Source organism: Microbacterium sp. LWH7-1.2, assembly GCF_038397755.1.
Taxonomy (GTDB): Bacteria; Actinomycetota; Actinomycetes; order Actinomycetales; family Microbacteriaceae; genus Microbacterium.
Map to the genome: position 1 here is coordinate 3,633,605 of NZ_CP151637.1, position 57,505 is coordinate 3,691,109.

Genomic DNA, 57,505 nt, shown 5'->3' on the forward strand with positions numbered 1-57,505 from the left:
CCCGACCAGCACGCCGCCCCCGGTCGGACCTGCGTGCGGCTCTCGTGTTCATCGCGCCGGCCGCGCTGGGCCTCCTCGCGTTCTACTTCGTTCCCGCGCTGCGGGGGCTCTGGTTCAGCTTCACCGATCAGAACCTCATCGGCTCGGGTGAGTTCATCGGCGCCGACAACTATGTGCGGATGGTCTCCGATCCGCTGTTCTGGAACTCGCTGGCCGTGACCGTCCAGTACGTTGCGATCAACATCGGCGTCCAGACGGTGCTCGCGTTGCTGCTGGCCGTCCTGCTCCACCGACTGACGCGCTCCGTCACCATCCGGGGCCTCATCCTGCTGCCCTACCTCGTGGCCAACGTGGTGGTCGCGCTGGTGTGGTTCTGGATGGCCGACTATTCCACGGGCATCATCAACGTCGCCCTCGATGCCTTCGGCCTCGACCGCGTCGCCTTCTTCGGAGACCCCGCCACGGCCATTCCGACCATCGCCCTGATCAACGTCTGGCGCTTCGTGGGGTACACGGCGCTGCTTCTGTTCGCGGGACTGCAGGTGATACCGGGCCAGTACTACGAGGCGGCGTCGCTGGACGGAGCCTCGGAGTGGCGGATGTTCTGGACGATCACGATGCCCCTGCTGCGTCCGGTGCTGGCGCTGGTGATGGTGATCACCGTGGTCGGCAGCTTCCAGATCTTCGACACGGTCGCGGTGACGACCGAAGGCGGGCCCGTCAACGCCAGCCGCGTCATCTACTACTACATCTACCAACAGGCCTTCGAACGATTCGACCTCGGCTACGCCAGTGCCCTGTCCGTGTTTCTCGTCGTGATCCTGTCGATCATCGCCTACGCCCAACTCAAGATCATGCGGTCCAACCGCTCGGACCTGGCCTGAGGAGCAGCAGATGACTCTCACTTCGCACCGGGCCCCCGTCGCCGCGCCGGCTCCGTCGGCCGCCGCACCGAACCGTCGGCGCCCACGCCGCATCCGGTGGGGGCGGATCGTCGCGTGGGCGATCCTCGGCATCGTGCTGCTGATCACCCTCTTCCCCTTCTACTGGATGCTGCGTACCGCGTTGTCCAACAACAACGCTCTCTACCTCGAGCCCGGCAACCTCCTCCCGGTCGACCCGACCCTGGGCGGCTTCCGTCGCGTACTCGGTCTCGCCACGCCCGAGGATGCAGCGGCCGAGGGTGGAACGACGGGGTCGATCGACTTCTGGCTGTACCTGCGCAACTCCGTGGTCGTGTCCACGGTGATCACGGCGGGACAGGTGCTGTTCTCCTCCATGGCGGCCTACGCATTCGCGCGGCTGACCTGGAAGGGGCGCGACGTCGTGTTCTTCCTCTTCCTGACCGCGATGATGATTCCGCCGATCTTCGTCCAGTTGCCGAACTTCATCCTGATCCGCGACCTCGGCCTGCTGAACACGCTCGCGGGCATCATCCTGCCGTTCTTCTTCATGACGCCGTTCGCGATCTTCTTCATGCGTCAGTTCTTCCTGGGCATTCCTCGCGAGATCGAAGAGGCGGCGATGATCGACGGCGCCGGGCACGCGCGGATGTTCTTCCGCGTCATCCTGCCCATGTCGGCGACGCCCGTCGTGACGCTCTCATTGCTCACTTACATCACCGCGTGGGGCGAGTACTTCTGGCCGCTGCTGGTGGGGCGCGGGGAGGACTCGCGCGTGCTCACCGTCGCCCTCGGCATCTTCCGTGCTCAGACACCCCAGACCGGTCCCGACTGGGCCGGACTCATGGCGGGAACTCTCATCGCAGCTCTGCCCGTCCTCATCCTCTTCTTGATCTTCGGACGAAGGTTCATCGACAACCTCGGCTACTCCGGAATCAAGTAGGCGCGCGCCGCCGTGGCGCACAGCACCCGTACACCCGCACCACTCACACCGAAGGATCGAACTGCAATGTCGCACTCCACTCCCACCACCCGGCGTATCGTCGCCGCCCTCGCCGCGGCTTCCGTCCCGGCCCTCCTGCTCTCGTCCTGTTCGGGACAAGGAGGGAACTCCGGGGCCGCGGAACCGGAGGCCATCACCTATTGGCTCTGGGACTCCAACCAACAACCCGCCTACGAGCAGTGCGCCGATGACTTCGAGGCCGAGTCCGGCATCACCGTCAAGATCGAGCAGTTCGGCTGGGCAGACTACTGGCAGGGACTTACCACGGGCTTCGCCTCGGGCACCGCGCCGGACGTCTTCGCCGATCACTTGTCGTACTACCCGGAGTTCGTCTCTCAGGGCCAGCTTCTCGACATCTCCGACCGTGTCGAGGAGGACGGCATCGATCTCTCGATCTACCAGGACGGGCTCGCAGAGCTGTGGGTCGACCAGGAGGGGGGTCGGTACGGCCTCCCCAAGGACTTCGACACCGTCGCGACCTTCTACAACGAGAAGATGGTCGAGGAAGCCGGGATCACACCGGAACAGCTGGCCGAGCTGGCTTGGAGCCCCGATGGCTCCGGCACCTTCGACGAGGTGGTCGCGGCGCTTACCGTCGACGCGAACGGCGTGCGCGGCAACGAGGACGGGTTCGATCCTCGCAACGTCGCGGTGTACGGTCTCGCGCTGAGCGGAAACGGCTTGAACGCGTCGGGCCAGCAGACGTGGGCACCCTACGCGCTCGGCAACGACTGGTACTTCGGCGACAAGACGCCCTGGACCACCGAGTGGAACTTCGACGACCCGAAGTTCGTCGAGACCATCGAGTGGTACCAGAGCCTCCAGGAGCGCGGCTTCATGCCGTCGGTCGACATCGCTCTGTCCGAGGCCGACCCGCTCAACGGCTACCTCGCCGGTCGCTACGCCCTGGTCACCGATGGCAGCTGGATGAACGGGTCCTACCTCGGCCAGTCCGACGTCCCTACGAAGGTCGTGCCGACGCCGGTCGGTCCGAGCGGGCAGCGCGCCAGCGTCTTCAATGGCCTCTCGGATGCGATCTGGGCCGGCAGCGAGCACCCGGACCAGGCGTGGGAGTGGGTGAAGTACCTGGGATCGGCCCCATGTCAGGACGTCGTCGCCGAGAACGCCGTCGTCTTCCCCGCCATCAAGACGTCCACGGAGCTGGCCACTGCGGCGTTCGCCGAAAAGGGGTGGGATGTCTCGGGCTTCACCGTGCAGGTCGATGACGGCACGACAGCCCTTCTGCCGATCGCCGACCACTGGTCCGAGATCAACGACACCGTGACGGCTGCGGTCGAGTCGTTCCTGCAGGGCAGTGCCGACAGCAGCGTCTTCAAGACCGCGAACGACAGCGTCAACGCGCTGTTCCAGTGACGAACTCACCGATCCCCGAAGGAGTGGAACCAATGTCAACCCAACTCACCAGACGCGCAGGTGGAATCCTGCTGACCACCGCCGTGGTGGCCGCAGGCGTCCTGGCCGTCGCGACACCGGCGGTGGCCGCGAGCGAATCCGTCACTGTCGATTTCAGCGACTCGACCGGTGCCGTACACGGTGGAGCGACGGGCTATCTGTACGGTCTCGGCGATCCCGGCGTGCCGACGACGTCCGTCGTCGCCGGCGCGGGGGTCCGCCACGTCACTCAGATGCCTGAAGGCGGACTCCAGCATCCCAACGGCGGCGCTCTCACCAATGCGCCCGACTTCTTCTCGTCAGGAGGCGAGGAGATCTACATCAACATCCAGGACGACTACGCCCAGTGGCCCTATGCGGGAAACACATATCCCGGCCAGGCGGAGTACCTGACGCACGTCGAGAAGGTCGTGCAGAAGGTCGCCGACGTCACGGATCCGGAAGACTACGAGCGGTACATCTTCACGCCGTTCAATGAGCCCGACTGGATCTGGTACGCCGACTGGGCGACGCGGAAGGAGCAGTTCTTCTCCGACTGGTCGGCCGCGTACGACCTCATTCAGGAGATCATGCCGGGCGTGCGCGTCGCGGCGATGGGCGATTCGTACTGGCACGCCGACCGCACACGCGACTTCCTCGCGTACGCGAAGGAGCACAACCAGGTGCCGGACGTGTGGACGTGGCACGAGCTGTCCGACTCGTCCTTGCAGTACTTCTCGTACAACCTCTCCACCTTCCGATCCATCGAGGACCAGCTCGGCATCGAAGACCTGCCGGTGAACATCACCGAGTACGCTCTGCGACGTGATACCGGGGTGCCCGGTCGCATGATCCAGTGGATGTCGATGTTCGAGCGGGCCAAGGTCGACGCCCAGGTCGCGTACTGGTCGCAGTCGGGCAACCTCGACGACCACGTGGCGCAGGTCAACGGCGGAAACGGTGCCTGGTGGCTCGTCAAGTGGTACGCCGACCTCACCGGGGAGACAGTGCGGCTCACCCCGCCCGTGGCGAACCGCCCCGGAACGGTGCAGGGCATCGCCGCGATCGACGAGTCCAGGAAGACGGCGACGGTGCTGTTCGGCGGGGGTCAGGTCGATGCGCAGCTGAGCTTCACGGGCCTGGACGCGTCGACCTTCGGCGGACAGGTCGACGTGCAGGTGCAGCGCACGCAGTTCAGCGGTCAGGAGGGGTTCGCCGAGCAGCCGCCGGTCATCCTCTCCACGCGGATCTCCCTCGACGGGTCCGGTGGCGGAAGCGTCACGGTGCCCAATGGAGACCCCATGGACGCCTATCGGGTGATCATCACTCCCGCTGTCGAGTCGGCGCCGGTCGTGGATGCCGCGTGGCAGACCCGCGTCGAAGCGGAGGCGACCACGCTCGCCGGGGGAGCGACCGTCACGAGTCTGGCGACCAACGCCCAGGCGACGTCGGGCTTCAAGGACGTGCGCGGGTTCTCCAACGCCGCTGCATCGTCGACGTGGACTGTCGATGTTCCGCGTGATGGCAGGTATCTTCTCGGCATCCAGTACGGGACCAGCGAAAAGGCCGACGGCACGAACATGAAGTCCGGTCGTCACGCGCTGTTCGTCGATGACGCCTTCGAGGATCTCGTGCAGTACACCTCGACGCTCAGCGTCACGTACAAGGGCCGTGTCGAAGTACCGGTGACCCTGACGGCCGGCACGCACACCCTGTCGCTGCGGGCGAGCCAGAACGGCACGGCCGCGCTTCCGGGCAGCAACGTCGCACTCGACCGTCTCGACCTCACCGAGGCCACGGCCGCGGAGAAGTCCACCTACCCGGCGACGCTCGCCCGCCTGTCGGGCGATGCCACCGTGTCGTGGGGTGCGGGGTCGTTCGGCGGCGGCGCGACCCTCGGTAGCGACGGCCAGGCGGCCTTCTACTTGGGTGCAGCCGAAGACGGGTACTACGACCTCACGGTCGAGTACGAGACGACGGATGCCGCCGACCTCGCGGTCGAGCTCAACGATCGCGAACTCAGCGGCATCGGTGCCGAGACGGCCGGCACCTGGAAGACCACGGCGACGGTCCACGTCGCGCAGGGGATCCAGGAGCTGACCGTCGCGGGAGCGGGAGTGAAGGTCCGCGGCGTCACGCTGGAGCGCAATGCAGAGGCCGACTCGCGCGTGGTCACCATCCAGGCGGAAGACCCGTCGGTGACGCGTTCAACGGGCACGACCGTCGAGACCCCGGCAGCGACCTACGGGTCGAACGCGCAGGGGCAGTACGTGGGGTGGCTCACGGCCGGCCGCACGCTCACCATCCCGCGCCCGTCCGGCACCGATGCGGGCCAGTACAACCTCCTGGTCCACTTCGGCAACGCCACACGGAACACCACGCACCCGTACAACACCGACGGCATCAGCCGGAGGGCGACCGTCACCGAGGTCGGGGGTGAGAACAGCGCGACGGGGTACTTCCGGTACAACTACAGCTACTTCAACTTCTGGTGGCAGAACGTCCCGCTCGACCTCACCACCGACGACGGCGCGCTGGTCGTGGGTAACCCCACGGGGGATGCGCCGAACATCGACGCGTTCCAGCTGGCGCCTCTGATGGCCTCATTGGTCACCGAGCGAGTCGACCCCGATACGGTCAAGCCGATCGCCACGCTGGTGACACCGACGACGGCCGGTCCCTTCCGAGCGCTGGAGCTGCGGGTGGATGCCACCGACGACCGTGGCCTGCAACGCGTCGTAGCCAACATCTATAAGGACGGCAAGCTGGTCAAGAGCACGCAGACCGCGGCAGACGGCGAGCGCACGGCCACCCACTCGGCGACCGTTACCCTGCCGGACGGCGCATACACGATCAAGTACAACGCCTCTGACCTCGCGGGCAATGTCGCGAAGACCGGAACGTTCGACGTCACGATCGATGCGACCCCGCCGACGGCGACGATCAAAGACGGGACGTCTTACACGGTCAAGACCGGTGAGACCTACGATCTGATCTCGTTCAAGCTCCACGATGCGGGCAAGATCGACAAGGTCGAGCTCAACGGCAAGACGAAGGACCTGACCGACAACGTGTGGTCGGACGTCAACTTCATCGCGCCGCCCACGTTCGGTGCCGTGCAGGGGGTGAACACGCTCGTCGTGTTCGACGTCGCGGGCAACACCCAGACGTACACCTTCACGCTCAACTGATGCCTAGTGGCTCTCTGTCACGAGGGCCTGGCAAGGCGCCGTCCGGGTTGGTCCCGGGCGGCGCCTCTTGCTTCGCGAACCGGCTGGCGGGTGTGTCGGGAAGTTTGTGTGTGAGGGCTTCGGCGTGATCGGCGCGGCGCGGGCGCGGGAAGATGGGGATCGGTGCAGCGGGAGGTGACATCTGATCTGTGGTGCCGAGGGTGCCGCTGGAAGGATGTTGTTGTGCCTAAGCCTTATCCCAAGGAGTTCCGTGACGACGTGGTCGCCGTCGCTCGTCGCCGCGAGGACGGTATGACGATCAAGCAAGTCGCGACCGACTTCGGCATCAGCGAGACGTGCCTACAGAACTGGCTCCGTCAGGCCGATGTCGAGAACGGCAATCGTGCCGGGGTGACCGCGTCGGAGTCGGCGGAGCTGAGGGAGCTGCGGAAGCGGAACCGGCTCCTCGAGCAAGAGAACGAAGTGCTGCAGAAAGCGGCGGCGTATCTGGCGCAGGCGAACCTGCCGGGAAAATGATGTACCCGCTGCTGCCGAGGCGAAGTGAGCGGGCCGCGTCATTGCGGACGTAACCCAGATCATCGATCGCGGCCTGCACTCGAGCCAGCGTCTCGGCGGCGAGGACCTGCGGGCGGTTCAGGGCATTGCAGACCGTGCTGAGGCCCACGCCAGCCCGGGCAGCCACGTCACGCACAGTGACGGTGTCCCTCGCTCGCATCTCCACAGAATTGCATTCCTCTGTTTGACGGACCTTCCCGTGCTCAATAGCGTGTCGCAGAATTGCAACGTTTTCATCAAGGAGGATTGATGACCGAGCAAGTGGAGACCACATATTCGGATCCACGGCGACGCTGATCCGCGCGACGCAGGAGTGCTTGCCGCGCTCGCGTCGGGCGTCCGAGATGCGGACCGAACCGGTGCCGCATCGTCGGTGTGGCGTAACGGTGTGGAGGCGGCCGGCGCCTTCCTCATCGTCGACGACTCGTGCGCGTAGCGGCCGAACACCGCGGCGAGCATCGTGGTTGTCATCGCCTTGCCGACGCCACCCTTGCCGTTCGCGATCGCGATGTTGCGGCACCCGGCGCCGCGTCTGGACCAGCCACATTGCACTACTACTTCATCATCTGTTCCGTGTATCGGACGCCCAGCTCGTATGCCTTGGCCGTTGTGATGGTCGGATCTTCGAGGGCGACCTGCACCATGAGGCCATCGAGCAGGGCGGCCAACGTGAGGATGGCGGACTCACGTTCCTCCTCGCTCCCGGGGAAGTCGTCGGCGACAGCGTTGTCGAAGAGTGTCCGCCAGCGCTCATCCTGTCGGGCCCGCGCGTCAGCGACGACGTCTCGGTGAGCGGCCTCAGCCCAGCTTTCGAGCCAGAGGGTCCAGGCTCGAGTCTGCCGACTGTCTTCGGAGAACACCCATTCCACCAGGCGACGCAGACGCTCCGTGCCTGATGTCGGTCGTGTCGCGATGCTGTCGGCTACCTCATAGAAGCGCTCCTCGGTGGAAAGGAGCGCTTCTATCAGGAGGTTCTCCAGGCTGCCGAAGTAGAAGTTGACAAGCCCGTGACTGACCTTCGCGCGTTTGGCAATGTCGCCCACCCGAGTGGCGGCGAATCCCTTGTCGGCGATGAGGTCGGCAGCTGCCATGAGGATCTGCTGCTTGCGTGCTTCAGCGGCTTCTTCACTGCGGGCGGGGGATGCGCTGGGTGCTTGGGGTGTCATGGTCGTCGCACCTCGGTGAAATCAATCTGCAGGAGGAGTCCGGCGACCTGCTCCAGAAGCGTTCCCGATCGTTCTGGGTCGAACGGCTGGATGTTCAGGCCGGCGTCGACGATCAGGCCATCGATCACCGCCATGATCGTGTCTAGAACCTGGTCGTCCGGCTGGGTCGGCGAGAAGACGGCAGCCTCGACGCCGTCGCGCAGCGTGCGGGCCAAGGACGCTCGCCACGAGTCGTAGATCGTGGCGACATGCGGCACAAGTTCTGGGTGCCGGGTCGCCGCGGAGCACATCGTCATCCACGCGGCACACCGCTCGCGGTCCGTGACCGATCCCCGGAGGAGCGCGCGCATCCGTGTAGTCGGGTCGTCATATTCGGCGCCGAGCTGGGCCCATTCCCGCGCTCGTCGCAAACTCGCCGCGCTCACCGTCTCCAAAAGGAGAGTGTCACGGGTGTCGAAGTAGTGCTGGATCGATCCGATCGACACACCAGCCCGTCGAGCGATGTCGCGCAGGCGAACGGTCTCGTACCCCTCCTCGGCGATGAGAGACTCCGCCGCGGCCATCACCGCTCGCTTCCGATCTTCGACCTCGTCGCCCGCCAACATGTGCCTCCGCCCGAATTCTACCGGCGGCCTTCCGCGTCACGCGATTGCGGGCGACGGCTCAGTCCGCAGTTACCGTCACCCACTCTAAATAATATGCTATTATTGCTACTCGACAGGATGGACTGCTCTCATGGTCGCAACAGTGTTGATGCCTCGGGTCATGAGGATCGGGGGTGGCGCGATCACACAGGTGGGCGAGGTCGTGACCGCGCTGGGGGCGCGACGCCCGTTGGTGGTGACCGATTCGTTCATGGTCTCGACCGGTGTCGCCGCGCTTGTCGTCGAGCACCTGGCCACGGCTGGTGCGCACGCGGCAGTGTTCGCGGAGACCGTGCCCGACCCCACGACGGCATCACTTGGCGCGGGGTTGTCCGCGGTGCGTGCGCACGGCGCGGATGCGATCGTCGCAGTGGGTGGTGGGAGCCCGATCGACACGGGCAAGGCTCTCGCGCTGCTCAGCGCTCAGGGCGGCCACATGCGGGACTACAAGTCCCCACGGGTCAACCACGGGCCAGCGCTGCCGGTGATTGCCGTGCCGACCACTTCGGGCAGCGGGTCGGAGGCGACGCAGTTCTCGATCATCACCGATAGCGACACGAACGAGAAGATGCTCTGCGCCGGTCCCGGGTTCCTTCCGGCTGCGGCGATCTTGGACTTCGAGCTCACAATGTCGAAGCCGCCCCGCCTCACCGCCGATACCGCAGTGGACGCGATGTGCCACGCGATCGAGGCATATGTGAGCCGGAAGGCGAGTCCGTTCTCGGACTCGATGGCGCTCGCCGCTCTCCGCACCGGAAGTGCTGCAATCCGGGGCGTGTATGCCGACGGCGGCGACCGGGCCGGACGGGATTCGCTCATGCTCGCCTCCCTGCAAGCGGGGATCGCGTTCTCAAACTCGAGCGTCACCTTGATCCACGGGATGAGCCGCCCGATCGGGGGCAATTTCCATGTCGCCCACGGCCTCTCCAATGCGATGCTGCTTCCCACAATCACAGAGTTCTCGATCGCAGGCGCACCCGAGAGATATGCCGAGATCTCCCGTGTGCTAGGAGCTTCACGGCCGAACGCGAGCGACGTGACAGCTGCGCGGAGGCTCGTGGACTGGCTGCGGCAGCTGTGTGCGGACCTCGCTGTCCCGACGCCGGCGAGCTATGGGATCGACCGATCTGTGTGGGACGCACTCATCCCGACGATGGCGCAACAGGCGATTGCATCGGGCTCGCCCGCCAACAATCCCGTCGTGCCGTCGCGCGAGCAGGTCGAGGACTTGTATGCGCGGGTCTTCGACGCACGCCCGCTCTGAACCTGAGACCGGCCCACCCTCATCGTTCAGCCCTGACTCGGGCTGACCGTCGCTACAGACCCAAGGAGGCGCGTGTCCGCACCTAACCACCCCTCGTCGGACGCTCTTCAGCACACGTCGAAACTTCCGCTGGCTGGGATCAACGTGCTCGATCTCGGGCAGTACATCGCAGGACCCGCCGTGGCGATGGTTCTCGGCGACCTCGGAGCGACAGTGGTGAGGATCGAGCATCCCGACGGCCCGAGGTGGGACAGTCCTTCCAACGCAGTACTCAATCGCAACAAGCTCATCGTCCCGCTGGATCTGAAGTCCGGCCAGGGCCTCGACGACGCACGGACTCTCGCGATGGAAGCAGATGTCGTGGTGGAGAACTTCCGTCCGGGAGTCCTCTCCCGGCTCGGTCTCGACCTCGCGGAGCTACGGCGGGCGAAGCCGGGGCTGATCACGTTGTCGATCCCGGGGTTCGCGTCGGACGACGAGCTCCGGTCCCAGTGGAAGGCGTTCGAGTCGATCGTCGCAGCCGCGTCCGGGGTGTTCACCGACATGGGACTGAACCGGGTGCTGATGGGGGTCAACCCCTCCTTCTCCCCTCTCCCACTTGCCTCCGCGTACGCGACGAGCATCGCCGCAGCATCGGTTGCCCTCGCCCTGTATGGACGCGCACAGACCGGGAGAGGCGATCACATCGAGGTGCCGCTGGCGAGCGCTGCGATGGAGGGGCTGACGTACAACTCGATCCACGTAGAGGACTATCCCGACCGCTACAAGACCCAGCGGGAGCTCGAGATCCTCCGCCGCCGCGAACTCGGACTGGCGATGGACGTCACCTACGACGAGCTCCAGGAACTGCTCGACCCGTTCTATCGCAGCTATCGGTGCAGCGACGGGCGCATGTTCTACGTCGTGTGCCCGAGCCACCGCTATCACGCCAAGCGGTGCCTGCAGGCGCTCGGTCTCTACGACGAGATGGTCGTGCTCGGGTTGAAAGAGGAGGACGACGTCTACCTGCCGAAATCGGAATGGTCCTCCACCGCCTCGCTCGGCTCGTATCCGCTCCCCAAGGATTGGGCGGACACGATTGCCGCGCGGATGAAAGAAGTGTTCCTGACGAAGACCTCGGACGAATGGAACCGCATCTTCGGGGAGGGCCAGTTCCCCGGCACGTCACAGAACTGGCTGTCGGAGTGGATCGACGACCCACACGTCCGCGAAGCTGCGCTCGTGGTCGAGGTGGATGATCCCGTGCTCGGCCCCATGATCCAACCTGGCCCGATCGCCTGGCTGACCGAGAGCGCGACGGACATGCTGCACCCGACTCCACGGATGTGGGGCTCGATCACGGACGCGAAAGACCGGTTCGCGCGAACCCTGCGCCAGGAACCTCGGGAGGCGGCGGCGCCAGCGGGCGCTCCGTGGCTGCAGGGCGTTCGGGTGCTCGACCTGTGCAACGTGATCGCCGGCCCGCATTCGGGCGCCTTCCTCAGCCGGTTCGGCGCCGAGGTGATCAAGATCGACCCCGCGCAGCCGCTGTTCGATCCGTGGAACCACGTCGTCTTCGGGCTGACCCACATGCGCGGCAAGAAGTCGGCGCTTGTGGACCTGCGATCCCCTGAGGGGAAGACCATCCTCGAGGACCTCGTCCGGTCCGTCGACGTCGTCATCTGGAACGCGACCGATCGTCAGGTCCGGCAGATGGGGTTGAATGCCGAATCGTTGCATGCGATCAATCCCCGCGCCGTGTTCTGCCAGCTGGACTGCTTCAGCGGGGTCCTCGCCGGTCCGCGGACGAACTACCTCGGTTACGACGATCTTGTCCAGGCCGCAACAGGTATCATGCTGCGGTTCGGCGGTTCCATGGAAACCCCCGAGGAACACGCCCATGTGGGAACCATCGACGTGATGTGCGGATTCGCGGCGGCGCTCGGCATAGCCTGCGCCCTCTACCAGCGCGAGACCACCGGCCACGTCGATCGTGCCCGGACCTCCCTGTCGGCGCTGACCGGTCTCGCGCAACTGCCGTTCTTCTTCACCTACTCGGACCGTGGCGCGTTCGACGAACCCAGCGGCCGGCAGGCGCACGGATACGGCCCGCAAGAGCGCATATACCCGACTGCGTCCGGCAGCATCATGCTCGCCGTCCCCGACCGCGACCTCGACCTCCTGTCGACCGTCGAAGGGCTGCCGCCCCTCGGCGGCCTGGCGCCGGAACAGCTCGAAACCACCCTCAGCTCGGCCCTGCTCGGCGCCAGTGCGGCAATGTGGCAGGAGCGGTTCACAGCGGCCGGCATCGGTGGCGTCGCCTGCGCAGGCATTGGTAGTCTGCGCGCCGAGTATGCGCGCGACGCGGACTGCACACCGGGCACCGGTACCAGGAGCAGCTACGCTTTCTCCCGGTTCCCCGACCACCCCAGCGGGCACGTCGTGACTCAGCTCGACCCGCTCGGCGTGCGGCTCACCGACGGAACCATCCTCGCGCCGGTGCCAGCTGAGAAGTACGGGACATCTACCCGTGCGATCCTCACCGCCGTCGGCTATCAGCCGAGCCGAATCCAGGAGCTACTCGCGTCGGGCGTCATCAGCGAGAGCTGGAGCCGGGAATACCTGCCCTCCTGAGGCACGTCCAGGATTTCGGCACGAACGTCACTCCAGACCTGCGATATCGGAAGGCCCCGGATCCCGGGCTGGGGATCCGGGGCCTTCACCTTGTTCTGCTACCGGTCGACGGAGCCTTCCACGAAGGTGCGGAAGTTGCGGGCGAACAGGTCGATGTCGTCCTGCGTGTGCTGAGCGGAGATCAGCCATTGCTCGACCTTGCCCCACGGCGGCAAGAACGCCCCATTGTTATGCTGCACCAGCCAGTGCGCGTGGCTGAACCGGTCGTCCACACCCAGGAAGTCCCGGAAGTTCCGCACCCGCTCTGGCGTGAACGTGACGCATCCCTTCGCCCCAACGCTCACGACACTCCACGCGGGGCCGTACTCGGCGATGGTTGCCTCCATCTGCGTCCGCAGCGAGCTGGCTAGGGAGTCCAGGTGGGTGTAGGTGTCCGCGGTCAGCACCCCGGACAGGGTTGCGCGCGCCGCAGCCATCGCGAGGGGGTTGCCGTTGAAAGTCCCCACCTGGTCGTAGCGGCCGTCGACGATGGCACTCATGACCTCGCGGGTACCACCGATGGCCGAGACCGCAATGCCACCGCCGAGGGCCTTCGCCAGACAGACGATGTCGGGAGTAACCCCGTACAGGGCGGTCGCGCCACCCGGGCCGGTGGTGAATCCGGTCTTCACCTCGTCGAACGCCATCAGTGCACCGTGCCGGTGCAGCAGATCCTTCAGGCCCTGCAGGTACCCAGGGTCCGGCGGGATGATGCCGGCGTTCATCATGACGGGCTCGAGCAGCATGCCCGCGACCCGCCCCTCGTGCTCGATGAGTGCCCGCTCGACCGCTTCGAGGTCGTTGAAGGGCACGACGATGGTCAGGTCGGTGAACGCCTTGGGGATTCCGCCGTTCGCGATCACGCCCGTGGGTCGTTCCGCGGGGCCGATCTCGGCAGCGTCGGGCATGACCGAGACCTGGACGGAGTCGTGGTGCCCGTCGTAGCCGCCTTCGAGCTTGAGGATCAGGTCGCGTCCGGTTACGGCCCGCATCAGGTGAACGGCGTCCATCGTCGACTCTGTGCCGGAGTTCCCGAACCGCCAAAGGGGCAGGTCGAACCTGTTCGCGAGCTCGCAGCCGACCCAGATCGCGTCCTCGGTCGGCTGTGCGAAGTGGGTGCCCCGGCGCACGCGATCGCTGACGGCCTCGACGATCGCCGGATGGGCGTGCCCGGCGATCGAGGCACCGTACCCGCCGTGCATGTCGACGTACTCGTTGCCGTCGACGTCGTAGACTTTCGACCCTTCACCGTGCGTCATCCAGACGGCCTGCGGCTTCGCGATCTGCCAGCTCGACGTCGCACCGCCCGCGAGATACTTCGCGGCCTCCGCTCCGAACTCCGCACTCCGCGGCTGACGCTTCAAGAACGCCGTCTGCTCCTGAGCGATGAGCCGCTCCACCGCATCTGTTTCAGCCATATTCAAGCTCTCTCTTCTCTGTACTTATTGATTGGTGGTTCAATCAATAGGGTACTCGGGAGAAGATCTCCCTGACAACCCCTCGCACAGGGGTGAAATGCCACTTGCTTTGAGCTCAACCTCCACCGTCACCCCCAGGGTCGAAGCCCCGCGAACCCTTGGAAACACGGGATCGCGGGGCTTCTGTCGTGCGGGAATTGGGCCAGTGGGAAGGTTCCGGGAAGATCCGTTGTCCCCACTCGGTCGAGTGTCTGGGGTGATGCCTCCGGACGTCGGTCACGAGATGCGGCCACTCGCCGCGGCCTGATGGGGTCGGCTATTCAGCGAGCGGTCTCCCAGGAGTTCACGCCGGCTGGGAGATCGGCGTCACAGTTTCGACCACGGCCTCGACGTCGCGCGCCGCAGCCAGGGCGATGTGATCACCGTTGCGCGGCGCGATCAGCTGAACACCCGAGGGGATGCCGTCAGCGTCCAGTCCGGTGGGCACCGCGACCGAGGGGAGGCCGAGGAAGTTCACGGTGACGAGCAGCCGATGGTCGCGCCACAGCTGAGTCGTCGCTGTCGGGCCGGAGAGGTCGTAGCCGATCAACGGCATCCGGCGAGCGGAGACCGGTCCGAGCACGACCGGGTGCTCCGACTGGAACTGCTCCCACGCGGCGGCGATGACGAGCCGTTGCCCCCAGGCGTCGGCATAGTCGCCGACCGAACCGAACACGGCCGTCTCGTCGGCGTTGTCGAGGAAGTACTGCATGGCGCCAGCGCCCAGAGGAGCAGGGCGTGCTCCCGGCCGGAACAAGCCCACGAGCTCGGTGACCGACAGCTGACGCCACAGCACCGCGGCGTCTTCGATCATGGGAGGTTCCACCTCGTCCACGTCCCACCCCGCGTCGCTCAGCGCGTCGGCGGCGATCGTGAGCGCCTGCGCCACCTCCGGGTCGACGCCCCAGCCGAGCGGGTCGCGCGTCAGCGCGACCTTTCGGATGCCGTCGTATCCGAGCGGGTGAGGGATGGATGCCGTGGCAGGATCGAGCCCATCCGCGCCATGCATGAGCGAGAAGGCCATGTTGAGATCGTCCACGTGTCGCGCGATCGGGCCGTTGACGGAGAAGAACTGCTCGGTGAGAGGCGACGGCTGCACCGGCCCCGCTGCCGGGACTCGCCCGGCCGACGGCCGCAGCGCGGTCACACCGGCGGCGTACGCCGGCAGGCGCAGCGATCCGCCGTAGTCGTTGCCGAGGCCGAGTGCCACCATGCCCGTCGCGACCGCGACGGCATCGCCTCCGCTGGACCCACCGGGCACCCGCGTGCGGTCCCACGGGTTGTAGGTGCGCCCGAACAGCTCGTTGTCGGTGTCCCAGCGCAACCCGGTCTCGGGCATGTTGCCGCGGCCGATCGGGATCGCATCCGCTTCCAGGAGGCGGCGCACGATGGTGGCGTCCTCTGAGGGGAGGGCGTCCGCGAGGAACGTCCATCCTTCCGTCGTCGGCGACCAGGTCAGATCGATGTTCTCCTTCACGGAGATGGGCACGCCCGCCAGGTCGCCGAGTTCTTCGCCGTCCGCGATGCGGCGATCCAGCTGCGCGGCGAGTTCGCGGGCTCGATCCGCGAACACGACGGTGAGCGCGCCGAGGCGCGGGTTGACTTCGGCGATCCGTGCGAGGTGCGACTCGACCACCTCGAGCGCCGACACCTCGCCCTCGCGGACGAGTCGTGCGATCTCACGGGCGCTGTTGCGCCAGATGGGCTGTGAGTTCGTTGTCATGTCAGGCCTCCTGGTGGCTCGCTGTGGAAGATTGGACACCGTCGTCGGGTCCGGACAGATCGAAAGCCGCGCCGCCGGGCACGGATTCGATGAGTGTTCTGGTGTACTCCGCGCGAGGCTCGGCGAAGACGGATGCCACGGGCCCCGCTTCGACGACCTCGCCGTTCAGCAGCACGATGACCTCGTCGCAGAGCTGACTGACGACGCCGAGATTGTGCGAGATGAACAGCATCGTCAGGCCGAGTTCGTCGCGCAGTCGGGTGAGAAGCTCGAGGATCTCCGCCTGAGTCGACACGTCGAGTGCCGACGTGATCTCGTCCGCGATGATCACCTCGGGGTCGATGGCGAGAGCGCGCGCGATCGCGATGCGCTGGCGCTGCCCTCCCGAGAACTCGTGGGGATACCGGCTCATCACCTCCGCATCCAGCGAGACCGCGGTGAGGGCCGCTTCGAGCTGTACCCGGTGGCGCGCGACCCGGGCGAACACGGGGTCGATCGCTTCGGCCAGAGTCTGTCCGATCGTTCGCCGAGGGTCGAGCGACGAGTAGGGATTCTGCGGGATGAGCTGGATCCGCCGCCGCACCGATCTGCGGGTCCGACGGTCCGCGCCGACGAGCTCGACGTCGCCGAAGCGGATGGAGCCGCTCTGGGCCCGGTGGATCCCGATGATCGTCTTCGCGATCGTGGACTTGCCCGACCCGGACTCCCCGACGAGCGCCACCGTGGAGCCGCGGGTCAGCGCCAGGTCGACGTCGTGGAGGATCCTCGTCGCGCGCGCACCGTGGCCGAGCGTCACATTCAGGCCGGTCACTTCCAGAAGGCGCCCATCTGCGCGGCTCATGACGTCACCTCCAGGGACACCGCCGGAATCGGACGGGCGAGAGTGGGCGTGGCATCAAGGAGTGCACGGGTGTAGGGATGCTGCACTCTGCGGGTGGTGAGATCCGCGGCGGACAGCCGTTCGACGATCTCGCCGTGCCGCATCACGATGACTCGGTCGCACAGCGCCTCCACGACGGCGATGTCATGCGAGATGAAGAGGATGGCCGTGCCCTCGCTCTTGTTGATCCGCTTGAGGTGGCGCAGCACCTCGGCCTGCACCGTGACGTCGAGGGCGGTCGTGGGCTCGTCGGCGATGATGAGCCGCGGGTTGGTGACCAGAGACGACGCGATGATCGCCCGCTGGAGCATCCCGCCCGAGAGCTGGAACGGGTGTTGATGCATGCGCTCCTCGGGCTTGCGGATGCGCATCCGCCGCAGCGCGTCGACCAGCGTGTCGGCGGCCTGTCTGCGCGACTGGCCGAGATGCACGCGCGCCACCTCCGTCAGCTGGACGCCGAGTCGGAGTGCCGGGTTGAAGGTCGAGCCGGGGTCCTGATAGACGAGGCCGATCTCCTTCGCAAGGCGGCCGCGGTGCCGGTCGGATCGCAGATCGAGGTCGCCGAGACGCATCAGCCCCGCGTCGACGCTCACGCTCTCGGGCTGGAGCCGCGCCAGGCTCATGGCGGTCATCGACTTTCCGGAGCCCGACTCGCCCACGAGGCCGAGGATCTCACCTGGGCCGATCTCGAGGTCCACGCCCTTGACGAGCACGCGACCCGTGGACGTCGTGACGGTGAGATCACGCACCTCCACGAGCGCCATGGGTGCCGTCGAGGGGCTCGTCGACGCCGCACGCCGGCTGCGGCGCACCCGCGGCTGGCGCCCCCAGGGATCGATCCGGGCGGCGAGCCCATCGCCGGTCAGCATCGCGGCGACTCCGGCGAAGATCAGCATCATCGAGGGTGCGACGACCTGCATCGGCTGCGAGTAGATCGCGGGCAGCCCCTCGTTCAGCAGCCGCCCCCAGTCGTAGTCGGGGCTCTGCACGCCGAGGCCCACGAAGGACAGGCTCGAGATGTCGAGCAGCGACAGCGCGAAGCTGGAGGCGATCAGTACGAGGAGCGGACCGCCGATGTTCGGCAGCAGATGACGGCTGAAGAGCATCCAGCCGGGCACGCCGAGCAGTCTCGCCGTCCCGACGAAGTCCCGGTGGGCGACCGTGGCGGTCATGTTCGACGTGATCCGTGCGAACCCGGGGATGCCGGCGATCCCGATGGCGATGATCGCGGATGACGTCGCCGGGCCGAGGATGGCGGCGATGACGAGTGCGAGGATGATCGACGGGAACGCGACGGTCGAGTCGATGATGCGCAGCACCGTTTCGCGCAGCCAGCGGGGTGCGAGCCACACCAGAGCTCCGATGAGCACACCGGCGACCACGGCGATCGCAGTCGCGGACGCCGACATCACCAGGGTGAGGCGCGTGGCCACGAGGGATCGGGCCAGGATGTCGCGGCCGAGGTCGTCGGTGCCGAACCAGTGCTCGGCGGATGGCTGAGCGCGGGTGTCGGGAGTGATTGTGTTGGCTGCGACGCTCAGGAAGATCGGCGCGAGGATGGCGATCAGCACCAGGACGCTCATCATGATCAGACCGGCGATCAGTGGAACCGGGTAGCGGCGTCGAGCGGCATCAGTCATCGGACGGCCCTCCCAGAGTGCGCGGATCGATCAGGCCGAGCAGGATGTCGATCACGAGGTTGATGATGATCGCCAAGGCTCCGATCGTCAGCACGATGCCTTGGATCACCGGGTAGTCCCGATAGATGATGGCCTGCACGACTTCGAGTCCGAGGCCGGGGAGGCTGAAGACGGTCTCGATGATCACGGCGCCGCCCAGCAGGCCCGCCAGGATGAGCCCTGTCAGCGTCAGCGTCGACGCCATGAGGTTGGGGAGGGCGTGCCGAAGATACACGCGTGCGGCACGGATGCGACGTCCGCGCGCCGTCCTCATGTAGTCCTGCTGCAGAACTTCGAATGTCTCCTGCCGCACGACGCGGGCGACCGCGAAGGTCGGACCGAGTGCGAGCGCGGCGATCGGCATCACGAAGGCCCCGGGCGCCGTCGCGCCGCCCGCGGGCAGGATCTGTAGGCCTATGGCGAACACGACGATGAGCAGGGTCGCGGCGACGTAGGCGGGGAACGACGCGAGGAAGCCCGCGACGGCCCCGAAGCCGGTCGCCAGCGCGGGTCGGCGGCCCGCGCGCGTCAGGACCCCGATGGACATTCCCAGGGGGATCGCGACGACGATGACCACGGCGATCGCGCCGAAGGCGATGGTGGCCGTGTAGGGGAGCTTCGTCATGATCGTCGTCGTGACCGGGGTGCCGTACCGGAAGCTAGCACCGAGATCGAAGGTGAACAGGCCCTGCGCGTACAGTGCGAACTGCGTCCAGAGCGGCGAGTCGAGGTTGAGCCGCTCCCGGAGGGCGGCGATGGCCTCGGGTGTGGCATCAGGACCGAGGATCGCGATCGCAGGGTCACCGGGGATGAGCGGCACGATCAAGAACGTCAGGATCGCGAGAAGCGCCAACGAGAGCAGGAGCCCGCCCAGGCGTCGGATGGCGAATCCGCCCCAGGAGCTGCGGACGAAGCGTCGTCGGATACCGAGCGCAGGTGCGTCGGCAAGGCTGGTGAGTTCTGCGCCGGACATGTGATTCCTCAGGTGTGATCGGGGCTCCCGCGGCCAACGTGACGGTCGGCCGCGGGACCAGGTGTCAGTCGGCGATCCGGAATATCGGGTCGTCGAGTGCGCCTCCGAGCATCTGCACCGTGAAGCCTGGCCGCTGCACGTAGATGAAGGCGTCGTTCACGAGCGGGAACGTATCGACGTTCTTGATCAGCGCGTCCACCGCAGTGTTCAGGAGCGCGCAGCGCTCGTCATCCGACGCTGCGGTCAGCGACGCGCCGAACGCCTCGTTCGCAGCGCCGTTCGTCGCACCGCCGACGTTGCCGCCGCCCTCCTGGATCGTCGGACCGACGAAGCTGCCCAGCGGGCTGGTCAGCGAACCCAGGAAGTTCAGATCGGCGAACATGGTCAGGTCCCAGGCATCCGGCTCGCCGAAGACTTTCGCGATCCACGAGCCCACGTCCGTGTTCTCGATCGTCACCTCGGCGCCCGCTGCGCGAAGAGCCTCGGCGATGTACTCGTTGCCGGCTCCGGCGGGGCCTGCGACGTTGGGGCCTACGAAGCGGATGCTCACTCCGGTCAGTGCTGCAGTCGCTGCCTCGACATCCTGCTCGGGGATCGCAGGGTTCGAGGACGGGACGCACGGGACCGGCTCGGATGCCAGCGAGGTCAGGATCTCGCCGGTGCCGAGCGATGTGACCTCTTCGAACATCGCACGGTCCAGCGCCTGCGCCACCGCGAGGCGCAGGGTGGGTTCGGCGAAGACACTGCTGGGTCGCTCGTTGAAGAGGAGGTAGAAGTCGGAGAACCGGTTGACCGAGACGTCGTATCCCTCCATACCGTCGAAGCGTTCGATGGTCTGAGCCTGGATTTTCGCGACGTCGAGCTGACCGCTGATCACGAGGTTCGCGGTGGCGGTGGAGTCGGGAGAGACGACGTATTCCAGTGTGCTCGCCGGGCGGCCATCGACGGTCGTCGTCCAGTCCGGCCAAGCGTCGTAGTCCTCGCGGAGCGTGTAGGTGTACTTCACGCCGGGCTCGAAGGACTCCAGTGTGTACGGCCCTGACTCGCTGCCCTCCACGGTGCCCGCGGCGAGCCCCTCAGGGTCTGCGAGGCCAGCCGGGCACACGATGCCCGTTGATGAGATGCTCAGCCCGGTGATGAGGTCCGGCCAGGGGCCGCCCAGGTCGATCGTCACGGTGCCCGCCGCGTCGTCCGCGCTGATGGTGGGCGGCGGGCCGCCGAACACCTGGAAGGAGGTGGTAGAGCCGTTTCCCGCAAAGTAGTCGAGTGAGTCCTTCACCACGGTCGGCGTGATCTCGGTGCCGTCGGCGCAGGTCGCGCCCTCCCTGATGGTGAGCACCGCTTGCGTCGGCGTCGAGGTCCACTCGGCCGCGAGGCCGGGAACCAGCCCCGAGGCGTCCTTGCGCACGAGGGTGTCGTATGCGGTACGTGCGAGGAGGTAGTCGGGCAGCGAGAGCGTGAGGCTCGGGTCGAAGGTGGCGGGGATGTCGATGGTGGTGCGGATCGTGTCGACGTCCGCTGTGTCGCCGTCACCTCCGCTTCCGCCGGTGCAGCCGGTCGCGGTCAGAGCGATCGTCGCAACGATGGCGGCCGTGCCGATCAAGGTGTGTCGTCGGGACATGCTGGGCCTCTCTTGCTGGTTTCTCGGGTGGGACGGGAGGAGTCAGGCAAGGACTTCGAAGACGTCGATCGTGGTGTCGTGCTCATTGGCGGACGCGCGACCGAGGAAGACCGTACGTGTGAGCCACTGGAGGTCGGGCGCCGTCGTACGGAACCGCGGGGTCGACTGGAAGTAGCCCATCGGCTCGGCCAGTCCTGCACCGCCGGCGAGGTGCCGCACGACGCCCACATTGAGGACGTCGATGATGGCCCCGGAGTCGGTTCTGACGAGATAGCGTGCCTCGACGTCGAACGCCTCGTCGGCCCGGGTGCGGCACCAGTCGCCGCCGCCGGGGATGATCGTCCCGCGCACGTCGCCGTCGACGGTGCCTCCCGTGATCGGGATGAACTCGAGCAGTTCGCGATCTCGCTGCTCGAGCGGGAGGTAGGCGCCCACTTCGGCGACGATCCGGAATGCGAAGCGCAGCCCGGGGGCTTCGGCAGTGCTCATCAGGCTCCTGTCCTCATCACGTTGCGCCATCGCAAGTTGAGACGAGTATGGCCATAGTTACTGACATAGTCAATACTGTTCACTAAGTCCACACGCGGTTGGAGCAGAATGGCAATGCGCACGTATGTGCGGGTGCGGAAGGCGGGCGGCAGTTGACTGAGATCACACGGGTGCGTCGCAAGCGCGGATCGATCTCGCGAGATGAGATCGTCGCGGCGGCGCTGCGTCTGATGGACGGCGAAGGAGAGCCCGCCCTGACCTTCGCTCGCCTCGGTGAGGAACTGAAGGCGTCTCCGACCGCCGTCTACCGTCACTTCCTGAGTCGTCAGGATCTGCTCCGTGCACTCGCGGATCACCTGGACGGCATCTCGATCGAGGGGTACACCCCGACCGACGACTGGCGGATCGACCTGCAGGACCTCGCGTGGCGGGCGTGGCGCACAGCTAACGCGCATCCGGCTGCGGCCGCGATCTCCCTTTCCCTGGTGTCGAACGGGACGAACGAACTGCGGGCGGTCGAGTGGGTGCTCCGGGCGATCCACTGCGCGGGCCTGACGGGACGCCAAGCGGTCGTCCAGTACCAGGTCTACTCCAACCTCGTGCTCGGCTCGGCGGGAGCTCACGGAGCGCGCCTCAGTGCACCCGACGCCCGCGATGTCGATGAGGGCTGGATCCAGGTGTACGCACCGAAGGACCCGAGTCAGTTCCCCCACGCCGAAGCGGTGAAGGCCGAGCTGGCGTCGGTGACCTACGATGAGGTCTTCGCGAAGCAGCTCGAGATGTATCTGGACGCGCTCGCGGTCATGGGCGCTCCAGGCGACGGCGGGTGATCCGCGTCCGGCGCCTCGTCAACGCCCCCGCTCCTCGGCGATCGTGTTCGCGCCGTCGACCACGATCAGCTGCCCCGTGACGCAGGAGGCCTCCTCGTCCGCCAGGAAGGCGATCGCGTGTGCCACCTAACCGGGGTCTCCGAGCGACCGACAGGGGTGGCGCGGCCCATCCGCCGCTCGTGGTCGGTGGCGGAGCCCGTATCGATCCAGCCGGGCGCGACGGCATTCACTGTGACCCTCAGCGACCGGCTGGAACTCGCCAAACTCGCAGATCGGGGAACTCGAGGCGGTCCCCGTCGTGCACCTCAACGAGTCCGTGGAGTCGGCCCGGGAGACGCGATTCCGTGCGGAAAGCGATCGGTGAGCCTGGAGACCGTCGACGCCGTCGCGCGCGCCGTGCAGTCCGCGCTGCCGAGGGAGAAGGATGCCGCCGCCGGCCGTGCGGCGGACGCCGGGGGCCGCTCCGCCGGCCGCGCGGCGGAGTTCCGCCTCGGCTGGCCCGCAGCATCAGCCGAACTGACAGCAGAGATCGGCGATCGGTACGGCTATCGGCAGCTGCGTGAGGGCATTCTCGCCCGCGGTCTATCCGAGAAGGAAGGCCAGTTCCTCAAGCCCACGACTCCGTCACGTCGTTCCTCGGCGCGCTCGGCGTCGGGCACGGTGCGGTCGTCGCCGCCGGCACAGGCGTGGTCACCCTCGGCGTCGGACCCGCCGCAGTTGCCCGAGTCGACGGGTGGGGAAACATCATGGGCGACGCCGGAAGCAGCTACTGGTTCGGTCGCCGGGCTCGACGACGTCATGCGCAGTTACGACGGACGCGGCTCCAGCACCGCGCTCACTGCCGTCGTGCAGCAGCGGTGGCCGGCACTTCCTGACGCCTACATGAACCTGCAAGCCGAGTCGGAGCGCGTGTCGATCGTCGCGGACTTCGCATGCGCCGTCTGCGAGCTCGCCCCGCATGATGCCGTCGCGCATCGCATCATCGTGGACGGTGCCGCCGAGCTCGTGGATTCGGCGACGGCCGCACTGCAGCGCGCCGAATGTTCGATGCCCAATTCGGAAACCGGTCCGGGGGTTGTGCCGATCGGGGTGGTCTGTTCCGATCGACCGCCGTCTTCGACGTGTTCAGTTCCCTCCTCGCAGCGCGGGTGAGCGGCGTACAGATCAGGCAGTCCGCCGGAACCGGGATCGACGGCGCCGACCTGCCGCAGACGGCGCGTGGGAGGAGGCGTTGCCCTCTCGACCCGCAGTGGCGCCGAGGCGTGCAGCCCGCGGTCCAGACACGCGGAAGCGCCCACCGGTACGGGACCGGTGGGCGCTTCTGTCTTCGCAGCTAGGTGTCGCGCGATCTGGGCGTGATGCTCAGAAGGGCTGAACCGGGTCCTCGATGCCGAAGAGCACCTTGCCGTAGACCTCTGCTCCGAGCTCCGGGTGCACGAGCGCGTGACGGCTCGCCGTCTCGCTGTTGCGCCAGAACCGCTGGAGCGGGTTGATCTCGGCGAAGCTGAACGCACCGTTGATGCTCAGGCACCGGCTGATGGCCTTGCGGGACAGCGCCGCGGCCTGACCGTTGTCCATTCGTGCGCGGGCGCGCTCCTGGAGCGTCATGGGCCGGCGGTCGCGTGCAGCCGAGTCGATGGCTGCGCAGGTGCGAGCGGCCAGGAAGTGCGCCTGGTCGACCTCGGACTGGGCCTTGGCCAGCTCGATCTGATGCACGACGGATTCCTTCGCGTGCTTGAACACGGTGTAGGTCACCGACTTCTCAGCGCCGTTGGCGAGGGTCAGGTCGATGGCGCCACGCGCCATGCCGATCTGCGCCGAGCTGAGGATGATCTCCGCCACCGGGACGAACGATGCGTGGTAGTTGTCCTCCTCGGCCCACTCACGCGCATACTTCTCGCCGGCGAGATCGCCGATGGAGACGATGCGGTGGTCCGGAATGAAGACATCGGTCGCCACGAGGGTGTTGGATCCCGTCGCGCGCATGCCTGCCACGTACCAGGTGTCCTGAATCTCCAGGTCGGCCTTCGGGATCAGGACGAGGGAGTTGATGGGCAGTCCGTTCTCATCCTCGTCGGTCTTCACGGGGACGATGGACCAGTCCGCGTGGAGCGATCCGGTGCCGTAGCCCCACTGCCCCGAGACGCGGATGCCGCCCTCGACCCGCTCGAACGACTTTGTCGAGTTGGCCTGCACGAAGGGACCGCCGGGCGACAGGACCGCAGACACGCACGCCCGCGGGTTCGCACCGAACACGTCTTCCTGCGCCTGGTCCGAGAAGAGGGTCACGAACCATGTCGACGAGTTGAGGAGGGCCGACACCCATCCCGTTGCGCCGTCAGCCCGCGCGACCTCTGCGACGGTGTCGATGAACGTGCGGAAGTTCGCGCCGTAGCCTCCCCACCGGCGCGGGATGGAGATGTGGAGAAGGCCAGCGTCCTTCATTGCGGAGATGACTTCTTCGGGGACGCGGCGGTCGGCTTCGCCCTGTGCGGCGAACTCCCGGATCAGCGGCTGCAGGGCCCGTGCCTTTGCCACAATCTCCGGGTCGGGACCGGGCGCACCAAAAAAGGCGTCCATGGTCGGGGCTTCCTGAACTGCACTGCTCACTTGACTCTCCTAACGTGGTCGCGACCGAATGCGCTGACGCCACCGGGCTGCAATCGTTTGCTGTTGGGTTGATCATATACCCATTCACCGCTCAGACCCAGAGCCAAATCCTGAGAAAGGCCGGGACACCGCGGACGTGTGCGATCTCCTCGTCGATCACGCGCAGTGAGCCACCTCGCGCACGGATATCCGGCCCGGCACTCGTGCGGTCTCAGGGGGTGGGCGGCTGGGTCGAACGACGCTCGATGAACTGAGGGGCGAGCATGACGCGTGACTCGTGCGGCCGGACTCCCCGGAGGAGACCGAAGGCGATGCGTGCGCTGTGCCTGCCGAGTTCGAATCCGGGCAGGCGGACCGTAGTCAGGGGCGGGTCGATCTGGTCGATCAAGGGTGCGTCGTTGTAGCCGACGACGGAGACGTCGGCGGGGCAGCGCAGTCCCGCTGCGCGCAGCGCGTTGAGAGCACCGACAGCCATCAGGTCGTTGTGGGCGAAGATGGCCGTCGGCCGTCGCTTTGCCGTCTGGCGCAGCAGATTCTCCGTGAGGCGGCGGCCCTCCTCGACGGAGCTCTCCCGGGCATGTCCGCCGGTTGAGACGTCGAGGACGTCGGCGCGCGCCCGGATGGCGGCCGCAAAGCCTTCGCTTCGATCCACGAACGAAGAGATACTCGGCGTGCCGGAGAGCTGCGCAATGCGCCGGTGGCCGATCCCGATGAGATGCTCCACGGCGGTTCGGGCGCCGGCGACATCATCTTGGAGGACCTCGACATGCTCACTGCCACTACCCGACGCTGTGCTCGCAAGGAATCCGCGCACGGCGAGGACGACGGGGACCAGGCCCTCCAGCTCTCGAACGAAGTCCTCGTCGTCGACTTGGGCGGCGCTGAGGACGATGCCGTCGACTCGATTGCGCAGGAGCCGGGTGACGACGCTGCGCAGGATCTGAGGATCGTCATGCGTCTCGGCGATGAGCGGCATGTGCCGGCCGGCGCGTGACTCGAACTCGATTCCCCGCAGCAGGGTCACCGTGAAGGGATTGGACAGATCCGCCACGACGACCCCGAGGACGCCGGTGGTGCCTTTGCGAAGACTCTGAGCGACCGCATTGGCCCGGTAGCCGAGAACCCCCGCCGCGGAGTGCACGCGCAGGCGGGTCGCCTCACTCACCAGGTGCGACTGGTCATCGCTCAGAGCACGGGATGCCGTGCCGACGTGGACGCCCGCCTGCTGGGCGACATCCTTCAGCGTCGGAGCTCGTAGATCGGGCATGCCTAGCCAATCTCCTGCAAGCGATCGTCCTTTGATGCTGCCGCGGCGTGCACGAAGGCCTCCCGCGTGCGCGGAGCTGCATCAAGACAACTTCGCCTCACGACGGGAGGCCTTCGGCCCGCAGCGTCGGGCTGCCGGGGCGCTACGGACGAACCGCGGCGATTCCGTCGATCTCGATCGTTGCGCCGTTGTAGAGAGAGTGCACGCCGATGACGGTGCTGGCCGAGGGGGTCGTGGTGTTGATGATCGCGTTGCGCGTCTCGCGCCACGTGAACAGCTTCTCCTGGTCGAGCTCGGTGATGTACACGTTCACGCGCACGAGGTCGTCATAGCTCACGCCGGCCGCGTGCAACGCGCGCTCGAACTCGCCGTAGGTGAGCTCGATGGCACGCTTGAAGTCGGTGGGGACCGAGCCGTCCTCTTCAAACCCGACCTGACCCGAGATGAAGATGAGCTCGCCGGCCGTGACCCTCGTGCTGTCGGAGATCCCCGGGATGACAGGGGCGGGGATGCGGGAGATTCGGTCGTTGGTCATTGGATCGCTTCCTTATGGGTGGACCGGGTCTGGAGATGTGCCGGCGACTACTCGTCGCGTCCGTAAACGGCGTAGAAGGGGACGGCTGTCGCCGGGAGCGCGGACCTATCGCTGAGTACGTGCCATTCGCGGTTGTGATACACCAGCGGCGTCGGCTCACGGGTGTCGTCGCTCGCGGAATCCTTGGCCTGGATCGCTTCGACGACGATGAGGCTAGATCCGTTGGCGTCGATGCATTGAGTGACCTTGCAGCGCAGCCAATTCGCCGCCGGGTAGTGCGGTTCGCCCGTCGGAAGTCGATCCCATTCGGCGTCGGGACCGAATCTGTCGGCACCGCGACGCGCGCAGAGCTTGGCGAGCCCGACCTCGTCGGCTGCCAGCATGTGCACCACGACCGTCTCTGCTTTGCGAATGGTCGGCGTGCTGGACGAGAGCGACGAGGCCGAGAACACGAGCGTGGGTGGGTCGATGGAAACGGATGCGACGGAACTCACCGTCATCGCGACCGGGCCCTCACCGGCGTCGGCCGTGATGACGGCGACGCCAGCAGGGTGTGATCGGAACGCGTGCCGGAACTCATCAGCGGTGATGTGTGTTTCCGTGTCGGTAATGGTCATTGTTTCGCCTTCACTTTATGCGTCGGTTCCAGGGCCGACGGGACGAATCTGGCAGGCTTCCGGCCAAGGCGCCGGTGGTGATGTGAGACCGACTGCAATCGATTGCTGTCAATGGTAACCTACATCCCGCAAGTTACCAAGGCATTTCGGCGAAGTATCAGACCTCGACGGATTCACCGACCGCGAGCTTGACGACCGGGGCGACGTCGGCGACGAGGTTCAAGAAGTACATCGCGTACTCCTGACCGGCCTCACTGAGCTCGAGCTCGTGGACCTGGTAGGCGCGTGTCGGATCGATGCCGCGGAGGAAGTCGATTCCCTGCCGGACGGAGGTCCACGGACCGCTCGTCGGCATGAGAAGCGTCTCGACCGGGACTCCGGGGAGCTCGTACGAATCGCCGGGGTGGTAGACCTTTCCGTCGATCAGGTAGGAGATGTTCGCCATCTCCGGCATATCGGGGTGGATGGCCGCGTGGATGCCACCGAACGTCTCGATCGCGAACGGGCCGATGGTGAACGACTGACCCGATGTCACCTCGGTGAATCGATCGACGTAGTCGCCGACGAGCTCGGCCACGCTGGACGGTCCGTAGACCCGCAGCCGGGGATTGCCGGCGAGCCCTGCCCGCAGGGCGTCCGCGTCGCAGTGATCGAAGTGCTCGTGGGTCACCAGAACGGCTGTGGCGGCCGAGAGGAGCTCTTCTGACTCTGGGGTCGCGGTGCCGGGGTCGGTGACCAGCGAGACCCCTTCCTTCTCGAACCGCACTGTGGCGTGGTTGAACTTGGTGAGGATCATCTGACAGACCTTTCAGTCGGGTGGGGAGGGGGCATCAGCGTCCAGCGGCGTAGCCCTGCATGCCCCGCGCATTCGCCGCTGCAACCAGCATCCCGTCCGCACGTACTCCGGCGGCGCTCAGCCGGCCGAGGCTCCAGGGCTTCGAGACCACGACGTCATGGCCGCGCTGGCGAAGGTCGTCGATCACCGACGACCCGATCGACTCTTCGACGATCAGCTCACGAGGCGTGAATGTGCGCGGGAAGAAGGAAGAGGGCATGTGCGTCGAGTGCCACGTCGCGGCATCGATCGCTTCTTGCAGGTTCATCCCGTGGACGAGAAGATTCAGCAGGAACGGCACGGTCCACTGATCCTGTTGATCGCCGCCGGGAGTGCCGAAGGCCAGGTACGGCACGCCATCGCGGAGCAGCATGCCCGGACTCAGCGTTGTGCGCGGTCGCTTTCCGGGAGCGATGGAGTTCGGCAGGCCAGGCTCTACCCAGAACATCTGGGCGCGAGTCGGGAGTGAGAAACCCAGACCAGGGACAGCCGGCGAGCTCTGCAGCCATCCCCCGCTCGGCGTCGCCGCGACGACGTTCCCCCAACGATCCACGACATCCAGATGGCAGGTGTCTCCTCGAACGAGGCCCATGCTGCCGAGAGTAGGTTCGCCCGTGCCGACACCGTGACTCGCGCGGTCGCTGAAGATCGAGGGGGAGAGCCGAGCCTCCCTTCCGCCGGGACGCCCTGGCCGAAGCTCAGCGGAGGCCTCTGAGCCGACCATCGCCGCCCGCTCGCGGGCGTACTCGTCGGACAGCAGCGCACTCAGCGGGACGTCGACGAAGTCCGGATCGCCGTAGAACGCCTCTCGGTCGGCGAAGGCCAGCTTGGCCGTCTCTGCCACTGTATGCACCATCTGCGCGGATCCAGGCGCACCTACGTCCTGGTGGGCCAGCGCCATCAGCTGCTGCAGGAGCACCGGACCCTGCCCCCACGGGCCGGTCTTGGCGACCGTGACGCCGCCGAACTCGATCGTCACCGGCTCCTCCCAGCGAGGCGCCCAGCGCGCGAGATCCTCTCCCGTGAGCAAGCCGGCGTGGTCTTCCCCTGTGACATCGCGGATAGGCTTGCGCACGAAGGCATCGATCGCCTCGGCGACGAACCCTCGATAGAAGACGTCCCGGGCTCGGGCGATCACAGACTCACGTGAGCCGCCCCCGGCCTGGGCCTCGCGGACGATGCGCTCCAATGTGTCCGCCAGGGCATTGTTCCGGAACCGCGATCCCGCGTGAGGGGCCGCTCCCGCTGTGAGATAGATCGCAGCGGAGCTATGCCAGTGCTCGGCGAAGAGCTCGGTCACCGAATGGATGGCGGTCGCGGCGTCGGGAATCAGGGGGTAGCCGTCGCGCGCGTAACCGATGGCGAACCGGGTGATCGCCTCCAGGGGAAGAGTCCCATGCCTCTCGAGCATGCTCATCCACGCGCCGAACGAGCCCGGCACCACCGCCGCAAGGTGTCCGGTGCCCGGGATGACGTCCAAGCCCAGCTCCTCGAACGCCCTGCCCGTCGCCGCGATAGGTGCCGGGCCTTGCCCGCAGAGCACCCACGGCGCGCCCGACTCGACATCGAAACCGAGGATCGGAGTGTCCCCGCCCAGCCCGTTCAGATGAGGCTCCACGACGTGCAGAACCAGGCCCGCCGCAGCGGCCGCATCGAATGCGTTGCCGCCCTCCTCGAGAATCGCCATTCCCGCAGCGGAGGCCAGCCAATGCGTCGAGGCGACCATGCCGAAGGTTCCGACGAGTTCCGGACGGGTAGTGAACTGCATACGGTGATCCGTTTCGATTGCTGGGGAAGCGCCTCGCCGCGCAACCCGGTGTGCCGCAGGCGGGCAGCGGAGTGAGCCGAGGTGGGCGCACGGCATGATCGTATACTAAGACTCTCTCCCTATACGAGAACTCGCTGGAGGTATGTACCCCCGCGACGTTGCCCGAGGCCCGCGCGATCCGTTCGGTGAGGCCGATCACCGAGCCAGTGAGGACCCCCGATGAGCAAGCGAACCAGGGCCGAGAACGAGCCACAGCGAACCGCCCGCTTCTATCTCGCCTGCGCGGGCATCGGCTTGCTCGCCGGAATGCTGTCGGGGATGTTCGGCGTCGGCGGAGGAACGGTGATCGTGCCCATGCTGGTACTCCTCCTGGGGTTCGATCAGCGGCGTGCGGCGGGCACTTCTCTGGGGGCGATCGTGCTCACTGCGCCCGTCGGGGTCGTCGCTTACGCACTCAACGGCTCTGTCGACTGGGTGGCGGGCCTCATCCTCGCCGTGGGGGCTGTCGTCGGCGCCCAGATCGGCACGTGGCTGCTGCCGAGAGTGTCGCAGGTCGCGCTGCGCTGGGCCTTCGTCGCCTTTCTGCTCGGCGTGATCGTCAGCCTGTTCCTGGTGATTCCCTCCCGCGAGGCAGTCCTTGAGCTGTCCTGGCTCTCTATCACGGGACTCGTGATCTTGGGGGTGGTCACCGGCACTGTTGCGGGCCTGATCGGTGTCGGCGGCGGGATCGTTGTCGTGCCGACGCTGATGCTCGCGTTCGGCATGAGCGATCTGACCGCTCGGGGCACGTCCCTGCTCATGATGATCCCGACTGCCCTGTCCGGCACCGCAGGAAATCTGCGCAGACAGAACGTGGATCTCTCTGCTGCCGCGACGGTGGGCATCGCATCGTGCGCGACAACCGCCTTGGGGGTGTGGGTCGCGACGCTCCTGCCTCCGCATGTCGCCAATGCACTCTTCGCTGTCTTCCTCGGCTTCATCGCGATCCAGATGGCACTGCGAGCCGTCCGCGGCGCGAGGGCCTGACCGCTTCCTCCTCGGATCCCCTCGTTGCCCCGAGCGTCGCCAGTCGTCAGGCCACCGGTCGGGAAAACGCTCTCGGCTGCCCCTTCGAACGGCGGCTCGCGCTCTGTTCGGCTGACTCGACCCCGGATGGAAGTCGGCTCGAAGCGAGATCGTAACCAACGACCTCTTGTCACCGCCCCACCCGGCGCACTACATTGCCGAAATTCAAGTTCGTATACGAACAGCAAGACCCGCACCTCGCTGCGACCGTCAGATCCTCCGACCACACCCCGAATGTCGGGGCGGCCCGTTCATGATCAAGGGCCTCGTGACTCCCGACGACGCGCGGCGAGCGATCGGCGCGGCGCCACCGCCATCGGCGTCTCGAACCACGGCGGCAAAAATCTGGACACGACTCCCTCGCAGCTCCGGTTCCTGCCGGCCGTCGTGGACGCGGTCGGAGACCAGACGGAGATCGTGTTCGACAGCGGCATCCGACGCGGCACGGACGTGGTCAAGGCCCTGGCGCTGGGTGCGCAGTCCGTCATGATCGGGCGGCCGTGGTTCTACGGCCTGTCGGCCGACGGGGAACCTGGTGTGTTCGAAGTGCTGGATACCTTCAAGACGACGATCGAACGCGCGCTCGTCGGGCTGGGGAAGTGATCCATCCACGACCTAGGTGCTTCGGACGTCGTCATTCCGTCCGGGTTCCTGATCGAGCAGGGGTTCGTCACGAGCGCGTAAAGTGAACAGCGGTGGTGGGAAAGGGATCGACGTGACGAACTCGGCGGTTCGAGGGCCGACCTTGGTGGACGCCATTCGCGACATGGTGGTCTCCGGTGAGCTGGCGCCCGGCTCGCGAGTCACCGAGCCGCAGCTCGCAACACGCTTCGGCGTCTCGCGCGTGCCGGTGCGAGAGGCGCTGAGGGTACTGGCGGCGGAAGGCTTCATCGACCTGCGACCGTATGGTTCCCCGACTGTCCAGCGATTGACCGAGGACGTCATTCGAGAGGTCAGCGACGCCAGAAATCTCCTGGAGCCGAACATGGCGCGGGGAGCTGCGCTGCACCGCAAGGACGAGGACCTGGCCGCGATGCGATCGATCCTGGCTGAGGGGGATGAGGCGGTCGCTGAAGGCCAGTCGCACAGACTGCATCGATTGAACTCGCGGTTCCACAATGCTGTCGCGTCGGCATGCGGCAATGCCGTTCTCGGGGCGTTTGTGCATGTGCTCTCCAACCGCTCCGAGTGGATCAACGTCGCGACGATCGCTCAGACCTCCGACCTTCTCTGGGGTGACCATCGCGAGATCTATTCAGCCATCTCCCGGGGCGAGGCGCCGCTCGCTGAGGCATTGATGGCCGCGCACGTGCGGCGAGCCACTTCGATCGACCTGCGAACAGACCGGGCCGTTCGCGCGGAATCGCGGACGTAGCGACTAACCGCCGGTCAGTACTCGAAGGGTCGGCCTCCGGACCATCCGAACCATCGCTCGATCTCTACATGAACTGTCACGAGGGGGTTCTCCCTGGCGGGGTAATCCTTGCCGAGGAAGTGCCTCGAAAGTCGATCGATGTCGGCCAGTCCCTCGTCGGGCTTGATCGACACCACGTGCCCCTGGATAGACAGGTGCGTCCCGAAGTCATCCGGGGCGAGCACGGTCAGCGATACATAGCCGTTGTTCTGGAGGTGCTTCAGGCGCGCGCGGTCGGCGTTCATGCAGAGCATGAGCAGACCGTCATCCTCGATCAGATACCACGTCGCCACCGATACAGGACGCCCCTTTGCCGTGACCGTCGCCATGACGGCGGGATTCGGCTTGCGCAGGAACGCGAGTGCCGCATCGGGCAATGCTGTCTGAGTCAATGGTCCATCCTTCCAATCGCGGGCAATATGGCGGAACCGGGCGTCGGACTTCCGTCGGGAACCATCTAGGCGAACACCTCGGGGTGGCGTGAGAGTTCCAACCGGCTCCGGCGAATGTGGCGCGAGAGGACCTGCTCCGCCTCGTCGGCATCGCCCAGCCGGATCGCGTTCACGATGAGGTGATGATCGAAATGGACGCTGCGGTCGTTCTCGATGTAGAACAATCGCGTGGCCGCGCGCCGATAGTGCTGGGTTCGATTCCAGAGGTTGAGCACGGTGGCGCCGAGGACACTCGTTTCCACTGCCTGGAGGCAGGAGAGGTGAAACTCGCGGTCGAGTCGGAGGAACCGCTCCACGTCGGTCGAGCTCTCCATGGAGTCGGCGAGCAGGTCGAGGTCATCGGCCTCGTCGGAGGATATCCGTGGGACGTTCAGGCGCAGCAGCAGAGGCTCCAGACGCTCACGCATCTGGTACATCTCGTGACACTCCGCCATGCTGATCTTCGAAACCCAGGCGCCGGTGTTCGCCACCAGGTTGACAAGACCTTCCGCCTCGAGGATGCGCAGCGCATCCCGCACCGGGAGCCGGCTCGCCCCGTGAAGACCCGCGAGTTCGTCCTGGCGAATCCGCTCTCCGGGTGCGTACGTTCCGGCGAGGATCTCGTCTCGAAGGCTCGCGGCGATCGCGGCGCCGGTAGCTCCGTGGGTTGCGGTGTTCATCGATCGAGCTCGTCTCATCGCTCCGGGTGGGCTGGGTGCCACAGCAGGCGGGGAGCGTCGTTCTCATACGCCTTCCCTTGGGGGAAGCTTACGAGTTCGAACTGCAGACCCCATGGGCTGCGGAAGTAGATCCAGCGCTGGCCTTCGGCCGACTGCTTGCTCGCTGTGGGCTCGCCCATGACCTCCACGTCGTTGTCGCGAAGGTACTGAACCGCCTCATCGAGGTCGTCGACGTAGAAGGCGATGTGGTATCCGCCGATGTCGCTGTTGCGCGGCTGCGTGCGCTGCCGATCGGCGGACTGGTAGAGGAAGACCTCGAAGTTCGCTCCGTTGCCCAGTCGGTAGAAGCGGATCTCGCTGATCACCGTGCGCGGATGGACTCCTAGGTGGGAGTGCATCCAGTCGTCGTCGTCCGAGCGCTTGGCGCCGAGGCGATAGACCTCCTCGCAGCCGAGGATGTCGACCAGAAACGTATGCGCATCATCCAGGTTCGGGACAGTGAACCCGATGTGGTCGGTGCCGCGAATTCCCGGGATGCCTCGTTGCGCGCTCATTCGACCTCCGTGTCGGTGCCTGGTTCGTTTGATTGTATCCGATGTATGTCAGTATCGGCGATATCCAGCCCAAAAGCCACACTCTAGACTTGAATTGGATAAAATCATGGTCTACGGTGTGCTGAGACCGGAGATCGCCGGCCGTTTTAGGGAGTTGAGGCGAGGATGCCGAAGAAGAAGCGCCTTCAGACAGGGGTGGACTGGTTCGAGCTGTCCACCACGAAGGCGGACTGGGATGCCGCCGACCCGGCACTGCTGGGCACGATGCTCGCGCAGATGCATCTCATCCGCGCATTCGAAGAGACCGTGCTGGAGCTGGCAGGCGAGGGACTGGTCCACGGGCCGGCGCACTCGAGCATCGGTCAAGAGGGCGGCGCGGTCGGCTCGATCGTCGGGCTCCGGTCCACAGACGGCGTGAATGGGTCTCACCGCGGGCATCATCAGTTCCTGGCGAAGGCGCTGACGCACGTCTCGGGCGGAACCATCGACCCGAACGCTCCCATCGACTCGGCGACCCAGGAGGTGCTTCAGCGCACCCTCGCAGAGATCCTCGGCCTCGCCCAGGGATACTGCCGCGGCCGAGGCGGGTCGATGCACCTGCAGTGGTTCGAGGCCGGTGCGCTCGGCACCAACGCCATCGTCGGCGGCGGGGCGCCCCTGGCAGCGGGCAATGCATGGGCGCAGAAGCACAGCGGCACCACCGACCTCACCATCAACTATCTCGGTGACGGCGCAGCCCAGATCGGCTCCGTCCTCGAGTCGATGAACCTCGCGGCCGCGTGGAAGCTCCCGGTCTCGTACTTCATCGAGAACAACCTCTACGCGGTGTCGACCCGCGCCGACGAGATCACCGCGGACCCTCGGTTCTCCGTGCGCGGCCAGGGTTTCGGCATCCCGTCCTGGCGAGTCGACGGCATGGACCCGCTCGCCGTCTACCTCGCCACGCAGGAAGCCGCGGACCGGATGCGCTCGGGTGAGGGCCCGACCGTCATCGAGGCCGAGGTCTATCGGTTCTTCCACCAGAACGGGCCCTACCCGGGCAGCGCCTTCGGCTACCGCAGCAAGGACGAAGAGGCGGCGTGGCGGGCACGTGACCCGCTCGAGCTGGTCGCCGCCCGCATGGGGGAGCGCGGGCTGATCGATGACGCGAGCATCGCCGAGCTGCGCGCACGTGTGCAGCGCGCCATGACCGACGCGGTCGCGCAGCTGCTCGAAGCCGATCCGGACAACCCGGGCAAGCGTCGGATCAAGCCCGACCTGTGGCCGGAGACCAGTTTCGTGAACGTCGGCGTTCGCGGCGACGGCAGCGAGCTGGAGGGGCTCCCGCTCCTGGGCGAGGGCGGTGAGACCCGCGCGCTCAAGTTCGTCGACGCTGTGGCGCAGGTGATGGATCGGCGGATGGAGCTCGACGAGCGGATCGTCGTAATGGGCGAGGATGTGCACCGGCTCAACGGCGGAACGAACGGTGCGACGAAGGGCCTGTTCAAGCGCTACGGGGCAGACCGCATCCTCGGTACGCCCATCAGCGAGAACGCGTTCACGGGACTCGCTGGCGGCCTCGCCCTCGACGGACGCTTCCGCCCTGTGGTGGAGTTCATGTACCCCGACTTCATGTGGGTCGCCGCCGATCAGGTCTTCAACCAGATCGGCAAGGCCCGGCACATGTTCGGCGGTGACAACCCGGTGCCGCTGGTCCTGCGCACCAAGGTGGCGATGGGATCGGGATACGGCTCCCAGCACCTGATGGATCCAGCCGGCATATTCGCGACGAACCCCGGATGGCGGATCGTCGCAGCTTCCAATGCCACCGACTACGTCGGCCTCATGAATGCCGCCCTGGCGCTCGAAGACCCTGTTCTGGTCATCGAGCACGTCGATCTGTACGGCCAAGCCGACCAGGTGCCCGCCGGCGACCTCGATTTCATCATTCCGCCGGGTAATGCGGCAGTGGTGCGGAGCGGGGCGGACCTCACCGTCATCAGCTATCTGTCGATGGTCGGGCATGCGCTCGAGGCGATCGAGCAGACCAGGATCGACGCAGATCTGATCGATCTGCGCTGGCTGGACCGCGCATCGATCGACTGGGACACGATCGGCGAGAGCATCAAGAAGACCAATGCCGTCCTCATCGTCGAGCAGGGCGCGCAGGGCACATCGTACGGCGCCTGGCTGGCCGACGAGATTCAGCGTCGCTACTTCGACTGGCTCGACCAGCCGGTGGCACGCGTCACTGGGCAGGAGGCGTCCCCGAGCATCTCCCGGGTGCTCGAGCGCGCAGCGATCGCCCGCACAGAAGAAGTGGTGGCCGGCCTGGAGGCCGTGCGCGCCGGATTCGGGGGCTGATCATGGCCGATGTCATTCGCATGCCGGAGGTTCTCGCGGGGGCGACCGAAGCCGCCATCCAGACCTGGCTCGTGGCGGAGGGCTCCTCGGTGGCCCTCAATCAGGGTCTCGCCGAGATCGAGACCGACAAGGCGATCGTCGAGCTCACGGCCGAAGCCGCGGGCACGATCGGCCGGCTCCTGGTCGGCGAAGGCGCCAACGTCTCGGTCGGCGAACCGATCCTGGTGCTCCTCGCCGACGGCGAGGGCCAGGACGCGATCGGACCGGCACTGGCCGCCGCCGGGGTGCAAGCGGGTGACAGCGCCCCGGCGGCACCTTCTCCGGCGCCGGCCGAAGCGACCGCACCGGCCGAAGCGACCGCAGTGGCCGAAGCGACCGCAGCGGAGCCGGCGACCGTCGTCACGGACGAGCCCGGCCCGGTCGAAGTCGAGGCGGAGGAGAGCCCCTCGCGACGCCTGTTCGCGAGCCCGCTCGTGCGCAGGCTTGCAGCCGACGCCGGCGTCGCGTTGAGCGACATCCGTGGCTCCGGCCCGCAGGGACGCATCGTCCGCCGCGATCTCGAGCGTCATCTCGCACAGCGCGAGGCAGCTGAGCCGGCACGTCCGCAGACTGCGGCGACGCCTGCGCCCGCTCCCGCGCCTCCGCCGAGCGAGACGGCGCCCGCACCGGCGGCATCGACACCGGCGGCATCGACATCGACGATCTTCGAGGATGTTCCGCTCGATCGCATGCGGAAGGCGATCGCCCGCCGGCTCACCGAGAGCAAGTCCACCGTTCCGCACTTCTATCTTGTCGCCGACTGCCGCGTGGACGGGCTGCTCGAACTTCGGCGAACGGTGAACGAGAACGCGGCGCGGAAGATCTCGGTCAACGACTTCGTGCTGAAGGCCGTCGCCGGTGCGCTGGTAGACGTACCGGCTGCCAACGCGATCTGGAACGGCGACAGCATCCGCCGATTCTCCTCGGTGGACATCTCTGTGGCCGTGGCCACCGAGGGCGGCCTGACGACGCCGGTGCTGCGCGAGGTCGAACGACTCTCACTCGGTGAGATCAGTGCGACGGTGGCGGAGATGGCGGGCCGGGCACGCGAAGGCAGGCTCAAGCAGCACGAGCTGGAAGGCGGAAGCTTCTCGGTCTCGAACCTCGGCATGTACGGCACGAGTCAGTTCTCAGCGATCCTCAACCCGCCGCAGTCGGGCATCCTCGCCGTCGGCGCCGCCCGCCCGATGCCCGTCGTCGGCGCCGACGGGGAGCTCACCGTGGGCCAGATGATGACCGTCACGCTCTCCGCGGATCACCGGGTGCTGGATGGTGCTGTCGCCGCCGAGTGGCTGGCGGCGTTCCAGCGCCGGATCGAGAACCCCCTGACCATCCTCATTTGAACCACTGAAGCGCATACCCGAAGAGGACACCATGGCAACCATTCGCAGTATCGACCCGTCTACGGGCGCTGAGCTCGCCGTCTTCGACGAGGACTCCGAGGAGTTCGTCGAGGCACGGCTCGCCGCCGCCGCGGCCGCCGTTCCCCAGCTCGCCGCATTGGGGTGGGATGGCCGCGCACGTCTGATGCGTGCCGCCGCCGATCTCATCGAGTCCGAGATCGAAGAGCTGGCGGGTGTGATCACCGCCGAGATGGGCAAGCCGATCGAGCAGTCTCGCGCGGAGGTCGCCAAGTCCGCCTACACGATGCGCTTTTACGCCGAGAACGCCGAGGAGTTCCTCAGCGGGCGCGAGCTCGATGACCCGGCGAAGGTCTCGGCATCGGCGGCGCGCACGCGATTCGAGCCGTTCGGCGTCGTTCTCGCCGTCATGCCGTGGAACTACCCGATCTGGCAGGTGGTCCGCTTCGCGGCGCCCGCGCTGATGGCGGGCAACGCCGGTGTGCTCAAGCACGCTTCCAACGTTCCGCAGTCGGCGGTGTACATCGGCGAGCTGTTCGCACGAGCCGGGTTCCCTCAGGGGGCCTTCTCGACGCTGCTGATCGGGTCGCGCCGTGTCGAGGCAGTGATCCGTGATCCCCGCGTCGCCGCAGTGACGCTGACCGGTTCCGAAGGCGCCGGCCGCGCGATCGGCGCGACCGCGGGCGATGTGCTGAAGAAGGCCGTCCTCGAGCTCGGAGGCTCGGATCCGTTCATCGTGATGCCGTCGGCGAAGCTCGACGATGCCGTGGCCACGGCTGTCAAGGCGCGCACGAGCAACAACGGCCAGGCCTGCATCAACGCCAAGCGGTTCATCGTGCACGAAGACATCTACGACGATTTCGCCCGCCTTTTCGCCGAGCGGATGGCTGCGCTGGTGGTGGGGAACCCGGCCGATCCGGCCACCCAGATCGGCCCCCTTGCGACCGAGTCCGGTCGTGAGGACATCGAGGTCCTCGTCGAGGATGCCCGCGACAAGGGCGCATCTATCCTGACGGGCGGACGACGTGGCGATCGGGAGGCGGGCTGGTTCTATGAGCCCACGGTGATCGCTGACATCACGCCGGAGATGCGCCTCTATCAGGAGGAGGCCTTCGGTCCGGTCGCGTCGCTCTACAAGGTTTCGTCGCTCGACGATGCGCTGCAGGTCGCGAACAACAGTCCGTTCGGGCTGGGATCCGCGTTCTGGAGCAACGACGAATCCGAGATCGCGCGCGCAGAGCGTGAGCTCGAGGCGGGCGCGGTGTTCGTCAACGGCATGACGATCTCATACGCCGAATTGCCGTTCGGCGGCATCAAGCGCTCCGGCTACGGTCGCGAACTGTCGGTCGAAGGCATCCGCGAGTTCTGCAATCTGAAGACCGTCTGGGTCGCCTGACCACACTCGAGGACGGATGCCTCCGCGGATCGCGTGCGGCATCCGTCCTTTGTTATCAGAGCGACAGGCCGTGACCGAAGCGGAACAGCGGGTCGGCGGTGTCGAAGGGAACGTCGGGGCGGGAGGCCTCGATCGCCGCCATGGATCTGGGCACATCGAAGGGGAGCTTGCCCGTCGCGTGCGCAGTCCCCGTGAGGACATCGAGCAACGGCCCGGCTTTGGCTCCCCAGTTCGCGGTGACGGCTGCGGCTGCCTCCACGATGGGCTGGAGGATCGCCGGACGGTCGAGGAAGACATCGACGACGGTGGGCACCACGGCCGCGACCTCCTGGACGTGCGCGACGACCTCCTGTGAGAACTCGAGCGATCCCGCATGGAAGAAGTTCTCGAACATGGAAGCACGCTGTTCGTACGGCGCCTGCAGGCGCAGGATCGCCGCATCCGCTTCTTCGGGCGTGTCCACGACCACGCCGACACGCGCGACCGCCTCGGGGGTGATGCCCTCGACGTAGAGCTTCAGGTCGTGTCGCAGCGGGAGGATCGGCACGGCTTCCTCGGCCCAGCTCGTGCGTACCAGGCGGTTGGACAGTACGGCAATCGACGCGCGCTGCGCGGCTTCACCTGCCGCACGGAACTCGGCCGCGCCGACGGTGGCGTCGGCCGCCTCCACGTCGACGTAGGGGTTCTCGAAGAGCCCTAGTTCGAACTTCTCGCGCAGCAGCCGGCGCGCCGAGACGTCCAGGCGGTCCTCGGTCACCTTGCCCTCGCGCACGAGTTCGACGAGCATCGACGGGTCCTGCTCGCCGCCGAACTGGTCGGCGCCGGCGTCGAGGATCTTCACCATGCGCTCGGCGGGCGTCAGGTGCTCGACCCCCCACGCGCGTGCGGCGAAGCTGTCGCCCATCACCGACTGGTCGGTGACGAGTCCCCAGTCGGTGCAGACGATCCCGTCGAATCCGAAGCGCTCGCGCAGAAGCCCGGTGAGCACGCTCTTGTTGAAGCCGAAGCCCACCTCTTCGTACTCGGTTCCGATCGGCATGCCGTAGTACGGCATGATCTGGCGTCCGCCGGCGGCGAAGATCGCCTCGAAGGGCTTCAGGTGCAGCTCGAACTGCCCGCCCGGGTACACCTGCTCACGGCCGTACTCGAAGTGCGGGTCTTCGCCGTCCTTCTGCGGGCCGCCGCCCGGGAAGTGCTTCGTCATCGTCGAGACCGAGCCCGGACCGAACGCCTCGCCCTGGAACCCGCGCACATAGGCGGCGCCGAGCTCGGCGGCGAGGTCTGGGTCTTCGCCGAACGTCTGCAGCTGGCGCGCCCAGCGCGATTCCGTCGCGAGGTCGACCTGCGGGTGCAGCGCCACGCGGATGCCGACAGCGGTGTACTCCTGGCGCGCGATGTCGGCGAAGCGCTGCACGAGTTCGGGGTCGCGCGTCGCGGCGAGGCCGAGCGGCTCGGGCCACTCCGAGAACGGACCGGCGAGGATCGCGGCGCCCGGGTTATCGCTGAACGAGTGGCGCGGATCGGTCGAGATCGAGACCGGGATGCCGAGACGAGTGGATGCCGCGACCTCCTGCAGTCTGTTGTGCCAGGCGGCGGTGTCGCTCGCTCGGGGCAGGACGCCCAGGAGGTTGAAGTGACTCATGTGGCGGGCCGCGACGTACTCGTGGTTGGACGCGATGCCGAAATCGGGGTCGCCGTCCGACAGTTCGCCGTTCTCTCCCATCGCGATCATCGTCTGGAAGAAGAGGCCGGCCTTCTCCTCCAGCGTCATCTCGCCCAGGAGCAGCTCGACGCGCTCGGCGACTGGCAGGCTCGCATCGAGCCACGGGCGGCTCTCGGGCGCAGCCGGCGCCGGGGCATCCGCTGTCACAATGTCCGTCATCACTTCACCCCCTTGATGCGGTAAACCAGCACAGCACCGGCGAGCGCCACCAGCGCGCCGAACAGGTACCAGGTGGCGTAGCCGCCCAGGGGGGTGGCGGCGCCGATCGCGATGATGCCTGGAGCGATCGCGGGCGCGATCGACTGCGGCAGGGCGTTGGCGATGTTGAGAACGCCGAGGTCTTTGGCGGTGTCGTCAGGATTCGGCAGGACCTGCGTCGCGAGGGCGAGGTCGACCGAGATGAACGACCCGGTGCCGAGGCCGATGATCGCCTGTGCCACGATGAGCGTCGTGACATCGGGGGCGAGAGCGAGCAGAACCAGGCCGACGACCATGATGACGCCGGCGATCGCGACGAAGGGCCGGCGTCTGCCGAGCTTGTCGGAGAGGATTCCGCCGATCGGCGCCGAGATCATCATCGCCCCCATCGAGGCGAGGTTGGCGATCAGGATCGTCGAGATGGCGGACTGCTCGTCCAGCCCGAACTTCGCCGTGAGGTAGAAGGGCAGGAATGTCGCGACGCCGGCGTAGCCGAACATCACGAAGAACTTGGTCAGCCACGTCCAGCCGAAGTCGGGGTGTCTGACGGGGTTGAACACGAACGAGCCGAAGAACTGACGTGCGGTGAACCGCTGGGTCGGCTTGTGCTCGAGGCGCCGGTCCTTCAGCACGAGCACGAAGAGCACGGCGAGCACGGTGGCGATCGCGGCCGGCACGATGAAGCGGGAGAAGTCGTCGGAGAGCAGCGTCACAAGGAAGCTGCCCGCAAGGATGCCGAGGGGCAGCGTGATTCCGATGACGCCGGACACCTTGCCGCGGCTCTGCTGCGGCACCTGGTCTGGCAGCGTCGCGTTCGCCGCCGCAAGCACGGCGTTCATGGATGCCTGCACGATGCACCACGAGACGAGTACGACCCAAAGCGACTCGGTGATGCCGATGAGCGCGAAACCACCGAGGCCGACGAGCGTGCCGCCGAGGATCCACGGGCGACGCATTCCCCATCGCGACGTGGTTCGGTCCGAGAGCCGTCCGGCCAGCGGATTGGCGAAGAGCGCGAACAAGGCACCGACGCCGAGTACGAGTCCGAGGTTCGCGGTCGCCTCGGCGGATGTGGCGGAGATGCGCTGGATCTTGAACGCCATCGACACCATGACCGGGGTGAGCAGTGCCAGGTAGACACCGAAGTTCACGGCGGCGAGGCCCGGGGTGTAGCCGCGCGGGGTTCGATCGGGCGTCGTGCCCGGAGCTTTGAAGCCTGTCGTTCCGGCGGCCGCGGCTGTCGCGGCGCGAGACATCTCTGTCATGGGAGTCCTTTCTCGGGCGACGCGCGTCGACGGCGAGCGGCGTCGAAGACGATCGTACCCAAAAACAGACCAGTTGGTAACTGAAAGTCAACCGAGTGGTAGCGGACTGGGGGTAGGCTGGCGACGTCCAACGAGCGGAGAGGCGGCCACGCCGATGGCGACGACCGAACGGGGGCCGACGCGCGCGGCGCGCATGCAGCGCACCCGCGAGGCGATCGTCGACGCCGCGCGCGAGGCATTCGTCACGCGCGGATATCGCGCCACCTCGCTTCGCGACGTCGCCGCTGCCGCGAGCATCAGCCACACCGGACTCCTCCGACACTTCGCGACGAAGGATGCGCTCCTCGGCGCTGTCGTGGATCAGTTCGAGCGCGCGAATGCCACGGCTCTCCGCGGGGTGCCGGGCCTGGACGAATCGGGCACCCTCGGCTATGCCGGGATCGCCCGGCGAAACCAGGAACAACCCGGGTACCTCGAGCTCTTTGCCGCCCTGACGGGCGAGGCATCCAACCCCCGTCATCCCGCACACCAGCTCATGCGCGACCGCTATGCGCGCGTGCGGCGCGAGGCGAGAGAAGACCTGGACGCCGCGATCGCACACGGCACCGTGGCGGCCGGCCGGGATGCCGCCGGCGAGGCAGTACGGATCATCGCGGCGTGGGACGGTCTGCAATTGCTTGCGCAGTACCTCCCCGAGCGTGTCGACATCCCCACCGCCCTCGTGGAGTACCTGAAGACGCTCGCCCTCCCCGTGGGCTGGCGCGTAGGCGGTAGGGCATCTGCGCCGCCCAGGCAGCCGGCCCGTGTCCCGACGTCGCCGGCGTTCGGTGCGGACGACGTCTCGCCCCAGGGCTATCGAGTGGGCCGTGAGCGGCGGGCCCTCATCATCGAGGCTGCCACGGCCCTCTTCGCCCGCGACGGCTACGGCGACACGAGCCTTCGCGAGATCGCCGAGCGTGTCGGCGTCTCGAAGTCGACGCTGCTGCACCACTTCGCATCCAAAGAGGAGCTGCTCAGCGACGTGCTGCATCACCGTGATCGACAGATCGAATCCCGCGACGACGGCGTGCGGGCGGACAGTGCAGCAGAGGTCGTTCGCGGGATCGCACGTCGGGCCGCCGTGAACTCGGAGGCGGCACCCGGTCTCATCGAGGTCTATGCCGTGCTGTCGTGCGAAGCGCTCCCGCGCGATCACGCGGCGCACAGCTACTTCGCGCAACGCTTCCGCAACGGACTCGACCATTTCGCAGCCCTGTTCCGCGCGGCGCACGAGGACGGGGATCTGCCCGCTCAGCGGGATCCTGAGTTTGAGGCGCTGTGGCTGACCGCTCTGTGGGACGGACTCCAGTACCAGTGGCTCTATGACCCGTCCGCCGTCGACGTGGCCGCGCAGCTGTCGGCCCACGTCGACGACGTGCTTCCGCGCCGGTGATCGCAGCCGCGTCTGCGGGACCGACATCCGACGGTCAGGACGCTTTGCCCTGCCCGGCCTCGTAACGCGCGCGCATCTCGTCATCGATGACGGGCCACTCGCTGTCTGCCGCACGCCCCAGCACCCAGTCGCGGGTCTCGTCGAGTCGCGTGCGCACCTCGCGCAGGTCGGCGGTGACATGCACGCCGTCTCGAACGACGAGTCGGCCGTCGACGTACACCCGGGTGAGGTTGCGCGCCGACGCCTGATACACCACGAAGTCGTCCGCGCGACCCGCTGCCAGCCCGAACGGGGCGGTCTCGATCACCAGCAGGTCGGCGCGCTTGCCGGGCGTCACACTGCCGATGCGATCTTCGAGTCCCAGCACGCGAGCACCGTCGATCGTCGCCATCCTCAGCAGATCCATCGTGTCGAAGCTGGGGTGCGTGGGTGTACGCGTGCCGGGGCGATTCTGAGCGCGCTCCTGCTGCATGTCGACGGCTCGCGTCACGGCGCGGGCGATCCTCAGCTGGGTGATCAAGCTGCCGTTGAGAGCCGACGGGACGTCCGTGCCGATCGATACTGGCACCCCCCGGCGATGCGCGACTCCGACGCGGGGAGCGACGCCCATGAGCGCCGCCTCGACTTCGGGAGTGAACGCAATCGATCCCCCCTGCTCAGCGAGCATGCCGATCTCGTCGTCATCGATGGGTCCGGCGTGCACCCAGTTCAGATCGTCGCCGAGAAGGCCCATCTTGGCGGACAGGGTGACCTGCCCCGGCAGGTTGGAGTGCAGGCTCTGCCGAAGGCCGAGTCTGCGGGCGGCCGCCACCTCCTGCGCGTGCACTTCCGGCGACACGTGGTCGATGTTGTTGAGCGCGACTCCCAGACCCACGCGCTCATGTCCCGACCACTGATCGACCAGGCGTGAGAGGACGTCGAAGCGCTCTTCGAGGGTCGTGAAGCCCTCGATGGGTGCCTCCGGCCGGTGGCGGAAGCAGAAGCCGAAGAGGCCGCGGATCCCCGATTCGTCGAGTGCGCGCAACGACGCTTCGGCGTGCTCCGCGGAGTTGGTTGCGTGGCAGAAGTCGAAGACCGTGGTCGTCCCCGACTGCAGCAGCTCGATCGCGCCGCCGTAGGTCGACGCGTACATGTCCGTCACCCGCACTCGTCCGGACAGGGGATGCACCAGCCCGAAGTACTCACGGCCCCAGCACTGTGCGGCCAATCCTCGAATCGCAGACTGCCAGAGGTGGATGTGGCTGTCGATCAGCCCCGGCATCACGACGGCGCCATCGAGCTCGACGATGTCTGCTCCGCCGGTGGGGATGGACTCCGCGATATCGAGGATCAGTCCGTCCTCTATCAGCACGTCGCCGGCGAGCTCGCCGAGTTCCTCGTCCATCGTTAGCACGACAGCGTTTCGCAGGATTGTCCGCTCGGGCATTTCTTCGTTTCCTTCCGTGCCCGCCGGGGTCGGAGGACGCGGCGGTGCTCCGATGTTAGGGGAGAGATTAGCGGAATGCAATCGTTTGCTCGTATCGCGTTCTCTCGCGAAGCACAGCAACCAAGAACGCGCGGAAAATCAGATCTCATTGGTCCTTGTATATGCGCAATCGTTTGTGTAGATTCATCGCCATCGTGACGATATAGCGGTGGCGGGGTTGCCGCTGAAGAAGGGTGTGACGAATGACAATCAAGGCCGCCGAAGGTTATCGCTCGGGTGAGGCGACGGAAGTCGTGGTCGAGCGCGCGCGAGGTTTGCGCAGCCAGCTGCGCGAGCACGCCGCCGCTGCGGACGGCAATCGCCATCTCGATGCCGCCGACGTAGACGCGATCACGGATGCCGGCTTGATGTCGCTGTGGGCGCCGCAGGAGTACGGAGGCGCCGAGACCTCGATTCGGACCGTTGTCGAAGCAGCCATCGCCCTCGGTGAAGGCGATGCCTCCGCGGGCTGGCTGATGGGGGTCAACAATGCGGCCGCCTTCCTCATCTCCCTCTTCAGCGATCAGGCGAAGAGCGAGGTGTGGGCCAACGGATCGCGAGTCCGAGGTGCGGGTGTGCTGGCTCCTTCAGGACAGTCCGAAGTCGTCGAGGGCGGCGTCAGACTGACCGGACGCTGGCCTTACATGTCGGGTGTGACCGTTGCCGATTGGGTGGTCGTCACCGCGCCGCTGAACGGCGCTCTGGGCCCCGGCGCAGAACTCGGGTTCGTGCTGCTGCCGCGAGAGGACATTTCGGTCGACGACACCTGGTTCGTGACCGGTATGCGGGCCACCGCCAGTTCGACAGCTGTCATCGATCAGGTGTTCGTGCCCGAGCACCGCATTCTTCGCTGGCGGGACTACGACTATGCCCGGTATCGCGGCATCTACCGATCGCACATCTACTCGGTGCTGAACATCGCCATCGTCAGCACGCTGGTGGGAGAGGTTCAGTATGGACTCGAGCTGGTGCTGAACAAGGCGGGGTCGCGGCCGATCGTGACGACGACCTATCGGACGCAGGCCGAGTCCGCGGCCTTCCAGGTGGAGGTGGCCCGCGCTGCCCAGCTCATCGAGACGGCGCGGCTGCGAATGCTCGCCGCCGCGGACGACATGGATCGCATCGTCAGCGAGGGCCGGCACGCGAGCAGCGATGAGAAGACGAAGAACCGCGCTGACAGCGCCTTCATCGCCCAATGCTGCTGGCAGGCCGCAGACATCCTGGCAAGCGCCCACGGTACGTCGACGTTCGCTCAGACGAATCCGCTCGAGCGTGTGTGGCGCAACGCCGCCGTTGCGAGTCGTCACGCCGGCCTGTCGGCCCGCGTCGGCAACGAGCTCCTGGGGCGGGATCTGCTCGGTATCGAGACCCAGTCGATCGGTCCGACACTCTAGCGACAGCGAGCACGTCACCGTCGACAAGCCACTTCCCAGACGACAGACATTTCAGCACCACACCCGACCGAGGAGGGTCAAGATGGTCAGTACCGATGGAACAGTCCACATCGCCGCGGTGAGCGGCAGCCAGCGAGCAGGTTCGTACAACTCAGGCCTGGTCAGAGCATTGCAGAACATCGCGAGCAAACGTGGCTCGATCGAGATCACGCAGGTCGAGGGCCTGGCCGACCTTCCTTTCGCGTCGGTCGAGAACGCCTACGTGGAAGCTCCTGATTCCGTCAAGCGAGTGCACGCCCAGATCTCCGCCGCAGACGGAGTGATCGTGGCGACGCCGGAGTACTGCTACTCGCTCCCGGCGCTGCTCAAGAACTTCTTCGACTGGCAGACGCTGCCCGTACCCGCCGAAAATCCCCTTCGGCACAAACCGCTGGGCATCGTGGGGGCATCGATCGGGGTGATCGGGACCAACCGCGCGCAGATGGAGCTTCGCAGGATCGCGCTGTACTCCGACCTCGAGGTCATGGGTCGCCCGGAGATCTACGTCAACGAGGCGGGCGACAAGTTCTCCAAAGATGGTGACCTCACCGACGAGGCGACTCTGACGCTTCTCGAGCGCTGGCTCGACGACTACGAGGAGTTCGTCCGGTCGACCATGGCGCGTAAGCTTCCGAGCCTTCATCGGGAGTACCTCACGACCTGAGCTCTCGCCGCGCGTCAGGCGACGGCGGGTGCGCGGCACCGCTAATATGAGTGGGGACGAAACACGAGGTTCGCACGGCCGAAGACGGCGATCAGGAGATGACCAACACGGTGGAAGAGCGGCGTGCGACCATCACGGATGTGGCGCAGCTTGCGGGAGTCCATGCGGGCACCGCGTCGCGCGCGCTCAACGCCCGGACGCGAGGGATGGTCAGCGCAGAGACCGTGGACCGGGTCGTCCGCGCGGCGAAGCAGCTGGGGTATGTCCCCAATGTCCTCGCTCGGGGCCTGCGCACGAACAGCTCGATGACCGTCGGTGTGGTGATACCGGACATCACCAACCCGTTCTTCCCGCCGATCGTACGCGGCATCGAGGCTCACCTGCAGCCGCACGGGTACTCCGCACTCATCGCCAACACGGACGGGTTCGAGGCCGGTGGGCGCGGGGCGCTGAGTTCGCTCATGGATCGGCGAGTGGATGGGTTGATCGTTGCTTCCGGTCAGCGTGACGAGTCGTCGATCGCCGAGCTCTACGAAGCCGGCGTGAAGGTCGTTCTCCTCAACCGCGATGCGGGCCCCGTTCCGTATCCGCTGGTCGCGGGCAACGACGCGAGCGGCATCCAGGCGGCCGTCGAGAGTCTCTACGAGCTTGGTCACCGCCACCTGCTGCACATCGCGGGACCGATGAACATCTCGACCAGTGCCGCCCGTGCCGCGGCGTTCGAGGCGGCCTGCCGGTCGTTCGATGGGCTCATCGGCACCGTGGTCACGGCCGATGCGTTGTCAATCGAAGCCGGTGTCAGCGCGATGCTGCCAGTGCTGAGCGACCTGAGCCACGGGATCACAGGTGTCATCGCCTGTACCGACCTGATCGCGGTCGGGGTGCTTCGCGCCATGAAGCAGATGGGTGTCGACTGTCCTCGAGACATGTCGGTGATCGGGTTCAACGACGTCCAGTTCGCGGAGGACTTCTGCCCGCCGCTGAGCACCGTGCGGGTCCCCACCACTGCGATGGGCGTCCGGGCTGCGCAGCTTCTTCTCGACGCGCTGTCCGGTGCCGACCAGGTGGCTGAGACCATCCTGCTCCCGGTCACCCTGATGACACGCGGTTCAACGGGTCCCGCCGCGCACTGACGCGTGCCGCCGACTGCGAAGGGACGCCGACAGCGGCGCACCGCCGCATCCGTGCTCGAACGCACGCGCACTCGCGCGTGTCCGTGGGAAGGAAAGCAATGCAACCAATCAAGAACGCCGAGCACCTGTTGTCCGCCGGCTCCGCTGAAGAGGTGTACGGCATCCCAGGTCTGCCGTTCGCACCGGCCATCCGTGTGACCGGAGACCATGAATTGATCTTCGTCGCCGGCGTGCTGGGCCCCGCCACCGCGGAAGATCCATCTGAGTCCGTCGAGGCCGAGGTGAGGCGTGCATATCGGAATCTCGAACGAGTGCTCGAGTCCGCAGGCGGCACGCTCGGCGATATCGTCTCGATGACGAAGTACGTGAAGGACATCGCGGCGAACAACGCGGTGGTGGAGTCGGTCACGAAGACCGCGCTGCCGCACCTGACGACGACCACCACCGTCGAGATCGTCCGGCTGGTGCCTGCCGACCTGCATTTTGAGGTCAGCGCCATCGCGGCGGTGCGCACGACGAGATAGTCATCACCCGGCAAAGCGCAGATCCCGCTGACGGTGCTCGTCAGCGGGATCTGCGCTTTGCCGTCAGCAGCAGCGCCTCAGCTCTCAGTCCCGAAGCGCGGACTCGTCGCTCAGCTCGTGCCAGGTCCGGTTGTGGTAGACCAGCGGCCGGGCGGCGCTGGCCGCGGGCTTTTCGACGATCTCGACGGCTTCGACGACGCACAGGGTCGACGAGCCGGCGCGTACCCGCTCGATCACTCGCGCGCGAATGACGACGGGTGCGTCGACGAAGTAGGGCTCGCCCCCGGAAAGCGTCGACCACGTCGTCGGGTCACCGAAGCGGTCGGCGCCGCGCTCGGCTCCGAGCTTTGCGAGCCAGGCGCACTCGGCGTCGAGCATCTGAACCACGAGGCTGTCCGCGGACAGGACCACTGGGGTGCTCGAGGACATGTCAGAGACGGAGAACACGATGAGGGGCGGCTCAGCGCTGAGCGACGACAGCGAGCTGACGGTCATCGCGACATGGCGACCGTTGTCCGTCGCGGTGACGATGGCGACACCGGCCGGGTGGTTGCGAAAGGCGCTCTTGAACTGATCTGCAGATACAGCGGCCGTCGTTTGATACATAACGCTCTTCCTATTTCGTCATCGAAGGGTCGGCAGGGGGTCGAGTCGGCGTGCCTGGAGGCGGTAGCGCAGGGCGGCGAGCTCGGCCCAGAGGGGGGCGGGCACGCGGCCGTCGAAGGTGCGGTAGAACTCCTCGGTGAGGTCGGCCTCGCGCAGCCATGACTGCGGGTCGATGGCGAACAGCTCGTCGAGGTCGGTCTGCGACACCTCGATGCCGTCGAGGTCGAGGTCCTCGTGCTTCGGCAGGCGGCCGATCGGGCTCTCGATGGCGCCGACCTCGCCCTCGATGCGACGGATGATCCAGTCGATGACGCGCGAGTTGTCGCCGAAGCCCGGCCACAGGAAGCGGCCGTCCGTGCCCTTGCGGAACCAGTTGACCTGGAACACGCGCGGGGCGCGGTCGAAGCGCAGCTTCTGGCCGACCTTCAGCCAGTGGCCGAAGTAGTCGGCCATGTTGTAGCCGCAGAACGGGAGCATCGCGAACGGGTCGCGGCGCAGTTCGCCGACCGTGCCCTCTGCCGCGGCGGTGCGCTCACTCGACACGTTCGAGCCCATGAAGACACCGTGGGTCCAGTCGGTGGCCTCGACCACGAGCGGGACGTTGGTGGCGCGGCGGCCGCCGAACAGGATGGCGTCCAGCGGCACGCCCTGCGGCGCGTCCCAGTCCTCGGCGATCTGCGGGCACTGGGCCGCGGCGACGGTGAAGCGCGAGTTGGGGTGGGCGGCGGGACGACCGGATGCCGGGGTCCAGGGGTTGCCCTCCCAGTCGGTGAGCTGCGCCGGCGGGGTGTCGGTGAGGCCCTCCCACCACACGTCGCCGTCGGGGCGCAGCGCCACGTTCGTGAAGATCGTGTTGCCCCACAGCGTCTCGACCGCGGTGACGTTGGTCGACTCGCCCGTTCCGGGTGCGACGCCGAAGAAGCCGGCCTCGGGGTTGATGGCCCACAGCCGCCCGTCCTCGCCGGGGCGCAGCCACGCGATGTCGTCGCCGAGGGTCTCGACGCGCCAGCCCGGGATCGTGGGGCGGAGCATGGCGAGGTTCGTCTTGCCGCACGCCGACGGGAACGCCGCCGCGAGGTGGTATGCCCGGCCAGCCGGGTCGATGACGCGGATGAGGAGCATGTGCTCGGCGAGCCAGCCCTCGTCGCGACCGATGACCGAGGCGATGCGCAGCGCGAAGCACTTCTTCGCGAGGATCGCGTTGCCGCCGTAGCCGGAGCCGTACGACCAGACCTCGAGCGTGTCGGGGAAGTGCACGATGTACTTCTCGTCGTTGCACGGCCACGCGACGTCGGCCTGGCCCGGCTGCAGCGGGGCGCCGACGGAGTGCACGGTCTTGACCCATGGCGCGCCGCCGGCGATCTGCCGCAGCACCTCGGTGCCGACCCGGGTCATGATGCCGATCGACGTCACGGCGTAGGCGCTGTCGGTGATCTGGACGCCGATGTGCGAGAGCGGGCCGCCGACCGGCCCCATCGAGAACGGCACGACGTACATCGTGCGGCCCTTCATCGACCCCTCGAACAGCGGCGTGATGGTGGCGCGGATCTCATCGGGCGCGACCCAGTTGTTGGTGGGGCCGGCGTCCTCCTCGCGCTCGGACGCGATGAACGTGCGCGCCTCGGTGCGCGCCACGTCGCTCGGGTGCGAACGGGCCAGGTACGAACCCGGACGCCACTCCGGATTGAGCTTGATGAGCTTGCCCTCGTCGACCATCTCGCGAAGCAGCGCGTCGTTCTCGGCGCGCGAGCCATCGACCCAATGAATACGGGCCGGCTGGGTCAGCGCGGCGATCTCGCCCACCCACGCCACCAGGGCGGCGAGCTCCGCAGGCTGCGTCTCCTGCGCGTGCGATACGACGTATGCCATGTCGCTCCTCCTCACGCCGTAGCAAGTCGTGAATCCAGCTGATGCAAACGTTTGACCCCGATAGATGTTCATCTACGCTGAAATTGCATCCATGATGAATGAACAAACCTGATCCGTCAAGGCATCCAGCCGCGCTGATCCGCCATCACTTTCTTGACGACTGAAGGCTCTTGTGGTTCGCTCATGCAATCGTTTGTACTAAAGGTGATGGTGAACGGAGAGTTCATGTCCGATCTGCTCGGAGAGTCGGCTGTCGAGATCGCCGCCCGCGTGAAGTCCCTGGAGGTCAGCGCAGAAGAGGTGGTGGAAGCCACGCTCGCCGGGATCGAACGCACGGCCCCGCACCTGAACGCGTTCATGCACATCGACCCCGACGGAGCACGTGCGGCCGCGCGGGAGCTGCAGCGGCGCCTGCGCGCCGGTGAGGACGTGGGTGCGCTTGCCGGTGTTCCTACCGCGATGAAGGATCTCTACAACACCTACCCAGGCTGGCCGTCGACGTTCGGGGGTGCGCTGCCACCGAGCGCCTTCATCGCCGACACGGCGAGCACCTATCCGCGACGGATGGAAGCCGCCGGGGCGATCATGGTCGGCGCGACCAACAGCCCGGCGCTGGGGTTCAGGGGGACGTGCGACAACGCGATCTTCGGTGCCACCAGCAACCCCTTCGACCTGCAGCGCAACAGCGGCGGCTCATCGGGCGGAAGTGCCGCCGCAGTCGGAGCGGGCCTGCTCGCGATTGCCGACGGCACCGACGGCGGCGGGTCCATCCGCATTCCTTCCGCATGGAGCGGGACCTTCGGATTCCAGCCGACCTTCGGTCGCGTGCCCCTCGTGCTGCGCCCGAATGCGTTCGGCGGCACGGCTCCGTTCGTGTACGAGGGCCCGATCACCCGCACGGTGGCGGATGCTGCACTCGCGCTCACGGCGCTGAGCGGTCGGGACCGCCTCGACCCGTACTCCCTCCCGGACACGGTGGACTGGAACGCCAGTCTGAATGCAGGCATCAGGGGCAAGCGCATCGGCTACACCCGCGACTTCGGCGTCTTCGCCGTGGATCCGCGGATCGCAGCGGGGGTGGAGGCGAGTCTGAGCGCGTTCGAGCGCCAGGGCGCGATCATCGTGCCGCTGGATGTCGAACTCCCGCATTCGCAGGCCGAGCTGAGCGATCTGTGGAGCCGGATGATCAGTGCAGGAAACCTGGCGGCGGTGGAGGGATTCGCCTACGCCGGGCTCGACATGCGCCCGCAGTTGCCCGAGCCTGTGGTGCGGTGGATGGATGTCGCAGCGGCTGCCACCCCGCGAGATCTCCGGCGAGACCAGATGGTGCGTACCGAGGTCTTCGGCCGTGTCGAGGGCCTGTTCGACGAGGTCGACTTCGTCGTCTCGCCCACCGTCGGTGCCCTGCCGATTCACAACCTGGACAACGGCCGGACAGTGGGCCCGTCGGAGATCGACGGAGTTGCGGTGGACCCGCTGATCGGCTGGTGCCTGACGTACCTGACGAACTTCTCCGGCCACCCCGCGGCGTCGCTGCCGGGCGGACTCATCGACGGTCTGCCGTTCGGCATCCAGATCATCGCTCCGCGATACGCCGACGCCGACCTGATGTCGGCCTGCGCCCGATTCGAGGAGGCGGCCCCGTGGGAATGGATTTACCGCGAACTCGCACCTGAGCTCTACTAACGCTGCCGCGACACCGCTCACGGACGCCCGTTCCCGCACGGGGGAATCTGCCGGTTGTGCGTGACGGTGAGACGTGCGTAGACTGAATGCAATCGTTTGCTATACGAAGGAGCAGGACATGACCGCGAAGCCGACCGTTGGATGGATCGGTGTGGGGCGTATGGGCTACCAGCTGGCTAAGCGCCTGCTGGACGCGGGTTACGACGTCGCCGTCTACAACCGCACCCGCGGCAAGGCCGAGCAGCTGGTCGAGTTCGGTGCATCGGTCGTCGACAAGCCGATCGACCTGGCCGATCGAGACGTCGTCTTCAGCATGGTGTCGGCGTCCAATGACTTGGAGCAGGTGATGCTGGGGCAGGATGGACTGCTCACAGACGAGAGCCGTGCACCCAAGGTCATCGGCGACGCGTCGACGGTGTCGCCGCAGGCGAGCGCGAACGTACGCTCGATCGCGGAGTCGCGGGGCGTCGGCTTCCTGGCGACACCGGTCTCCGGAAATCCCAAGGTCATCGAGGCGGGAAAGCTCACTGTCGCGGTCTCCGGTCCGCGCCCGGTGTTCGATGAGGTCCGCCCGCTCCTCGAGACGTGGGGCCGGAGCGTGACCTACGTCGGTGAGGACGAGGTCGCCCGCACCGTCAAGATCGCGCACAACGTGTTCCTGGGTGTCGTCACCCAGTCCCTCGCCGAGATCACGGTTCTCGCCGAGAAGGCCGGCGTCTCGCGTGAGGCGTTCCTGACCTTCCTCAACGACTCGGTGATGGGCTCGGTGTTCACGCACTACAAGACGCCCGCGCTCGTGAACCTCGACTTCACCCCGACATTCACCAATGTCCTCCTCCAGAAGGACTTCGATCTGGGTCTGAGTGCAGCGCAGGAGCTCGGAGTCGTCATGCCCGTCGCGTCGCTGACGCGCAACATTGTCGCGCAGGAGGTGGGCAACGGGAACGTCGAGCAGGACTTCGCCTCGCTGCTTCTCACCGTGGCGCACGGATCCGGGCTGAACGTGGTGCCCGAGAATGCTCCCGTGACCGACGGTCTCGAGGCCAGCTGATGTGCGCGCCTTCACACGCAGACGCCTCCCGCTTCGAGCGCCCGGTGTCCCGGCCGGCTGGTGTGCGGCCGCTGGGAGCGCCGGGTCAGAACGGCGTCGACTACGAGCACCGCGTCGACTTCGATCGTCTTCGCAACTATCGGCTGTCGCGCGCGAAGGCAGCCCTCGAGAACAGCGAGTGCGGAGCGTTCCTTCTCTTCGACTTCTACAACATCCGCTACACCACCCAGACCTGGATCGGGGGCGCCCTCGGAGACAAGATGATCCGGTACGCGCTGGTGATGCGTGACCACGACCCGATCCTCTGGGACTTCGGATCCGCAGTCCGCCATCACAAGCTGTACTCGGACTGGGTGCCTGAGGAGAACTATCGCGCTGGCTTCCTCGGGTTCCGCGGAGCCGTCGCCCCTGAGGGCGCCGGGCTGATGAGGGACGCCGTCTCCGAGATTCGCTCACTTCTCAAGGCCGCGGGCCTCGCCGATGCGCCGCTCGGCGTCGACATCGTCGAGCCGCCCTTCATGTTCGAGCTGCAGCGTCAGGGGCTCACCGTGGTGGATGCGCAGCAGGCCATGCTCGATGCGCGGGTCATCAAGAATCAGGACGAGATCATGCTGCTCAACCAGGCTGCGGCGATGGTCGACGGCGTCTACCAGGACATCGCCGAGGCGCTCAAGCCCGGAGTGCGCGAGAACGAGATCGTGGCACTGGCGAACAAGCGGCTGTATGAGTACGGCTCCGACCAGGTGGAAGCGGTCAACGCGATCTCGGGCGAGCGGTGCAACCCCCATCCGCACAACTTCACCGACCGCATCATCCGTCCGGGAGACCAGGCGTTCTTCGACATCATCCATTCGTTCAACGGCTACCGCACGTGCTACTACCGCACCTTTGGGGTCGGGTGGGCGACTCAGAGCCAACGCGATGCCTACAAGCAGGCGAGGGAATGGATGGATGCCGCGCTCGACGCGATCAAGCCGGGCGTGGGAAGCGACCAGGTCGCTCGTGTGCTGCCGGCCGCAGAAGAGTTCGGGTTTGAAAACGAGCTCGCCGCTTTCGGGCTGCAGTTCGCCCACGGCCTGGGCCTGGGCCTGCACGAGCGGCCGATCATCTCCCGGCTCAACTCGATGAAGGACCCGGTCGAACTGAAGGCGGGAATGGTGTTCGCGATGGAAACCTACTGCCCGGCTTCGGACGGGGTCTCGGCCGCGCGCATCGAAGAGGAGGTCGTCGTGACCGACTACGGCATCGAGGTGCTCACGAAGTTCCCGGCTCAGGAACTCTTCGTCGCGAACCAGTACTGAACAGGAGGATGAAGCATGCCTCATTACGACGTCGCCATCCTCGGCGCGGGGCCCGGCGGCTACGTCGCAGCCGTCCGCGCTTCGCAGCTCGGCCTCAAGGTCGCCATCATCGAAGAGAAGTACTGGGGCGGTGTGTGCCTCAACGTCGGCTGCATCCCCTCGAAGGCTCTGCTCAAGAACGCCGACCTCGCGCACCAGTTCCACCACAAGGCCGATCTGTTCGGCATCTCGGGCGATGTGCACTTCGACTTCGGCGTCGCCTGGGACCGCAGCCGCAAGGTGGCGGACACCCACGTCAAGGGCATCCACTACCTGATGAAGAAGAACAAGGTCGACGAGTACGAGGGCCGCGGGTCGTTCGTCGACGCGAACACGATCGACGTCAAGAAGGCCGACGGCACCACCGAGCGCGTCACGTTCGACAACGCGATCATCTCGACCGGCTCGAAGGTCCGGCTGCTGCCCGGCGTGCAGATCGGCGGCAACATCGTGACGTACGAGGAGCAGATCCTCGCGCGCGACCTGCCCCAGTCGATCGTCATCGTCGGCGCCGGCGCCATCGGCATGGAGTTCGCCTTCGTGATGGTGAACTACGGCGTGAAGGTCACGATCATCGAGTTCCTCGACCGTGCCCTGCCGAACGAGGACGCGGACGTCTCGAAGGAGATCGCGCGCCAGTACAAGAGCTACGGCGTCGACATCCTCACCTCGACCAAGGTCGAGACGGTCACCGACCACGGCGACAAGGTCACCGTGACGTACACCGCCAAGGACGGCAGCCAGGGCTCGATCGACGCCGACAAGGTCATGATGTCGATCGGCTTCGCCGCCAACGTCGAGGGCTTCGGTCTCGAGAACACCGGCGTGAAGCTCACCGAACGCGGGGCGATCGACATCGACGACCACATGCGCACCAACGTGCCGCACATCTACGCGATCGGCGACGTCACCGCCAAGCTGCAGCTCGCGCACGTGGCCGAGGCGCAGGGCGTCGTCGCCGCCGAGACCATCGGCAAGGCCGAGACCATGACGCTCGGCGACTACCGCATGATGCCGCGCGCGACGTTCTGCTCGCCGCAGGTCGCCTCGTTCGGGCTCACCGAGCAGCAGGCGCGCGACGCCGGCTACGACGTCAAGGTCGCGAAGTTCCCGTTCTCGGCGAACGGCAAGGCGAACGGCCTGGGCGAGCCCATCGGCTTCGTCAAGCTCATCGCCGACGGCGAGCACCTCGAGCTGCTCGGCGGCCACCTCATCGGCCCCGACGTCTCGGAACTCCTGCCCGAGCTCACCCTCGCGCAGAAGTGGGACCTCACCGCTCTGGAGGCGGCGCGCAACGTCCACACCCACCCGACGCTGTCGGAGGCCGTGCAGGAGGCCTTCCATGGCCTCGCCGGCCACACGATCAACCTCTAGAGATCAGTCACGGGCAGGAAAGACGGGTTCTCGGACGTGGGGTTCGATGGCGAGGTACGCACCACGATGGTCGAGCGCTCTGTGGTGGTGTGGTGAAGGATCCCAAGTGCCAAAGGGAGAAAGGAAGCTACCCATGGCAAACGCAGTAGTCCGACCCGAGATAGCGGCGATCGTCGAGCAGCTCGATGAGTTGCGCCCGAAACTCATCGAGAGTGGCGGTGAGGGCGATGAGAACCGACGGATTCCCCAGGACGTGTTCGACGCAGTGGCTGCGACGGGAGCCTTCACCATCTCCGTGCCGGAGAAGTTCGGCGGCCTTGCCGCCAACACACGCGAGGCACACGCAGTCTCGCGCGCAATCGGCCGCGGGGACGGCAGCCTCGCATGGGTCAACGGCATCCTCGAT

The 57,505-nt window shown here is 66.7% G+C and carries 48 protein-coding genes and 1 pseudogene (2 of these 49 cut by a window edge); 25 read left to right on the forward strand and 24 right to left on the reverse strand.

All coding sequences use genetic code 11. The features are described 5' to 3' along the window. From MRBLWH7_RS16790 to MRBLWH7_RS16810, 5 genes are all read left to right on the forward strand, one after another. On the forward strand, positions 1-884 hold the 3' portion of the coding sequence (locus tag MRBLWH7_RS16790; protein ID WP_341996548.1) for a sugar ABC transporter permease. Its footprint begins 19 nt before the window's first position; only the last 884 of its 903 coding nucleotides appear in the window; its start codon lies off the left edge, out of view; its stop codon occupies positions 882-884. Positions 885-894: 10 nt separating this feature from the next. Next, entirely contained in the window at positions 895-1,845 is a 951-nt protein-coding gene (locus MRBLWH7_RS16795) for a carbohydrate ABC transporter permease (RefSeq protein ID WP_341996550.1), read from the forward strand. Positions 1,846-1,911: 66 nt separating this feature from the next. Continuing rightward, complete coding sequence (locus tag MRBLWH7_RS16800; protein WP_341996553.1) at positions 1,912-3,279, forward strand: sugar ABC transporter substrate-binding protein; 1,368 nt, start codon at positions 1,912-1,914, stop codon at positions 3,277-3,279. Between the two features lie 32 nt (positions 3,280-3,311). Beyond that, the gene (locus tag MRBLWH7_RS16805) at positions 3,312-6,488 is read left to right on the forward strand and encodes a hypothetical protein (RefSeq protein WP_341996555.1); all 3,177 of its coding nucleotides are present in this window, start codon (positions 3,312-3,314) and stop codon (positions 6,486-6,488) included. A gap of 222 nt (positions 6,489-6,710) precedes the next feature. Continuing rightward, the gene (locus MRBLWH7_RS16810; RefSeq protein WP_341996557.1) at positions 6,711-7,004 is read left to right on the forward strand and encodes a transposase; all 294 of its coding nucleotides are present in this window, start codon (positions 6,711-6,713) and stop codon (positions 7,002-7,004) included. A 52-nt stretch (positions 7,005-7,056) separates the two neighbouring features. Here MRBLWH7_RS16810 and MRBLWH7_RS16815 read toward each other — a convergent pair. From MRBLWH7_RS16815 to MRBLWH7_RS16825, 3 genes and pseudogenes are all read right to left on the reverse strand, one after another. Further along, positions 7,057-7,590: pseudogene (locus tag MRBLWH7_RS16815) on the reverse strand (LacI family DNA-binding transcriptional regulator); the annotation flags it as partial. 7 nt (positions 7,591-7,597) lie between these two features. Next, positions 7,598-8,209 carry a TetR/AcrR family transcriptional regulator gene (locus MRBLWH7_RS16820; protein WP_341996560.1) on the reverse strand — a complete coding sequence of 204 codons (612 nt, stop codon included), beginning with the start codon at positions 8,207-8,209 and terminating at the stop codon, positions 7,598-7,600. Then, positions 8,206-8,814 (reverse strand): TetR family transcriptional regulator C-terminal domain-containing protein, encoded by a 609-nt coding sequence (locus MRBLWH7_RS16825; RefSeq protein WP_341996563.1) that lies wholly within the window; start codon positions 8,812-8,814, stop codon positions 8,206-8,208. Before MRBLWH7_RS16825 ends, MRBLWH7_RS16820 begins: the two co-directional genes overlap by 4 nt. Before the next feature lie 160 nt (positions 8,815-8,974). Between MRBLWH7_RS16825 and MRBLWH7_RS16830 the strand changes: the two genes are divergently transcribed. Then, positions 8,975-10,117 (forward strand): iron-containing alcohol dehydrogenase, encoded by a 1,143-nt coding sequence (locus tag MRBLWH7_RS16830; protein ID WP_341996565.1) that lies wholly within the window; start codon positions 8,975-8,977, stop codon positions 10,115-10,117. A gap of 72 nt (positions 10,118-10,189) precedes the next feature. Continuing rightward, positions 10,190-12,730: a CoA transferase gene (locus MRBLWH7_RS16835; protein ID WP_341996567.1), complete on the forward strand. Its 2,541-nt coding sequence runs from the start codon at positions 10,190-10,192 to the stop codon at positions 12,728-12,730. 98 nt (positions 12,731-12,828) lie between these two features. On the opposite strand, the gene MRBLWH7_RS16840 is transcribed toward MRBLWH7_RS16835, so the two are convergent. The 7 genes from MRBLWH7_RS16840 to MRBLWH7_RS16870 form a co-directional block, all read right to left on the reverse strand. Next, a complete protein-coding gene (locus MRBLWH7_RS16840) occupies positions 12,829-14,187 on the reverse strand; it encodes an aspartate aminotransferase family protein (RefSeq protein ID WP_341996569.1) in 1,359 nt (452 codons plus the stop codon). A 343-nt stretch (positions 14,188-14,530) separates the two neighbouring features. Further along, the gene (locus MRBLWH7_RS16845) at positions 14,531-15,949 is read right to left on the reverse strand and encodes an amidase (RefSeq protein WP_341996571.1); all 1,419 of its coding nucleotides are present in this window, start codon (positions 15,947-15,949) and stop codon (positions 14,531-14,533) included. Between the two features lies 1 nt (position 15,950). Beyond that, entirely contained in the window at positions 15,951-16,790 is an 840-nt protein-coding gene (locus tag MRBLWH7_RS16850) for an ABC transporter ATP-binding protein (RefSeq protein WP_341996573.1), read from the reverse strand. Next, positions 16,787-18,469, reverse strand: coding sequence for a dipeptide/oligopeptide/nickel ABC transporter permease/ATP-binding protein (locus MRBLWH7_RS16855; RefSeq protein ID WP_341996575.1), 1,683 nt, complete (start codon positions 18,467-18,469; stop codon positions 16,787-16,789). Before MRBLWH7_RS16855 ends, MRBLWH7_RS16850 begins: the two co-directional genes overlap by 4 nt. Next, a complete protein-coding gene (locus MRBLWH7_RS16860) occupies positions 18,462-19,481 on the reverse strand; it encodes an ABC transporter permease (RefSeq protein ID WP_341996576.1) in 1,020 nt (339 codons plus the stop codon). Before MRBLWH7_RS16860 ends, MRBLWH7_RS16855 begins: the two co-directional genes overlap by 8 nt. A 64-nt stretch (positions 19,482-19,545) precedes the next feature. Continuing rightward, entirely contained in the window at positions 19,546-21,102 is a 1,557-nt protein-coding gene (locus MRBLWH7_RS16865; RefSeq protein WP_341996578.1) for an ABC transporter substrate-binding protein, read from the reverse strand. 42 nt (positions 21,103-21,144) lie between these two features. Next, positions 21,145-21,591, reverse strand: a complete 447-nt coding sequence (locus MRBLWH7_RS16870; RefSeq protein WP_341996580.1) for a DUF3237 family protein — start codon at positions 21,589-21,591, stop codon at positions 21,145-21,147. 152 nt (positions 21,592-21,743) lie between these two features. Between MRBLWH7_RS16870 and MRBLWH7_RS16875 the strand changes: the two genes are divergently transcribed. Together MRBLWH7_RS16875 and MRBLWH7_RS16880 are read left to right on the forward strand one after the other, a co-directional pair. Next, positions 21,744-22,421: a TetR/AcrR family transcriptional regulator gene (locus MRBLWH7_RS16875; RefSeq protein WP_341996583.1), complete on the forward strand. Its 678-nt coding sequence runs from the start codon at positions 21,744-21,746 to the stop codon at positions 22,419-22,421. Between the two features lie 360 nt (positions 22,422-22,781). Beyond that, on the forward strand, positions 22,782-23,573 hold the full coding sequence (locus tag MRBLWH7_RS16880; protein ID WP_341996585.1) for a hypothetical protein: 792 nt from the start codon (positions 22,782-22,784) through the stop codon (positions 23,571-23,573). A 210-nt stretch (positions 23,574-23,783) separates the two neighbouring features. Here the strand turns inward: MRBLWH7_RS16880 and MRBLWH7_RS16885 are convergent, their stop codons facing one another. The 6 genes from MRBLWH7_RS16885 to MRBLWH7_RS16910 form a co-directional block, all read right to left on the reverse strand. Then, positions 23,784-25,031 carry an acyl-CoA dehydrogenase family protein gene (locus tag MRBLWH7_RS16885; protein WP_341996587.1) on the reverse strand — a complete coding sequence of 416 codons (1,248 nt, stop codon included), beginning with the start codon at positions 25,029-25,031 and terminating at the stop codon, positions 23,784-23,786. A gap of 211 nt (positions 25,032-25,242) precedes the next feature. Continuing rightward, positions 25,243-26,298: a LacI family DNA-binding transcriptional regulator gene (locus tag MRBLWH7_RS16890; protein ID WP_341996589.1), complete on the reverse strand. Its 1,056-nt coding sequence runs from the start codon at positions 26,296-26,298 to the stop codon at positions 25,243-25,245. Positions 26,299-26,440: 142 nt separating this feature from the next. Further along, complete coding sequence (locus tag MRBLWH7_RS16895) at positions 26,441-26,833, reverse strand: RidA family protein (protein ID WP_341996591.1); 393 nt, start codon at positions 26,831-26,833, stop codon at positions 26,441-26,443. Between the two features lie 47 nt (positions 26,834-26,880). Continuing rightward, positions 26,881-27,450, reverse strand: a complete 570-nt coding sequence (locus MRBLWH7_RS16900; RefSeq protein WP_341996593.1) for a flavin reductase family protein — start codon at positions 27,448-27,450, stop codon at positions 26,881-26,883. Between the two features lie 157 nt (positions 27,451-27,607). Then, positions 27,608-28,246: an MBL fold metallo-hydrolase gene (locus tag MRBLWH7_RS16905; protein ID WP_341996595.1), complete on the reverse strand. Its 639-nt coding sequence runs from the start codon at positions 28,244-28,246 to the stop codon at positions 27,608-27,610. Positions 28,247-28,280: 34 nt separating this feature from the next. Beyond that, positions 28,281-30,053, reverse strand: a complete 1,773-nt coding sequence (locus tag MRBLWH7_RS16910) for a gamma-glutamyltransferase family protein (protein ID WP_341996602.1) — start codon at positions 30,051-30,053, stop codon at positions 28,281-28,283. A gap of 219 nt (positions 30,054-30,272) precedes the next feature. Between MRBLWH7_RS16910 and MRBLWH7_RS16915 the strand changes: the two genes are divergently transcribed. The 3 genes from MRBLWH7_RS16915 to MRBLWH7_RS16925 all read left to right on the forward strand — a co-directional run bounded on the left by MRBLWH7_RS16915 (position 30,273) and on the right by MRBLWH7_RS16925 (position 32,493). Beyond that, a complete protein-coding gene (locus MRBLWH7_RS16915; protein WP_341996604.1) occupies positions 30,273-31,079 on the forward strand; it encodes a sulfite exporter TauE/SafE family protein in 807 nt (268 codons plus the stop codon). A gap of 273 nt (positions 31,080-31,352) precedes the next feature. Beyond that, positions 31,353-31,721: an alpha-hydroxy-acid oxidizing protein gene (locus MRBLWH7_RS16920; protein WP_341996606.1), complete on the forward strand. Its 369-nt coding sequence runs from the start codon at positions 31,353-31,355 to the stop codon at positions 31,719-31,721. A 112-nt stretch (positions 31,722-31,833) separates the two neighbouring features. Further along, on the forward strand, positions 31,834-32,493 hold the full coding sequence (locus MRBLWH7_RS16925; protein WP_341996607.1) for a GntR family transcriptional regulator: 660 nt from the start codon (positions 31,834-31,836) through the stop codon (positions 32,491-32,493). Between the two features lie 14 nt (positions 32,494-32,507). Here the strand turns inward: MRBLWH7_RS16925 and MRBLWH7_RS16930 are convergent, their stop codons facing one another. From MRBLWH7_RS16930 to MRBLWH7_RS16940, 3 genes are all read right to left on the reverse strand, one after another. After that, positions 32,508-32,924: a pyridoxamine 5'-phosphate oxidase family protein gene (locus MRBLWH7_RS16930; RefSeq protein ID WP_341996608.1), complete on the reverse strand. Its 417-nt coding sequence runs from the start codon at positions 32,922-32,924 to the stop codon at positions 32,508-32,510. A 65-nt stretch (positions 32,925-32,989) separates the two neighbouring features. Next, positions 32,990-33,661 carry a GntR family transcriptional regulator gene (locus MRBLWH7_RS16935; RefSeq protein ID WP_341996613.1) on the reverse strand — a complete coding sequence of 224 codons (672 nt, stop codon included), beginning with the start codon at positions 33,659-33,661 and terminating at the stop codon, positions 32,990-32,992. After that, positions 33,658-34,197: a VOC family protein gene (locus tag MRBLWH7_RS16940; RefSeq protein ID WP_341996615.1), complete on the reverse strand. Its 540-nt coding sequence runs from the start codon at positions 34,195-34,197 to the stop codon at positions 33,658-33,660. Before MRBLWH7_RS16940 ends, MRBLWH7_RS16935 begins: the two co-directional genes overlap by 4 nt. Before the next feature lie 165 nt (positions 34,198-34,362). On the opposite strand from MRBLWH7_RS16940, the gene MRBLWH7_RS16945 reads away from it, so the two are divergent. Genes MRBLWH7_RS16945 through MRBLWH7_RS16955 form a run of 3 tightly spaced genes read left to right on the forward strand, consistent with a single transcriptional unit; the run spans position 34,363 to position 39,336 of the window. After that, entirely contained in the window at positions 34,363-36,540 is a 2,178-nt protein-coding gene (locus MRBLWH7_RS16945; RefSeq protein WP_341996617.1) for a thiamine pyrophosphate-dependent enzyme, read from the forward strand. Positions 36,541-36,542: 2 nt separating this feature from the next. Then, a complete protein-coding gene (locus tag MRBLWH7_RS16950) occupies positions 36,543-37,922 on the forward strand; it encodes a dihydrolipoamide acetyltransferase family protein (protein WP_341996619.1) in 1,380 nt (459 codons plus the stop codon). A 31-nt stretch (positions 37,923-37,953) separates the two neighbouring features. Then, positions 37,954-39,336 (forward strand): aldehyde dehydrogenase family protein, encoded by a 1,383-nt coding sequence (locus MRBLWH7_RS16955; RefSeq protein ID WP_341996622.1) that lies wholly within the window; start codon positions 37,954-37,956, stop codon positions 39,334-39,336. A 55-nt stretch (positions 39,337-39,391) separates the two neighbouring features. Here the strand turns inward: MRBLWH7_RS16955 and MRBLWH7_RS16960 are convergent, their stop codons facing one another. Together MRBLWH7_RS16960 and MRBLWH7_RS16965 are read right to left on the reverse strand one after the other, a co-directional pair. Next, positions 39,392-41,218, reverse strand: a complete 1,827-nt coding sequence (locus MRBLWH7_RS16960) for a glycoside hydrolase family 3 N-terminal domain-containing protein (RefSeq protein ID WP_341996623.1) — start codon at positions 41,216-41,218, stop codon at positions 39,392-39,394. Continuing rightward, a complete protein-coding gene (locus MRBLWH7_RS16965) occupies positions 41,218-42,522 on the reverse strand; it encodes an MFS transporter (RefSeq protein WP_341996625.1) in 1,305 nt (434 codons plus the stop codon). Before MRBLWH7_RS16965 ends, MRBLWH7_RS16960 begins: the two co-directional genes overlap by 1 nt. Before the next feature lie 154 nt (positions 42,523-42,676). Here MRBLWH7_RS16965 and MRBLWH7_RS16970 point away from each other — a divergent pair, with 154 nt between their 5' ends. Next, positions 42,677-43,954, forward strand: coding sequence for a TetR/AcrR family transcriptional regulator (locus tag MRBLWH7_RS16970; protein WP_341996627.1), 1,278 nt, complete (start codon positions 42,677-42,679; stop codon positions 43,952-43,954). A 34-nt stretch (positions 43,955-43,988) separates the two neighbouring features. Here MRBLWH7_RS16970 and MRBLWH7_RS16975 read toward each other — a convergent pair whose 3' ends face one another. Continuing rightward, positions 43,989-45,338 (reverse strand): amidohydrolase family protein, encoded by a 1,350-nt coding sequence (locus MRBLWH7_RS16975; protein WP_341996629.1) that lies wholly within the window; start codon positions 45,336-45,338, stop codon positions 43,989-43,991. A 284-nt stretch (positions 45,339-45,622) separates the two neighbouring features. Between MRBLWH7_RS16975 and MRBLWH7_RS16980 the strand changes: the two genes are divergently transcribed. From MRBLWH7_RS16980 to MRBLWH7_RS16995, 4 genes are all read left to right on the forward strand, one after another. Next, on the forward strand, positions 45,623-46,813 hold the full coding sequence (locus MRBLWH7_RS16980; RefSeq protein ID WP_341996631.1) for an acyl-CoA dehydrogenase family protein: 1,191 nt from the start codon (positions 45,623-45,625) through the stop codon (positions 46,811-46,813). A gap of 82 nt (positions 46,814-46,895) precedes the next feature. Continuing rightward, positions 46,896-47,516: an NADPH-dependent FMN reductase gene (locus tag MRBLWH7_RS16985; RefSeq protein WP_341996633.1), complete on the forward strand. Its 621-nt coding sequence runs from the start codon at positions 46,896-46,898 to the stop codon at positions 47,514-47,516. Positions 47,517-47,614: 98 nt separating this feature from the next. After that, positions 47,615-48,649, forward strand: a complete 1,035-nt coding sequence (locus tag MRBLWH7_RS16990) for a LacI family DNA-binding transcriptional regulator (protein ID WP_341996635.1) — start codon at positions 47,615-47,617, stop codon at positions 48,647-48,649. Positions 48,650-48,747: 98 nt separating this feature from the next. Beyond that, positions 48,748-49,173 carry a Rid family hydrolase gene (locus tag MRBLWH7_RS16995; RefSeq protein WP_341996637.1) on the forward strand — a complete coding sequence of 142 codons (426 nt, stop codon included), beginning with the start codon at positions 48,748-48,750 and terminating at the stop codon, positions 49,171-49,173. A gap of 84 nt (positions 49,174-49,257) precedes the next feature. On the opposite strand, the gene MRBLWH7_RS17000 is transcribed toward MRBLWH7_RS16995, so the two are convergent. Continuing rightward, the gene (locus tag MRBLWH7_RS17000; protein WP_341996639.1) at positions 49,258-49,779 is read right to left on the reverse strand and encodes a flavin reductase family protein; all 522 of its coding nucleotides are present in this window, start codon (positions 49,777-49,779) and stop codon (positions 49,258-49,260) included. A gap of 18 nt (positions 49,780-49,797) precedes the next feature. Continuing rightward, a complete protein-coding gene (locus MRBLWH7_RS17005) occupies positions 49,798-51,648 on the reverse strand; it encodes a phosphoenolpyruvate carboxykinase (GTP) (RefSeq protein WP_341996641.1) in 1,851 nt (616 codons plus the stop codon). A 153-nt stretch (positions 51,649-51,801) separates the two neighbouring features. Here MRBLWH7_RS17005 and MRBLWH7_RS17010 point away from each other — a divergent pair, with 153 nt between their 5' ends. From MRBLWH7_RS17010 to MRBLWH7_RS17030, 5 genes are all read left to right on the forward strand, one after another. Then, positions 51,802-53,334, forward strand: a complete 1,533-nt coding sequence (locus MRBLWH7_RS17010; protein ID WP_341996643.1) for an amidase — start codon at positions 51,802-51,804, stop codon at positions 53,332-53,334. 118 nt (positions 53,335-53,452) lie between these two features. Then, on the forward strand, positions 53,453-54,385 hold the full coding sequence (locus MRBLWH7_RS17015) for an NAD(P)-dependent oxidoreductase (protein WP_341996645.1): 933 nt from the start codon (positions 53,453-53,455) through the stop codon (positions 54,383-54,385). Positions 54,386-54,429: 44 nt separating this feature from the next. Beyond that, positions 54,430-55,686, forward strand: coding sequence for a Xaa-Pro peptidase family protein (locus MRBLWH7_RS17020; RefSeq protein WP_341996647.1), 1,257 nt, complete (start codon positions 54,430-54,432; stop codon positions 55,684-55,686). 15 nt (positions 55,687-55,701) lie between these two features. Further along, entirely contained in the window at positions 55,702-57,099 is a 1,398-nt protein-coding gene (gene lpdA, locus MRBLWH7_RS17025; RefSeq protein WP_341996648.1) for a dihydrolipoyl dehydrogenase, read from the forward strand. A 106-nt stretch (positions 57,100-57,205) separates the two neighbouring features. After that, on the forward strand, positions 57,206-57,505 hold the 5' portion of the coding sequence (locus MRBLWH7_RS17030; protein ID WP_341996649.1) for an acyl-CoA dehydrogenase family protein. The gene runs 930 nt beyond the window's last position; 300 of the gene's 1,230 nt are visible here — the first part of the coding sequence; it begins with the start codon at positions 57,206-57,208; the stop codon falls past the right edge of the window.

Excerpts from the sequence above, each read along its gene's own strand:
- MRBLWH7_RS16890 (WP_341996589.1), bottom strand. The coding sequence starts at position 26,298 with ATGCCCGATCTACGAGCTCCGACGCTGAAGGATGTCGCCCAGCAGGCG.
- MRBLWH7_RS16955 (WP_341996622.1), top strand. The coding sequence starts at position 37,954 with ATGGCAACCATTCGCAGTATCGACCCGTCTACGGGCGCTGAGCTCGCC.
- MRBLWH7_RS16845 (WP_341996571.1), bottom strand. The coding sequence starts at position 15,949 with ATGACAACGAACTCACAGCCCATCTGGCGCAACAGCGCCCGTGAGATC.
- MRBLWH7_RS16915 (WP_341996604.1), top strand. The coding sequence starts at position 30,273 with ATGAGCAAGCGAACCAGGGCCGAGAACGAGCCACAGCGAACCGCCCGC.
- MRBLWH7_RS16805 (WP_341996555.1), top strand. The coding sequence starts at position 3,312 with ATGTCAACCCAACTCACCAGACGCGCAGGTGGAATCCTGCTGACCACC.
- MRBLWH7_RS16830 (WP_341996565.1), top strand. The coding sequence starts at position 8,975 with ATGAGGATCGGGGGTGGCGCGATCACACAGGTGGGCGAGGTCGTGACC.
- MRBLWH7_RS16855 (WP_341996575.1), bottom strand. The coding sequence starts at position 18,469 with ATGACTGATGCCGCTCGACGCCGCTACCCGGTTCCACTGATCGCCGGT.
- MRBLWH7_RS16945 (WP_341996617.1), top strand. The coding sequence starts at position 34,363 with ATGCCGAAGAAGAAGCGCCTTCAGACAGGGGTGGACTGGTTCGAGCTG.
- MRBLWH7_RS16960 (WP_341996623.1), bottom strand. The coding sequence starts at position 41,218 with ATGACGGACATTGTGACAGCGGATGCCCCGGCGCCGGCTGCGCCCGAG.
- MRBLWH7_RS16900 (WP_341996593.1), bottom strand. The coding sequence starts at position 27,450 with ATGACCATTACCGACACGGAAACACACATCACCGCTGATGAGTTCCGG.
- MRBLWH7_RS16980 (WP_341996631.1), top strand. The coding sequence starts at position 45,623 with ATGACAATCAAGGCCGCCGAAGGTTATCGCTCGGGTGAGGCGACGGAA.
- MRBLWH7_RS16860 (WP_341996576.1), bottom strand. The coding sequence starts at position 19,481 with ATGTCCGGCGCAGAACTCACCAGCCTTGCCGACGCACCTGCGCTCGGT.
- MRBLWH7_RS16895 (WP_341996591.1), bottom strand. The coding sequence starts at position 26,833 with ATGACCAACGACCGAATCTCCCGCATCCCCGCCCCTGTCATCCCGGGG.
- lpdA (WP_341996648.1), top strand. The coding sequence starts at position 55,702 with ATGCCTCATTACGACGTCGCCATCCTCGGCGCGGGGCCCGGCGGCTAC.
- MRBLWH7_RS16850 (WP_341996573.1), bottom strand. The coding sequence starts at position 16,790 with ATGAGCCGCGCAGATGGGCGCCTTCTGGAAGTGACCGGCCTGAATGTG.
- MRBLWH7_RS16970 (WP_341996627.1), top strand. The coding sequence starts at position 42,677 with ATGGCGACGACCGAACGGGGGCCGACGCGCGCGGCGCGCATGCAGCGC.
- MRBLWH7_RS16995 (WP_341996637.1), top strand. The coding sequence starts at position 48,748 with ATGCAACCAATCAAGAACGCCGAGCACCTGTTGTCCGCCGGCTCCGCT.
- MRBLWH7_RS16940 (WP_341996615.1), bottom strand. The coding sequence starts at position 34,197 with ATGAGCGCGCAACGAGGCATCCCGGGAATTCGCGGCACCGACCACATC.
- MRBLWH7_RS16985 (WP_341996633.1), top strand. The coding sequence starts at position 46,896 with ATGGTCAGTACCGATGGAACAGTCCACATCGCCGCGGTGAGCGGCAGC.
- MRBLWH7_RS16905 (WP_341996595.1), bottom strand. The coding sequence starts at position 28,246 with ATGATCCTCACCAAGTTCAACCACGCCACAGTGCGGTTCGAGAAGGAA.
- MRBLWH7_RS16795 (WP_341996550.1), top strand. The coding sequence starts at position 895 with ATGACTCTCACTTCGCACCGGGCCCCCGTCGCCGCGCCGGCTCCGTCG.
- MRBLWH7_RS16990 (WP_341996635.1), top strand. The coding sequence starts at position 47,615 with ATGACCAACACGGTGGAAGAGCGGCGTGCGACCATCACGGATGTGGCG.
- MRBLWH7_RS16840 (WP_341996569.1), bottom strand. The coding sequence starts at position 14,187 with ATGGCTGAAACAGATGCGGTGGAGCGGCTCATCGCTCAGGAGCAGACG.
- MRBLWH7_RS16800 (WP_341996553.1), top strand. The coding sequence starts at position 1,912 with ATGTCGCACTCCACTCCCACCACCCGGCGTATCGTCGCCGCCCTCGCC.
- MRBLWH7_RS16910 (WP_341996602.1), bottom strand. The coding sequence starts at position 30,053 with ATGCAGTTCACTACCCGTCCGGAACTCGTCGGAACCTTCGGCATGGTC.
- MRBLWH7_RS16975 (WP_341996629.1), bottom strand. The coding sequence starts at position 45,338 with ATGGACGAGGAACTCGGCGAGCTCGCCGGCGACGTGCTGATAGAGGAC.
- MRBLWH7_RS16865 (WP_341996578.1), bottom strand. The coding sequence starts at position 21,102 with ATGTCCCGACGACACACCTTGATCGGCACGGCCGCCATCGTTGCGACG.
- MRBLWH7_RS16935 (WP_341996613.1), bottom strand. The coding sequence starts at position 33,661 with ATGAGACGAGCTCGATCGATGAACACCGCAACCCACGGAGCTACCGGC.
- MRBLWH7_RS16820 (WP_341996560.1), bottom strand. The coding sequence starts at position 8,209 with ATGACACCCCAAGCACCCAGCGCATCCCCCGCCCGCAGTGAAGAAGCC.
- MRBLWH7_RS16950 (WP_341996619.1), top strand. The coding sequence starts at position 36,543 with ATGGCCGATGTCATTCGCATGCCGGAGGTTCTCGCGGGGGCGACCGAA.
- MRBLWH7_RS17000 (WP_341996639.1), bottom strand. The coding sequence starts at position 49,779 with ATGTATCAAACGACGGCCGCTGTATCTGCAGATCAGTTCAAGAGCGCC.
- MRBLWH7_RS17015 (WP_341996645.1), top strand. The coding sequence starts at position 53,453 with ATGACCGCGAAGCCGACCGTTGGATGGATCGGTGTGGGGCGTATGGGC.
- MRBLWH7_RS16825 (WP_341996563.1), bottom strand. The coding sequence starts at position 8,814 with ATGTTGGCGGGCGACGAGGTCGAAGATCGGAAGCGAGCGGTGATGGCC.
- MRBLWH7_RS17005 (WP_341996641.1), bottom strand. The coding sequence starts at position 51,648 with ATGGCATACGTCGTATCGCACGCGCAGGAGACGCAGCCTGCGGAGCTC.
- MRBLWH7_RS16965 (WP_341996625.1), bottom strand. The coding sequence starts at position 42,522 with ATGACAGAGATGTCTCGCGCCGCGACAGCCGCGGCCGCCGGAACGACA.
- MRBLWH7_RS16870 (WP_341996580.1), bottom strand. The coding sequence starts at position 21,591 with ATGAGCACTGCCGAAGCCCCCGGGCTGCGCTTCGCATTCCGGATCGTC.
- MRBLWH7_RS16920 (WP_341996606.1), top strand. The coding sequence starts at position 31,353 with ATGTCGGGGCGGCCCGTTCATGATCAAGGGCCTCGTGACTCCCGACGA.